This is a genomic window from Streptomyces sp. NPDC059909, assembly GCF_042730885.1.
Taxonomy (GTDB): domain Bacteria; phylum Actinomycetota; class Actinomycetes; order Streptomycetales; family Streptomycetaceae; genus Streptomyces.
In genome coordinates, this window is sequence record NZ_JBHWKX010000005.1 from 40,310 (window position 1) to 96,594 (window position 56,285).

Annotated in this window: 51 protein-coding genes, 1 tRNA gene and 3 pseudogenes (1 of these 55 cut by a window edge); 34 read left to right on the plus strand and 21 right to left on the minus strand. The window is 71.5% G+C overall.

Going from position 1 to position 56,285, the window contains the following annotated elements; translation table 11 throughout:
* Positions 1–102: 102 nt before the first annotated feature.
* A complete protein-coding gene (locus ACFV9O_RS06315) occupies positions 103–609 on the minus strand; it encodes a MarR family winged helix-turn-helix transcriptional regulator (protein WP_385413018.1) in 507 nt (168 codons plus the stop codon).
* 174 nt (positions 610–783) lie between these two features.
* On the opposite strand from ACFV9O_RS06315, the gene ACFV9O_RS06320 reads away from it, so the two are divergent.
* Positions 784–1,551: a dioxygenase gene (locus ACFV9O_RS06320; protein WP_385413276.1), complete on the plus strand. Its 768-nt coding sequence runs from the start codon at positions 784–786 to the stop codon at positions 1,549–1,551.
* Here ACFV9O_RS06320 and ACFV9O_RS06325 read toward each other — a convergent pair.
* Positions 1,548–2,108, minus strand: coding sequence for a GNAT family N-acetyltransferase (locus ACFV9O_RS06325; protein WP_385413021.1), 561 nt, complete (start codon positions 2,106–2,108; stop codon positions 1,548–1,550). The two genes, ACFV9O_RS06320 and ACFV9O_RS06325, sit on opposite strands and share 4 nt — an antisense overlap.
* 156 nt (positions 2,109–2,264) lie before the next feature.
* Here ACFV9O_RS06325 and ACFV9O_RS06330 point away from each other — a divergent pair, with 156 nt between their 5' ends.
* Positions 2,265–3,269: an RNA polymerase sigma factor RpoD/SigA gene (locus tag ACFV9O_RS06330; RefSeq protein WP_385413023.1), complete on the plus strand. Its 1,005-nt coding sequence runs from the start codon at positions 2,265–2,267 to the stop codon at positions 3,267–3,269.
* Between the two features lie 119 nt (positions 3,270–3,388).
* On the opposite strand, the gene ACFV9O_RS06335 is transcribed toward ACFV9O_RS06330, so the two are convergent.
* The gene (locus tag ACFV9O_RS06335; RefSeq protein WP_385413025.1) at positions 3,389–4,381 is read right to left on the minus strand and encodes a helix-turn-helix transcriptional regulator; all 993 of its coding nucleotides are present in this window, start codon (positions 4,379–4,381) and stop codon (positions 3,389–3,391) included.
* Positions 4,382–4,444: 63 nt separating this feature from the next.
* On the opposite strand from ACFV9O_RS06335, the gene ACFV9O_RS06340 reads away from it, so the two are divergent.
* The 4 genes from ACFV9O_RS06340 to ACFV9O_RS06355 all read left to right on the plus strand — a co-directional run bounded on the left by ACFV9O_RS06340 (position 4,445) and on the right by ACFV9O_RS06355 (position 10,021).
* Positions 4,445–6,013, plus strand: a complete 1,569-nt coding sequence (locus tag ACFV9O_RS06340) for an MFS transporter (RefSeq protein WP_385413028.1) — start codon at positions 4,445–4,447, stop codon at positions 6,011–6,013.
* Positions 6,014–6,270: 257 nt separating this feature from the next.
* Complete coding sequence (locus ACFV9O_RS06345; protein WP_385413031.1) at positions 6,271–7,032, plus strand: DeoR/GlpR family DNA-binding transcription regulator; 762 nt, start codon at positions 6,271–6,273, stop codon at positions 7,030–7,032.
* On the plus strand, positions 7,029–7,988 hold the full coding sequence (gene pfkB, locus ACFV9O_RS06350; RefSeq protein WP_385413034.1) for a 1-phosphofructokinase: 960 nt from the start codon (positions 7,029–7,031) through the stop codon (positions 7,986–7,988). The genes ACFV9O_RS06345 and pfkB overlap by 4 nt, the downstream gene beginning before the upstream one ends.
* Entirely contained in the window at positions 7,985–10,021 is a 2,037-nt protein-coding gene (locus tag ACFV9O_RS06355; RefSeq protein ID WP_385413036.1) for a fructose-specific PTS transporter subunit EIIC, read from the plus strand. The genes pfkB and ACFV9O_RS06355 overlap by 4 nt, the downstream gene beginning before the upstream one ends.
* A gap of 60 nt (positions 10,022–10,081) precedes the next feature.
* On the opposite strand, the gene ACFV9O_RS06360 is transcribed toward ACFV9O_RS06355, so the two are convergent.
* The 3 genes from ACFV9O_RS06360 to ACFV9O_RS06370 all read right to left on the minus strand — a co-directional run bounded on the left by ACFV9O_RS06360 (position 10,082) and on the right by ACFV9O_RS06370 (position 13,418).
* Positions 10,082–10,936, minus strand: a complete 855-nt coding sequence (locus tag ACFV9O_RS06360; protein ID WP_385413039.1) for a DUF6227 family protein — start codon at positions 10,934–10,936, stop codon at positions 10,082–10,084.
* Between the two features lie 190 nt (positions 10,937–11,126).
* Positions 11,127–12,197: a P1 family peptidase gene (locus ACFV9O_RS06365; protein ID WP_385413041.1), complete on the minus strand. Its 1,071-nt coding sequence runs from the start codon at positions 12,195–12,197 to the stop codon at positions 11,127–11,129.
* Between the two features lie 12 nt (positions 12,198–12,209).
* A complete protein-coding gene (locus ACFV9O_RS06370; protein WP_385413043.1) occupies positions 12,210–13,418 on the minus strand; it encodes a low temperature requirement protein A in 1,209 nt (402 codons plus the stop codon).
* Positions 13,419–13,691: 273 nt separating this feature from the next.
* Between ACFV9O_RS06370 and ACFV9O_RS06375 the strand changes: the two are divergent.
* The 6 genes and pseudogenes from ACFV9O_RS06375 to ACFV9O_RS06400 all read left to right on the plus strand — a co-directional run bounded on the left by ACFV9O_RS06375 (position 13,692) and on the right by ACFV9O_RS06400 (position 18,997).
* Positions 13,692–14,741 (plus strand): annotated as a pseudogene (locus ACFV9O_RS06375) (MFS transporter).
* Positions 14,738–17,038, plus strand: coding sequence for a molybdopterin oxidoreductase family protein (locus tag ACFV9O_RS06380; RefSeq protein WP_385413046.1), 2,301 nt, complete (start codon positions 14,738–14,740; stop codon positions 17,036–17,038). Before ACFV9O_RS06375 ends, ACFV9O_RS06380 begins: the two are co-directional and overlap by 4 nt.
* An 8-nt stretch (positions 17,039–17,046) precedes the next feature.
* Positions 17,047–17,646: a 4Fe-4S dicluster domain-containing protein gene (locus ACFV9O_RS06385; protein WP_385413049.1), complete on the plus strand. Its 600-nt coding sequence runs from the start codon at positions 17,047–17,049 to the stop codon at positions 17,644–17,646.
* Positions 17,643–18,296: a Rieske (2Fe-2S) protein gene (locus ACFV9O_RS06390; protein WP_385413052.1), complete on the plus strand. Its 654-nt coding sequence runs from the start codon at positions 17,643–17,645 to the stop codon at positions 18,294–18,296. The genes ACFV9O_RS06385 and ACFV9O_RS06390 overlap by 4 nt, the downstream gene beginning before the upstream one ends.
* A complete protein-coding gene (locus ACFV9O_RS06395; protein ID WP_385413055.1) occupies positions 18,293–18,736 on the plus strand; it encodes a hypothetical protein in 444 nt (147 codons plus the stop codon). Before ACFV9O_RS06390 ends, ACFV9O_RS06395 begins: the two co-directional genes overlap by 4 nt.
* 51 nt (positions 18,737–18,787) lie before the next feature.
* Positions 18,788–18,997: a hypothetical protein gene (locus ACFV9O_RS06400; RefSeq protein WP_385413057.1), complete on the plus strand. Its 210-nt coding sequence runs from the start codon at positions 18,788–18,790 to the stop codon at positions 18,995–18,997.
* Between the two features lie 19 nt (positions 18,998–19,016).
* Here ACFV9O_RS06400 and ACFV9O_RS06405 read toward each other — a convergent pair whose 3' ends face one another.
* From ACFV9O_RS06405 to ACFV9O_RS06425, 5 genes are all read right to left on the minus strand, one after another.
* Entirely contained in the window at positions 19,017–19,499 is a 483-nt protein-coding gene (locus ACFV9O_RS06405) for a hypothetical protein (RefSeq protein WP_385413059.1), read from the minus strand.
* A gap of 485 nt (positions 19,500–19,984) precedes the next feature.
* On the minus strand, positions 19,985–20,917 hold the full coding sequence (locus ACFV9O_RS06410; protein ID WP_385413062.1) for an S-methyl-5'-thioadenosine phosphorylase: 933 nt from the start codon (positions 20,915–20,917) through the stop codon (positions 19,985–19,987).
* Positions 20,918–21,026: 109 nt separating this feature from the next.
* A complete protein-coding gene (locus tag ACFV9O_RS06415; protein ID WP_385413065.1) occupies positions 21,027–21,350 on the minus strand; it encodes an FmdB family zinc ribbon protein in 324 nt (107 codons plus the stop codon).
* 67 nt (positions 21,351–21,417) lie between these two features.
* Positions 21,418–22,692: an MFS transporter gene (locus ACFV9O_RS06420; RefSeq protein ID WP_385413067.1), complete on the minus strand. Its 1,275-nt coding sequence runs from the start codon at positions 22,690–22,692 to the stop codon at positions 21,418–21,420.
* Positions 22,693–23,016: 324 nt separating this feature from the next.
* The gene (locus ACFV9O_RS06425; protein ID WP_385413279.1) at positions 23,017–24,513 is read right to left on the minus strand and encodes a potassium/proton antiporter; all 1,497 of its coding nucleotides are present in this window, start codon (positions 24,511–24,513) and stop codon (positions 23,017–23,019) included.
* A gap of 246 nt (positions 24,514–24,759) precedes the next feature.
* Here ACFV9O_RS06425 and ACFV9O_RS06430 point away from each other — a divergent pair, with 246 nt between their 5' ends.
* Positions 24,760–27,570, plus strand: coding sequence for a penicillin acylase family protein (locus ACFV9O_RS06430; RefSeq protein ID WP_385413069.1), 2,811 nt, complete (start codon positions 24,760–24,762; stop codon positions 27,568–27,570).
* A 57-nt stretch (positions 27,571–27,627) separates the two neighbouring features.
* Here ACFV9O_RS06430 and ACFV9O_RS06435 read toward each other — a convergent pair whose 3' ends face one another.
* Entirely contained in the window at positions 27,628–28,209 is a 582-nt protein-coding gene (locus tag ACFV9O_RS06435) for a 5-formyltetrahydrofolate cyclo-ligase (RefSeq protein WP_385413072.1), read from the minus strand.
* Between the two features lie 107 nt (positions 28,210–28,316).
* On the opposite strand from ACFV9O_RS06435, the gene galU reads away from it, so the two are divergent.
* From galU to ACFV9O_RS06470, 7 genes are all read left to right on the plus strand, one after another.
* Entirely contained in the window at positions 28,317–29,219 is a 903-nt protein-coding gene (galU, locus tag ACFV9O_RS06440; RefSeq protein WP_385413075.1) for a UTP--glucose-1-phosphate uridylyltransferase GalU, read from the plus strand.
* Positions 29,220–29,223: 4 nt separating this feature from the next.
* The gene (gene glp / locus ACFV9O_RS06445; protein WP_385413078.1) at positions 29,224–30,594 is read left to right on the plus strand and encodes a gephyrin-like molybdotransferase Glp; all 1,371 of its coding nucleotides are present in this window, start codon (positions 29,224–29,226) and stop codon (positions 30,592–30,594) included.
* An 80-nt stretch (positions 30,595–30,674) separates the two neighbouring features.
* Entirely contained in the window at positions 30,675–31,166 is a 492-nt protein-coding gene (gene moaC / locus ACFV9O_RS06450; RefSeq protein ID WP_385413081.1) for a cyclic pyranopterin monophosphate synthase MoaC, read from the plus strand.
* Positions 31,163–31,789, plus strand: a complete 627-nt coding sequence (locus ACFV9O_RS06455) for a molybdenum cofactor biosynthesis protein B (RefSeq protein ID WP_385413083.1) — start codon at positions 31,163–31,165, stop codon at positions 31,787–31,789. The genes moaC and ACFV9O_RS06455 overlap by 4 nt, the downstream gene beginning before the upstream one ends.
* A gap of 17 nt (positions 31,790–31,806) precedes the next feature.
* On the plus strand, positions 31,807–32,412 hold the full coding sequence (locus ACFV9O_RS06460) for a GNAT family N-acetyltransferase (RefSeq protein ID WP_385413086.1): 606 nt from the start codon (positions 31,807–31,809) through the stop codon (positions 32,410–32,412).
* A gap of 142 nt (positions 32,413–32,554) precedes the next feature.
* Positions 32,555–33,577, plus strand: coding sequence for a hypothetical protein (locus ACFV9O_RS06465; RefSeq protein WP_385413089.1), 1,023 nt, complete (start codon positions 32,555–32,557; stop codon positions 33,575–33,577).
* A 110-nt stretch (positions 33,578–33,687) separates the two neighbouring features.
* Positions 33,688–33,761 (plus strand) — tRNA-Ala (locus ACFV9O_RS06470).
* A 127-nt stretch (positions 33,762–33,888) separates the two neighbouring features.
* Here the strand turns inward: ACFV9O_RS06470 and ACFV9O_RS06475 are convergent.
* On the minus strand, positions 33,889–34,284 hold the full coding sequence (locus tag ACFV9O_RS06475) for a hypothetical protein (RefSeq protein ID WP_385413091.1): 396 nt from the start codon (positions 34,282–34,284) through the stop codon (positions 33,889–33,891).
* Positions 34,285–34,410: 126 nt separating this feature from the next.
* On the opposite strand from ACFV9O_RS06475, the gene ACFV9O_RS06480 reads away from it, so the two are divergent.
* Positions 34,411–35,130, plus strand: a complete 720-nt coding sequence (locus ACFV9O_RS06480; RefSeq protein ID WP_385413093.1) for a hypothetical protein — start codon at positions 34,411–34,413, stop codon at positions 35,128–35,130.
* Between the two features lie 3 nt (positions 35,131–35,133).
* On the opposite strand, the gene ACFV9O_RS06485 is transcribed toward ACFV9O_RS06480, so the two are convergent.
* The 5 genes from ACFV9O_RS06485 to ACFV9O_RS06505 all read right to left on the minus strand — a co-directional run bounded on the left by ACFV9O_RS06485 (position 35,134) and on the right by ACFV9O_RS06505 (position 41,328).
* A complete protein-coding gene (locus tag ACFV9O_RS06485) occupies positions 35,134–37,191 on the minus strand; it encodes a phosphocholine-specific phospholipase C (protein ID WP_385413096.1) in 2,058 nt (685 codons plus the stop codon).
* A gap of 187 nt (positions 37,192–37,378) precedes the next feature.
* Positions 37,379–38,359 carry a 2-hydroxyacid dehydrogenase gene (locus ACFV9O_RS06490; protein WP_385413100.1) on the minus strand — a complete coding sequence of 327 codons (981 nt, stop codon included), beginning with the start codon at positions 38,357–38,359 and terminating at the stop codon, positions 37,379–37,381.
* On the minus strand, positions 38,356–39,525 hold the full coding sequence (locus ACFV9O_RS06495) for a lactate 2-monooxygenase (protein WP_385413281.1): 1,170 nt from the start codon (positions 39,523–39,525) through the stop codon (positions 38,356–38,358). The genes ACFV9O_RS06490 and ACFV9O_RS06495 overlap by 4 nt, the downstream gene beginning before the upstream one ends.
* Positions 39,526–39,694: 169 nt before the next feature.
* The gene (locus ACFV9O_RS06500; RefSeq protein WP_385413102.1) at positions 39,695–40,675 is read right to left on the minus strand and encodes a trypsin-like serine peptidase; all 981 of its coding nucleotides are present in this window, start codon (positions 40,673–40,675) and stop codon (positions 39,695–39,697) included.
* 173 nt (positions 40,676–40,848) lie between these two features.
* Positions 40,849–41,328, minus strand: coding sequence for a GNAT family N-acetyltransferase (locus ACFV9O_RS06505; RefSeq protein WP_385413104.1), 480 nt, complete (start codon positions 41,326–41,328; stop codon positions 40,849–40,851).
* Between the two features lie 52 nt (positions 41,329–41,380).
* Between ACFV9O_RS06505 and ACFV9O_RS06510 the strand changes: the two genes are divergently transcribed.
* Positions 41,381–42,190 carry an exodeoxyribonuclease III gene (locus ACFV9O_RS06510; RefSeq protein WP_385413106.1) on the plus strand — a complete coding sequence of 270 codons (810 nt, stop codon included), beginning with the start codon at positions 41,381–41,383 and terminating at the stop codon, positions 42,188–42,190.
* An 89-nt stretch (positions 42,191–42,279) separates the two neighbouring features.
* Here ACFV9O_RS06510 and ACFV9O_RS06515 read toward each other — a convergent pair whose 3' ends face one another.
* Positions 42,280–42,915, minus strand: a complete 636-nt coding sequence (locus tag ACFV9O_RS06515; protein WP_385413283.1) for a MerR family transcriptional regulator — start codon at positions 42,913–42,915, stop codon at positions 42,280–42,282.
* Positions 42,916–43,071: 156 nt separating this feature from the next.
* On the opposite strand from ACFV9O_RS06515, the gene ACFV9O_RS06520 reads away from it, so the two are divergent.
* From ACFV9O_RS06520 to ACFV9O_RS06535, 4 genes are all read left to right on the plus strand, one after another.
* The gene (locus tag ACFV9O_RS06520) at positions 43,072–44,616 is read left to right on the plus strand and encodes a flavin-containing monooxygenase (protein WP_385413108.1); all 1,545 of its coding nucleotides are present in this window, start codon (positions 43,072–43,074) and stop codon (positions 44,614–44,616) included.
* An 8-nt stretch (positions 44,617–44,624) separates the two neighbouring features.
* Complete coding sequence (locus ACFV9O_RS06525; protein WP_385413286.1) at positions 44,625–45,662, plus strand: alpha/beta fold hydrolase; 1,038 nt, start codon at positions 44,625–44,627, stop codon at positions 45,660–45,662.
* Complete coding sequence (locus ACFV9O_RS06530) at positions 45,659–46,549, plus strand: SDR family oxidoreductase (protein WP_385413110.1); 891 nt, start codon at positions 45,659–45,661, stop codon at positions 46,547–46,549. Before ACFV9O_RS06525 ends, ACFV9O_RS06530 begins: the two co-directional genes overlap by 4 nt.
* Positions 46,550–46,646: 97 nt before the next feature.
* Positions 46,647–46,919 carry a hypothetical protein gene (locus ACFV9O_RS06535; RefSeq protein ID WP_385413288.1) on the plus strand — a complete coding sequence of 91 codons (273 nt, stop codon included), beginning with the start codon at positions 46,647–46,649 and terminating at the stop codon, positions 46,917–46,919.
* Between the two features lie 247 nt (positions 46,920–47,166).
* Here ACFV9O_RS06535 and ACFV9O_RS06540 read toward each other — a convergent pair whose 3' ends face one another.
* Positions 47,167–50,427, minus strand: coding sequence for a S41 family peptidase (locus tag ACFV9O_RS06540; protein WP_385413112.1), 3,261 nt, complete (start codon positions 50,425–50,427; stop codon positions 47,167–47,169).
* Positions 50,428–50,572: 145 nt separating this feature from the next.
* Between ACFV9O_RS06540 and ACFV9O_RS06545 the strand changes: the two are divergent.
* Together ACFV9O_RS06545 and ACFV9O_RS06550 are read left to right on the plus strand one after the other, a co-directional pair.
* A pseudogene (locus tag ACFV9O_RS06545) lies at positions 50,573–50,671 on the plus strand (TetR family transcriptional regulator); the annotation flags it as partial.
* A 17-nt stretch (positions 50,672–50,688) separates the two neighbouring features.
* A pseudogene (locus ACFV9O_RS06550) lies at positions 50,689–50,958 on the plus strand (MMPL family transporter); the annotation flags it as partial.
* 31 nt (positions 50,959–50,989) lie between these two features.
* On the opposite strand, the gene ACFV9O_RS06555 reads toward ACFV9O_RS06550, so the two are convergent.
* A complete protein-coding gene (locus ACFV9O_RS06555; protein WP_385413115.1) occupies positions 50,990–51,355 on the minus strand; it encodes an SsgA family sporulation/cell division regulator in 366 nt (121 codons plus the stop codon).
* Positions 51,356–51,524: 169 nt separating this feature from the next.
* Here ACFV9O_RS06555 and ACFV9O_RS06560 point away from each other — a divergent pair, with 169 nt between their 5' ends.
* The 6 genes from ACFV9O_RS06560 to ACFV9O_RS06585 form a co-directional block, all read left to right on the plus strand.
* Positions 51,525–52,580 (plus strand): energy-coupling factor ABC transporter permease, encoded by a 1,056-nt coding sequence (locus tag ACFV9O_RS06560; RefSeq protein ID WP_385413117.1) that lies wholly within the window; start codon positions 51,525–51,527, stop codon positions 52,578–52,580.
* A gap of 1 nt (position 52,581) precedes the next feature.
* Complete coding sequence (cbiQ, locus tag ACFV9O_RS06565; protein ID WP_385413120.1) at positions 52,582–53,343, plus strand: cobalt ECF transporter T component CbiQ; 762 nt, start codon at positions 52,582–52,584, stop codon at positions 53,341–53,343.
* Positions 53,340–54,089, plus strand: a complete 750-nt coding sequence (locus ACFV9O_RS06570; protein ID WP_385413122.1) for an energy-coupling factor ABC transporter ATP-binding protein — start codon at positions 53,340–53,342, stop codon at positions 54,087–54,089. Before cbiQ ends, ACFV9O_RS06570 begins: the two co-directional genes overlap by 4 nt.
* Positions 54,086–54,667, plus strand: coding sequence for a MarR family winged helix-turn-helix transcriptional regulator (locus ACFV9O_RS06575; protein WP_385413124.1), 582 nt, complete (start codon positions 54,086–54,088; stop codon positions 54,665–54,667). The genes ACFV9O_RS06570 and ACFV9O_RS06575 overlap by 4 nt, the downstream gene beginning before the upstream one ends.
* Positions 54,668–54,766: 99 nt before the next feature.
* Positions 54,767–55,204, plus strand: a complete 438-nt coding sequence (locus ACFV9O_RS06580) for an organic hydroperoxide resistance protein (RefSeq protein ID WP_385413127.1) — start codon at positions 54,767–54,769, stop codon at positions 55,202–55,204.
* Positions 55,205–55,285: 81 nt separating this feature from the next.
* On the plus strand, positions 55,286–56,285 hold the 5' portion of the coding sequence (locus ACFV9O_RS06585) for a serine hydrolase domain-containing protein (protein WP_385413130.1). Its footprint extends 161 nt past the window's final position; 1,000 of the gene's 1,161 nt are visible here — the first part of the coding sequence; its start codon is at positions 55,286–55,288; its stop codon lies beyond the right edge, outside the window.

Below are 56,285 nucleotides of genomic sequence, written 5' to 3' on the forward strand. Positions count from 1 at the left end.
GGGCTCGGGGTCAACGCGGGCGCGGGGGGGAACGTCGTGTTCTCCCCCCCCCCCCCCCCCCTCCGGGGCCCGTGCCTGTGCGGTGGGAAGGGCTGCTGCCGCTCAGCGCAGCCAGGGAAGGTCCGCGCCGGCGCAGTCCGGTTCCAGGCCCTCGGTCATGATGCGGGTGATCTCGCCGAGCTGGCGCACCTGTTCCGGGGTGAGCCGGTCGAAGATCGCCAGCCGTACGGCGGCGACATGGCCCGGTGCCGCCTTCTTCAGGACCTCGAAGCCCTCGTCCGTGAGATATGCGTTCTGGCCACGTTTGTCGGACGGACACTCTTCGCGGCGCACCCAGCCGTTCTTCTCCAGGCGCGCGATCGCGTGCGAGAGACGGGACCGGGTGATCTTGGCGTCCTTGGCCAGCTCGGTCATGCGCAGGCGGCGGCGCGGCGCCTCGGCGAGCTGGACGAGCAGACCGTAGTAGATGTGCGGCATGCCCGCGTCCCGCTGGAGCTGGCGGTCGAGACTGTCCTCGAGGAGGGTGGTCGCGTGGCGGTAGGAGCGCCACAAGCGCTGCTCCTCGTCACTGAGCCAGCGGGGGTCGCCCGCGTCGGGTGCCGTGGTCATGCGTCTACTGTACGAGCCTGTTCTTGAATGTTGAACAAGATGGGCCTAGTCTCTTTTCTGTCATGAGCTTGAATGTTCAAGCAGGTTCGGCTTGATGCTCGGGAGGCTCCTGTGAGCACGGACGTGAGCGCGGATGTGAAAACTGGCGTGAACGCGGGCGCGAACGCGGAGCGGATGCCCGCCCTCTATCTCTCGCACGGCGCCCCGCCGCTGGCGGACGACCCCGTCTGGCCCGGCCAGCTCGCCGCCTGGTCCGCGGGGCTGCCCAGGCCCCGCGCCATCCTGATGATCTCCGCCCACTGGGAGGAGGCCCCGCTCGCGGTCGGTGCGACCGGGACCGTGCCGCTCGTGTACGACTTCTGGGGCTTCCCCGAGCACTACTACCGGGTGCGTTACGAGGCCCCGGGCGCGCCGGCGCTCGCCGAGTCCGTACGCAAGCTTCTGCGCGGCGCCGGTACGCCCGTGCAGGACATCCCGGACCGCGGCCTCGACCACGGCGCGTACGTCCCGCTCGTCGAGATGTTCCCCGAGGCCGACATCCCCGTACTGCAGGTCTCCATGCCGACGCTCGATCCGCAGCGGCTGCTGGAGATCGGGCGGAGGCTCGCTCCGCTGCGCGACGAGGGCGTGCTGATCGTCGGCAGCGGCTTCTTCACGCACAACCTGGCGGCGCTGCGGCATGCGGGCGGCGGCGTACCCGGCTGGTCGGCCGAGTTCGACGACTGGGGGCGGCAGGCGCTGGCCGCGGCCGACGTGGACGCGCTGCTGGACTTCGAGCACAAGGCGCCTGCGGGCAGGCTGGCGCATCCGCGGACCGAGCACTTCGCCCCGCTGTTCGTGACGCTGGGCGCGGCGGACGCCGCCGGGGAGCTGGATCGGGGGCGCAGTGTCATCGACGGCTTCTGGATGGGGCTGGCGAAGCGGTCGGTCCAGTTCGGCTAGGACGTGCCGGCGGGGTGGCGCCCGGTCGGGCCCGTTCGGTCCAGCGGCTTCTCGTACCAGGCCACGTCCCAGTGCCGGCCGAACTTCCGGCCGACCTCCGCGTACGTACCGACGTGCCGGAAGCCGAAGCGCTCGTGCAGCCGGACCGAGGCCTCGTTCGGCAGGGCGATCCCGGCGTAGGCGCGGTGGAGGTCCTCGTCCGCGAGGGCGGCGAAGAGTGCGCCGTAGAGGAGCGTGCCGATGCCGCGGCCTGCGGCGTCGGGTGCGAGATAGACGCTGACCTCGACGGATGTGGCGTACGCGGGCTTCGGACGGAACGCGCTGCTGGTCGTGTAACCCAGAATTCGGTCAGAACGGACATCCCGAGCAACCAGCAGGCGGTGCGGGCCGTCTTCAGGGTGGGAGTGCAGCCACTGGCGGCGCTGCTCGGGCGTGAACACGGTGGTGTCGAAGGTGATGGCCGTGTCGCGCACGTAGTGGTTGTAGAGCTCGGTGAGGGCCGGGAGATCGGCCTCCGAGCCCGCTCTGACCTGCACCTCTGTGTGCTCTGGCAGCATCCGACCTCCCGTGGTGGCGGCACAGGGTACTGCAAGATCACAAAAAACCCTGCACCCGTGGGAATTCTGTCCGGATTCCAGTCGTTGTTTCCGTCGGATGCAGGGCACCTGGAAGACCCTGAAGGGTGTCGCGACCTACTCAGCAAGGGAGCACGCATGGCAACCCGTGCCGTCGCCCGTCGCCAGTCCACCTCCAAGGGGACCGGGACCGACGGGGCAAGCAGTGTTCGCGCCGCGAGCGGAGAGATCGCCGACCGCGACCTGGTCGGTATGTACCTCGACGAGATCGCGCGCACGCCGCTGCTCGACGCCGCCAAGGAGGTCGAGCTCTCCCAGACCATCGAGGCCGGGGTGTACGCCCGGCAGATCCTCGAGGGAGAGGTGGAGAGCGACGCGGGCGGTGCCACGCGCGAGGAGTTGGAGGCGCTGGTCCGCGAGGGCGAGCGCGCCAAGGACATCTTCATCAAGTCGAATCTCCGCCTGGTGGTGGCCGTCGCGCGCCGCTATCCGCGCAGTGGGCTGCCGCTGCTGGACCTGATCCAGGAGGGCAACGCCGGCCTGGTGCGTGCGGTGGAGAAGTTCGACTATGCGAAGGGCTTCAAGTTCTCGACGTACGCGACCTGGTGGATCCGTCAGGCCATCACGCGCTCCATAGCCGACCAGTCGCGCACGATCCGCCTGCCCGTCCACCTGGTGGAGGAGCTGGGCCGAATCCGCCGTGTCCAGCGCGAGTTCAACCGCGAGCACGGGCGCGAGCCCGAGCCCGCCGAGGTGGCGGCGGAGCTGGACTCGACACCGGAGCGGATCGTCGATGTGCTCGACTGGGCCCGTGACCCGGTCTCGTTGAACATGTCGGTGGACGACCAGGGCGAGACGCAGTTCGGCGATCTGCTGGAGGACACCTCCGCCGTCTCGCCCGAGCAGTCCGTGATGACGCTCCTGCGCAGCGAGGAGCTCGACGACCTGATCGACAAGCTCGACCACCGCACCGCGTCGATCATCCGAATGCGGTACGGCATCGAGGACGGCCGCGAGCGCACGCTGACCGAGGTCGGCAAGGAGCACGGGCTGACGCGCGAGCGCATTCGGCAGATCGAGAAGCACGCGCTGATGGAGCTGAAGCGGATGGCACGCGACACGGGCTTCGACGAGGCGGCGTAGAGCCGCGCGAGGCGTAGCGTTCTGAATGGTGGGGCCAAGCGCTCCGCCCCCTGAGCGGACCCCGGCACCCTCCCCCCCGGTGTCGGGGTCCTTCATGTGCCCCTGGGCGCAGGAGTGCTTCAGGTATTCCGCGTGCTCGACGTGCTCCGCGTGCTCGCCGCCCGGGTGAGGCGGGCGCCCAGGGCCGTGAGGTGCTCGGCGAGCGACGGCGGCCCGTGGACCGTGAACTCGCAGTCGACCAGGGCCAGTCGGAGTGCCAGCCACTCCAGGGAGTCCTGTGAGCGGGTCCGGAGACGGCAGCTGTCCGGTCCGGTCGGCTCGGGGGCGCCCAGGTACGCCGGGAGCCGGGCGGAGACGAATTCCGCCGGGGCGTCGAAGGTCACGTCCAGCGCCTGCTCCGGCTGGTTCCGGGACATGGAGTGGGAGAGCAGCTTCGAGGCGTCCCAGCCGGCCGGCACCTCGCGCGGCGTGAAGCGGGCCCCCGTCGCACAGGGATCGCTGACCCGGTCCATCCGGAACGTACGCCAGTCGTCCCGCCCGATGTCGTACGCCACCAGGTACCAGCGCCACCCCGTCGAGACCAGCCGGTACGGCTCGACCAGCCGCTTCGTCTCCGTACCGTCGCCCGAGCGGTAGCCGAAGCGCAGCCGCTCCCGGCCGGTGACCGCCGTCGCGATGGCGGTGAGCGTGTGCGGGTCGACGGTGGCTCCGTCGCCGCGGGTGAAGGGGATCATCGCGTTCTGGAGCGTCGAGACCCGGTGCCGCAGCCGGGACGGCAGCACCTGCTCCAGCTTCGCCAGGGCGCGTACGGATGCCTCGTCGACGCCCTCGATCACATGGCCTGCACCCGCCCGCAGCCCCACCGCGATCGCGACCGCCTCCTCGTCGTCGAGAAGCAGCGGTGGCATGGCAGCGCCCGCGACCAGCCGGTATCCGCCGACCGCGCCCCTCGTCGCCTCGACCGGGTAGCCGAGGTCGCGCAGCCGGTCGATGTCCCGGCGGATCGTGCGCGGGCTGACCTGGAGCCTTTCGGCGAGCTCGCTGCCCGGCCATTCGCGCGGCGTCTGGAGCAGGGACAGCAGATTCAGCAGTCGTGCCGGGGTGTCTGTCATACGTTCCATACTGGTCGCCTTCTAGGCCATGAGCTGACCTATATCCCGACTACTTTCCTCCTCATGAGCTCCCAAGCCGCCGTACTGGATACGGCTCCCCACTCTGCTGCCGCTGCCGACCGGCGTCGCTGGATAGCCCTGGCCATCGTCATGACGGCGGCCTTCATGGACCTGGTCGACGTCACCATCGTCAACATCGCGATCCCGTCGATCGAGCGCGATCTGGGCGCGTCGTTCGGCGCGATCCAGTGGATCACCGCCGGTTATGCGCTGGCCTTCGCCGCCGGGCTGATCACGGGCGGCCGGCTCGGTGACATCTACGGCCGCAAGCGGCTGTTCCTGGTCGGCATCACCGGCTTCACGCTCGCCTCCGCGCTGTGCGGCGTCGCGGCGGGCGCCGAGATGCTCGTCGCGGCGCGACTGCTGCAGGGTGCGATGGCCGCGATGATGGTGCCGCAGGTGCTCGCGATCATTCATGTGACCTTCCCCGCGCACGAACGCGGCAAGGTCTTCGGCATGTTCGGCGCGATCGTCGGGCTCGGGGCCGTGTCCGGACCGCTGCTCGGCGCGCTGCTGACCCAGTGGAACCTGTTCGGCCTCGAGTGGCGGCCGATCTTCCTGATCAACCTGCCGGTCGGCATCGCCGGCGTCCTCCTGGGCCGGAAGTTCATCACCGAGTCCCGCGCCGAGAAGGCGCTCCGTCTCGACCTGGTCGGCGTCGCCCTCGCCACGTTCGCGCTGCTGATGCTGATCTACCCGCTCACGCGCGGCCGTGAGCTGGACTGGCCGCTGTGGGGCCACCTGTGCATGGCGGGCAGCCCGTTCGTGTTCGCCGTGTTCGTGGCGTACGAGAAGTGGAAGACGCGCAAGGACTGCTCGCCGCTCGTCGAGCTGTCGCTGTTCAAAGTGAAGAGCTTCGCCGCGGGTATCGCGGTCCAGCTGACCTTCGGTGTGGTCATGGGCATCTTCTTCCTGGTCTGGACGCTGTACATGCAGATCGGCCTGGGCTGGAGCCCGCTCAGGGCGGGGCTGACCGGGGTGCCGTTCTCCATCGCCGTGTCGCTGGCGGCCGGGATGTCCGTGCAGAAGCTGGTGCCGCGCTTCGGGCGGAAGGTGCTGCAGGCGGGGGCGCTGACCATGGCGGCCGGGCTGCTCCTCTACATCTGGGAGGCCGGGCGGTACGGCACGGGGATCCACTCCTGGCAGATGATCGCCCCGCTTGTGATCATGGGTCTCGGCATGGGGCTGATCGTGGCGCCGCTGACGGACGCGGTGCTGTCCGACGTGCCGCGCGAGCACGCCGGTTCGGCGTCCGGGCTGATCAACACGACGGCGCAGATGGGCAACGCGCTCGGGCTCGGGCTGGTGTCGGTCGTCTTCTTCGGGGCGATCGACGACGCGGTCGACGAGGGGCGGCCGGCGTCGCCCGGAGCGGTCGGGGCGGCGTTCGCGGACGCCTTCCAGGGCTCGCTGTGGTGGGTCGTCGGGGTGCTCGCGGTGATTTTCATGGTGATGTTCGCGCTCCCTGCGCGGCCGAAGCAGCACCTGGAGGCGGCCGTGGAGCCTGCTCCGGCGGAGGCTTCGGCGGGGGCTCCGGTGGACGACGAGCGGGAGCCGGCGCTCACGCGCTGAGCGCGCGCCGCGCGCGGTCGGCGGCGGGCGTCGTGCGGGGGGCGGCGGGCGTCGCGCGGCGGTACGGGCGCGTTGGGCGCTCACGGCGCTGCGGGCGTGAGGGCCTGGGGCCAGGGGCTCGGCACGGGGAGGATTCCCGGTGCCGGGCCCTTGCCTGTTTGCGCCCGACCATGCCCGGATCTGTTTACTTTGTGGAAATCGAGGCGTAGCCTGGCGGGGAAACCACAGGTTCGGGCATGGAACGGACGTAAACCCACATGTACGCACCCGAGCGTCAGCAGCGGATCCTCCGCCTCGCCCGCGAAGGCGGACGCGTCGATGTGCTGTCTCTCGCCGACGAGTTCCAGGTCACCGCCGAGACCATCCGGCGCGATCTGAAGGCCCTGGACCGGGCCGGGCTCGTGCGCCGGGTGCACGGTGGCGCCATCCCGGCCGGGCGGCTCGACTTCGAACCGGACCTCGCCGAGCGGGAGTCCACCGCCGCCGACGAGAAGGACCGCATCGCGCGGGCCGCGCTCGCCGAGCTGCCCGAGGACGGCAGCGTCATCCTCGACGCGGGCTCCACGGTGGCGCGGCTGGCCGCGGCGTTCCCGCTGGAGTGCTCGCTGACGGTCGTCACGCACGCGCTCCCCGCCGCGGCGCGGCTCGCCGACCACCCCGGCATCGACCTGCATCTGGTCGGCGGCCGGGTCCGGCACCGTACGCGCGCCGCCGTCGACGCCTGGGCGCTGCGGGCGTACGGGGAGATCCGCGCCGACGTCGTCTTCCTCGGCACCAACGGCTTCTCGCCGGGTGCCGGTCTGACCACCCCCGATCTCGCCGAGGCCGCCGTCAAGCGCGCGCTCGTCGCCGCGGCGCGGCGGGTGGTGCTGCTGGCCGACTCGGCCAAGTGCGGCGAGGAGCACTTCGCGCGCTTTGCCGACCTCGCCGACGTCGATCTGCTCATCACGGACAGCGGGCTCAGCCCCGAGGACGCCGCGGCGATCGAGGCCGCGGGCACGGAAGTAGTACGGACATGATTCTCACCGTCACCCCGAACCCCTCGCTGGACCGGACGTACGAGATCCCGGACCTGGAGCGCGGCGAAGTGCTGCGCGCCACCGGCGAACGCATGGACCCCGGCGGCAAGGGCGTCAACGTCTCGCGGGCAGTCGCGGCGGCCGGGCACCGCACGGTCGCGGTGATGCCGCTCGGCGGCGCGCCCGGCGCGCTGGTCGCGGAGCTGCTGGCGAGCGAGGGGATCGAGGTGGCGCCGGTCCGGGTGGCGGGTGCCACGCGGTCGAACATCGCGCTCGCGGAGCCGGACGGCACGCTGACGAAGATCAACGCGCCGGGTCCGCTGCTGACGCCCCCGGAATCCCGGTCCCTGCTGGCGGCCGTTGCCGTCCACTCGCCGTCGGCGTCCTGGATCGCATGCTGCGGAAGCCTGCCGCGTGGCCTCGAGCCTTCCTGGTACGGGGAGTTGGTGACCCGGGCGCACGAGTCGGGTGCCCGGATCGCCCTGGACACCTCCGGGCCTTCCCTGCTGTCGGCCCTGTCCGGCCGCCCCGATGTGGTCAAGCCGAACACGGACGAACTCGCCGAGGCGGTCGGCCGGCCTCTGGCGACCGTGGGCGACGCGGTGAAGGCGGCGGAGGAGCTGCGCTCGCTCGGCGCCGGTGCGGTGCTGGCGAGCCTGGGGGCGGACGGGCAGCTGCTCGTCTCGTCCGCCGGGACGTGGTTCGGCTCCGCATCCGTCGACGTCGAGCGCATCCGCAGCAACGTCGGCGCCGGCGACGCGTCCCTGGCCGGCTTCCTGGCGGCGGGCGGCCACGGGCCGGACGCCCTGGTCTGCGCGGTGGCGCACGGCGCGGCCGCCGTCCAACTACCGGGCAGCGTGATGCCCACGCCGCTCGACCTCGATCTCGCCGCGGTCCTGGTGACCGCGGACGTCCCCCTGGACCGCGTACTCACGGAGCATGGGAGCCCGCGATGAGCGACATGATCACCGCGGACCTGGTCGACCTCGACCTGGCCGCCGCAACGAAGGAAGAGGCGGCCCGCTCGCTGGCCGAGCGCATGCGCGCACTCGGCCGCGTCACCGACCTCGACGGCTTCCTCGCCGACGTGGCCGCGCGCGAGGCCCAGATGCCGACGGGCCTCGACGGGGGCATCGGCATCCCCCACTGCCGCAGCGCCCACGTCACCGACCCCACCCTGGCCTTCGGCCGCGCCCCGTCCGGCATCGACTTCGGTGCCCCGGACGGCCCGGCCGACCTGATCTTCCTCATAGCCGCCCCCGCGGGTGCCGACGACGCCCACCTCACCATCCTCTCCTCCCTCGCCCGCCGCCTCATGAACGAGGACTTCACCTCCGCCCTCCGCGCCACCCCGTCGCAGGCCACGGCTGCGGCCCTGATCAGCGGCGACATCGAGCCCGCCGACGCGTCGACGGCCGCCGGCGCGGATGGTGCGGATGGCGCGGGTGCGGAGGCCAGTGCTGCCGAGGCCGCTGATGCGGCGGGCGTCGGCGACACCGTGAGGGACGACGCCTTCCGAATCGTCGTCGTCACCTCCTGCCCCACCGGCATCGCCCACACCTATATGGCCGCCGAGTCCCTCGAGAAGGCCGGCCACGCCGCAGGCGTGGAGGTCGCCGTCGAGACGCAGGGTTCCGCCGGGTTCACCCGGCTCGACCCGGCGGTCGTCGAGGCCGCGGACGGCGTGATCTTCGCGCACGACGTGCCCGTACGGGACAAGGAGCGGTTCGCCGGGAAGCCCACCGTCGACGTCGGCGTGAAGGCCGGCATCAACCGCCCCGGCCAACTCATCGCCGAGGTACGGGAGAAGGCCGCCCGCGGCGAGGTGACGGACGCGGCCGCCCGGCCCACGCCCGTCGAGCGCGGCGGCGAGGCCGACGAGGGGTACGGCACGAAGCTCCGCAAGTGGCTGATGTCCGGAGTCAGTTACATGATCCCGTTCGTCGCCGCGGGCGGCCTCCTCATCGCCCTCGGCTTCGCCATCGGCGGATACGAGATCGCCGGCGCCAAGTCCGTCGCCGAGGCCTTCGCCTGGGGCGACCAGTCCAGCTGGGCCGCGCTCCTCTTCCAGATCGGCGGGCTCGCGTTCAGCTTCCTCATCCCGGTGCTCGCCGGGTACATCGCCTACGGAATGGCGGACCGCCCCGGCCTCGTACCTGGCTTCGTCGGCGGGGCGATCGCGATCACGATCAAGGCGGGTTTCCTGGGCGGTCTGGTCGCCGGTCTGCTGGCCGGGGCCGTGGTCCTGGGCATCCAGAAGATCAGGGTGCCGGCCGTTCTGCGCGGCATCATGCCCGTCGTCGTGATCCCGCTGATCTCCTCACTCATCGTCGGGTTCCTGATGTTCCTGGTGATCGGCAAGCCGCTCGCCGGGCTCCAGCAGGGGCTCACCGACTGGCTGAACGGTCTCACCGGCGCCAACGCCGTCATCCTCGGCGTCATCCTGGGCCTGATGATGTGCTTCGACCTGGGCGGTCCGCTCAACAAGGTCGCGTACACCTTCGCCGTCGGCGGTCTCGCCAACGCCACCGACGGCTCCCTCAAGGTGATGGCGGCCGTGATGGCCGCGGGCATGGTGCCGCCGCTGGCGATGGCGCTGGCGACGACGGTGCGCGGGAAGCTGTTCACGAAGGCCGAGCGGGAGAACGGCAAGGCAGCCTGGGTGCTGGGCGCCTCCTTCATCACGGAGGGCGCGATTCCGTTCGCCGCTGCGGACCCGCTGCGGGTCATCCCGTCGGTCATGGTGGGCGGAGCGGTCACCGGCGCGCTGTCGATGGCCTTCGAGTGTACGCTGCGCGCACCGCACGGTGGCATCTTCGTGGTCCCGCTGATCGGCAACCCGCTCCTCTACCTGGTTGCCATCCTCGCGGGCACCGTCGTCAGCGCGGGTCTGGTCATCCTGCTGAAGGGCATGCGGAAGACGTCAGTGGTGACTCCGGCGGCCCCGGAAGCCGCGGCCGAGAAGCCCACGGTGGTCGCGGCCGTCTGAGTCCCCGGGCCCGCCCGCGGGCCCCTCGGCCGGTGCACCCTCGGTCGGCGCATCCCTCGGTCAGCGCACCCGCGCGCGGAGCTCCATCGCTCCGCGCGCGGTGCGTTCGTCGGTGTACACCTCGCACATGTGGCGACCGTCGGGCGTCGCCGTGTGCTCCACCTCCCACAGGCTCAGCTCCGTGCCGTCGAGCAGCAGGAACGCGTGCTCGTAGAGCGTGCAACCCGAGTCCCGGCCGCCGATCAGGCACGGGCGGCCGAACGCCTGGCTGATGTGGTGCGCGAACGCCGACCGCAGCAGCCGGGCCGTGTCCTCGCCCGGCCGGTCCGGGTTCTCGGCGCGGCGCAGCAGACGGCGGGCGTGGTCCGGGGAGTCGTCGGGGACGTACGTCCGCGACGGGGGGGCCGGGGGAGTGGCCAGCAGCCGGCCGACCAGCTCCAGGTCGGCTTCGAGATCGGCCTCGGGATCGAGACCGCAATCGAGAGCGCAATCCAGCCCGGGATCGAGGTCGGGACCGGAGTCCGGCTCGGCGCCGAATATCGCGGCGAGACCGTCCGCCTGCGCGCCGTCCTGCGTGCCGGCGCCCGGCCGCTCCGTGCGTCGTGACCGCAGCCGGGACGCGGCGAGCCGTGCCTCCGACTCCTGCGCGTACAGCTCGTGCTGCTCGGCGCCGTCCCGGCCGGAGTTGTGCACCAGCTCCCACAGGGTGACGGAGGAGCCGTCGGCCAGCAGATACGTGTGCCGGTACGTCGTGCGGTGCAGCGTCGCGCTGTGGTGCGAGGAGTGCAGCGAGCCGGCGTGCGCCAGCGCGGATTCGAGCCGCTCGACCGTGGTGTCGGGAAGGTCGAAGGAGTTGAGTGCCCGACCCAGGAGCCGCTCGAGGTGCGTCTCGGTTGTCTCGTACGGATCGTTCAAGGTGGATCTCCGGATCTCCAGGCCGTTGCCACACGTCACTTGATGACTGCTTAACGTAGCCCCTGGGTCTGACATCGCGTCCCGGGTTCGGGAAAACGAACGGGGGTGCACGAAGTTTCCGCGTGCCTTCGCGCACCCCCCTCAACTCCCTTGTGGGAGACGGCTGTCAGGACGCCGGGGGTGTCTCGTGTCAGTCGGCGAGGGTTCCGTACAGCTCCTGGTACGAGAGGAAATCGCCGCCCGGGCCGGTCACGGTGCGCGCCGCCAGCACGGCGCGCACGATCGCCCGGGTCACCACATCCGCGCCCGCCGCGAGCACGGCGTTGAGCGCGAGAGGGTGGGGGTCGAGCGGGCGTGCGCCGGTCGCGAGGGCGAAGACCGTGTCGCCGTCGTTGAGGAGATGGACGGGGCGCACGGCGCGCGCGATGCCGTCGTGGGCCGTCCCCGCGAGCTTCTGTGCCTGGGCGCGGGTCAGTTCGGCGTCGGTGGCGACGACGGCGAGCGTGGTGTTGAGCGGGGACGCGCCGTACTTGTCGTACGTCTCCGCGAGGCGGCGCAGGGCCGCCGTGTGCACCTCGGGGGAGGGGAGCGCGGGCCGCTCGCCGGTGAAGTACTGCCCGTACAGCGCACCGGTGTCCGGATCGACCGCCGAACCCACGGCGTTGGCCACGACCAGCGCGGCGACCGTGGCCCCGCCGGGCAGCACGGTGCTCGCCGTGCCGACGCCGCCCTTGAGGGGCCCCACCACCGCGCCCGTACCGGCGCCGACGTTTCCCTCCTCCACCGGCGCGCCCGGTTCCGTACGCGCCGCGGCCTCCACCGCCGCGCGCCCGGTCGACGCGTCCGGCCTGGCCCGCCAGTCGCCGCCGCGGCCCAGGTCGAAGACGCAGGCGGCCGGGACGACAGGTACGACCTGGCCGGGCTCGCGGCCGACCGGAACACCGCGCCCCTGCTCCTCCAGCCAGGCCATCACGCCGGACGCGGACTCCAGCCCGTACGCGCTGCCGCCGGTCAGGACGACGGCCTCGATGCGCTGCACCAGATTGCGTGGGTCGAGCGCGTCGGTCTCCCTGGTGCCGGGGCCGCCGCCGCGTACGTCGACGGCGGCGATCGCCCCGCCCTCGGGCGCGAGGACGACGGTGGTGCCGCTGAGAGCGCCGGGCCCGGAGAGCCGGGCGTGCCCGACCCGCAGGCCGGCCACATCGGTCAGTGCGTCGTTCGGCGCGTGGAGAGGCGCCTGCCGGGAGGCCGTGTCTGTCATGGACCTTACGTATCACGCGGGCCGACGCGACCGGCCGCGATGCGCCGACGTCTCGCCCATCGCAACGGTCGCCGTCGCCACCAGCCCCGCCGCGAGCACCGCCCACTTGCCCGCGAAGGTGCAGGCCAGGATCGCCAGCGCCGAGACGGGGAGCGTCAGCTGCTGCAGGATGCCGTGCTTGAAGTGGCGCGAATGCAGCAGCCATACGGTCAGGAAGAACGCCGCCGCGGGCACGGTGACCGCTGTCGCCGCGGCGGTCGTCGAGATATGCGACTTGTGGACGGCCGTCTCGACCGCCACCTCCAGGCCCGCCCCGATGGCCGCGGCGGACGCGAAGATCACATAGTGGCCGTAACCCCACAGGAACGCCTCCCTGTTGGAGGCCAGCCGGGTGTGGGCGGGAACCGCGAAGTAGATCCACCAGGCGGCGAACACGATCAGCAGCCCGCCGACGGCGATCGGCGCGAGGACACCCAGCGCGTCGCTCTCGTCCAGTGCCGAACGCACCGTCACCGTGGCGGCGAGGATCGTCTCGCCGAGCACGATGATGGTGAACAGGCCATAGCGCTCGGCGATGTGGTGGGCATGCCAGCTGGTGGCCATGGTGCGCTCGGCGATCGGCGGTACGGCCATCTCGGCGATCGCCATCAGGAGGAACACCCAGGGCCGCGTGCCCTGGGGCGCGATGAGCAGTGCTGCCCAGCCGATCTGACAGAGGATGATCCCGATCGCGTACCGCCGGGCCGTCGTCCGCTCCGCACCGCGTGTGGAGGCCGCGGCCCTCAGCCACTGGGTGACGAGTGCCAGCCGCATCACCAGATAGCCGAGAAAGACGACCACGAAGTCCTGGTCGAGAAAGGCGCGGGGCACCCCGGCGGCGAGGATCAGCACGCCCGCGATCTGGATGAGCGTCACGATCCGGTACGGGACGTCGTCGGTGTCGTACGCGGAGGCGAACCAGGTGAAGTTCATCCAGGCCCACCAGATCGCGAAGAACACCATCCCGTAGCTCCGCACACCGTCCGCGGCATGGCCCTCGGCCACGGCGTGGACCAGCTGCATCCCCGCCTGCGACACGGCGACGACGAAGCAGAGGTCGAAGAAGAGTTCCAGTGGGGTCGCCGCGCGGTGCTCCTCGTCGATGCTGCGGGCGCGCATCGGGCGTACCGGCCCCGAGCCGCCTCCTGCGGCTGATGCGGATGTGGCGGATGAGGACGTCATGCCCCCAGCACATCAGAGCGGACGCGCCCCCGGCAGCGAGACGCGCTATCCCGGCCACCTGCTGCTCCCCGCCGTGCCTAGCCCCGCGACACCGGTGCCAGCCGTCCGCTGAACGCCATCCGGGCTACCCCCTCACCCCCCTGATCCCCATAGTGGGCTCAAACCCCACAAACCACCTAGCGTGGCGGCGTGACCGAGCCACCCCGGAGTCCGGACGGACAGCCCTCCTCACCCACCGCCGCGCCCCCCGTCCCCGCGCCGGGAGCTCAGCCCGTGCCGCCCGGCCGGCAGGAGACCCCCGGCATCGTGCGCCGACGTGCGTCCCTTGCCGGGGCCGTCGTGTCCGGGCTGCTGATCGTGGCGATCGTCCTCGGCAGCCGGCTCCTGAGGGACTTCGACTCCGCCCTCCTCCCGTACGCCGTCGCGACCGTCTTCCTCGCCTTCGGCGTCACCTACCGCTACACGGTCTGGGTCTCCTCCCCCGGGGCCCGCCGGCTCCTCCGGCAGGGGTGGCGCAGCTTCTTCTCGGCCGCCAACTTCCGCAAGGCGCCCACCGCACTGCCGAGGATGATCGCCACCTACCTCGGCTTCCAGAAGTTCCTCGGGGCACGCTCCCAGGCCCGCTGGGCCGCCCACCAGCTGATCTTCTGGGGCTGTGTCCTCGCCGCGCTGATCACGTTCCCACTGACCTGGGGCTGGTTCACCTTCACCTCGTCCACCGGCTCGGGTCCCGGCTACGAGATGCGGATCTGAGGTCTGAAGGTCCTGGGGTTCAACTCGGAGAGCCTCTTCGGCTGGGCCATGTTCCACGGCCTCGGCCTCGCCGCCGTACTCGTCATCGCCGGGACCTCGTACTTCCTGTGGCGGCGGATGAAGGACCGTGGCGCGATCACCGGCCAGCGCTTCGCCTACGACCTGGTCCCGCTGATCGCCCTGATCGTCATCTCGGTGACCGGGCTCCTCCTCACCTTCTCGTCGATCTTCCTGCACGGCGGCGGCTACGAGTTCCTGGCGATCCTGCACATGGTGTCGGTGGTCTTCACCCTCATCTATCTGCCGTTCGGGAAGTTCTTCCACATCGTCCAGCGCCCGGCCGCCGTCGGTATGCAGCTGTTCAAGTACACGGCCCGGCAGGACGAACAGGTCTTCACCTGCCGCCGCTGCGGCGAGCCCGTCGACACCGCCCCCTACGTGGAGAACCTGCGGGGCACCATGCGCGATCTGGACCTCGGCTTCGACGAATGGGCCGAGTACTGCCCGCGCTGCAAGCGGGTGCTTCGCGGCAGCGCCTATCTCACCCACGTCAAGAGGGGCTTCAAGTGACGCAGCAGCCCGTCCCGCTGGACCCGAGCCTCGCCCCGCCCGGCACGCAACGCTTCCGGTACGCCGGCGGCATCCCCGCCGACCAGTGGCACGCCGACCAGGAGGGCGAGACTCTCGTTCCCACGCACTGCTGCTTCTGCGGTGTCCAGTGCGGCATGTATCTGCGCGTCGACAAGGGGGGCAAGGTCTTCGGGGTCGAACCCCGCAACCACGACATCAACCGGATGCGGCTGTGTCCCAAGGGGATCAACGCCTATCAGCAGGTCAACCACCCCGACCGGCTCACCGCTCCGCTGCTGCGCCGCTCCCGCGACGAACCCTTCAGGGAGGCCTCCTGGGAGGAGGCCCTCGACTTCACCGTGTCCGAGGTCAAGCGCATCCAGGACACCTACGGCAATGACGCCTTCGGGGTGCTGGGCGGTGCCAGCCTGTACTCCGAGAAGACGTATCTCGTCGGCAAGTTCGCCCGGGTCGCCCTCAAGACCCGGCACGTCGACTACAACGGCCGGCTGTGCATGGTCAGCGCCGCCGGAGCGAACAAGCTCGCCTTCGGGATCGACCGGGCCGGCAATCCCTTCGCCGACATGCTCCAGACCGCCTGCCTCCTCATCGCGGGCTCCAACGTCGGCGAGTGCTTCCCGGTGATGACCCAGTACGTGTGGGGAGCCCGGGACCGCGGCGCCGGTCTGATCGTCGTCGATCCGCGCGAGACCTCCATCGCCCGCACCGCCGACGTCCGTGTCGCCCTCAAGCCCGGCACCGACTCCGCGTTCTTCAACTCCGTCCTCCATGTCGTCATCCGTGAGGAACTCGACGACGAGAGCTTCATCACCGCCCATGCCACCGGCTGGGAGGAGGTCCGGGAGAAGGCCGCCGAGTATCCACCCGAGCGGGCCGCCGAGATCTGCGGCATCCCGGAGCGGCAGATCGTGCAGGTCGCCCGCATGTTCGCCGGCGCCCCCAGGGCCATGGCCTGGCACGCCCGCGGGATCGAGCACCACTCGCAGGGTGTCGAGAACTGCCTCTCCGTCATCAACCTCTGCGTCGCCACCGGAAACATCGGCAAACCCGGTGCCGGGTACGGCACCATCACCGGCCAGGGCAACGGCCAGGGAGGCCGCGAGCACGGCCAGAAGTCCGACCTCCTGCCCGGCGGCCGCTCGATCACGAACGACGAGCACCGGCGTCAGATCTGCGAGATCTGGGGCATCGAGGAGTCCGAACTCCCGCCCGCCGGCACCTCGATGATGGAAATGATCTGGCAGATGCAGCGCCGCGAGATTCGCGGACTGATCGGCATCTGCAACAACCCCTTCGTCTCCCTCCCCAACTACCGTGTGGTCAAGGAGGGGTACGACGCCACCGAATTCCACGCCCAATTCGACTTCTTCCTTTCCGAGACCGCGGTCAACGCACACGTCGTCTTCCCCGTCACCACCTGGGCCGAGGACGAAGGCGTCATGGCCAACGCCGAGGCCCGCGTCATCAAGCACAACAAGGCCCAGGACCCGCCCCCCGGCGTACGGACCGACACCTGGGTGATCTGCCAGCTCGCCCAGCGCCTCGGCGCCGGCGACAAATTCGCCTTCGCCGGATCACGCGAGGTCTTCGGGGAGCTGCGCATCGCCTCCGCCGGAACCGTCAACGACTACTACGGCATCACCTACGAACGGCTGGAGGAGACCGGCGGCATCGCCTGGCCGTGCCCCTCCACCGACCACCCCGGCACCCCCCGCCTCTGCGAGAACGGGAAGACCTACCACCCGGACGGCAAGATCCATATGCAGGTCGTCGAATGGCACCCGCCCATGGATCCGTACGACGACGAGCACCCCATGACGCTGACCACCGGACGGACCGTCGCCCACTTCCTCTCCGGCAACCAGACCCGCAGGCTCGGCGGCCTCGTCGAGCAGACCCCGCGGCCCTGGGTCGAGGTCCACCCCTCCCAAGGCTTCGGCAACGGCGACCCGGTCCGCGTCGTCACCCGCCGGGGCAGCGCGGTCTTCCCCGCCCTGGTCACCGAGGCCATCCGCCCGGACACCGTCTTCGTCCCGTACCCCTGGCCCGTCCCCACCGCGGCCAACGCGCTCACCATCGACGCCCTCGACCCCCGCTCCAAGATCCCCGAGTACAAGGTCTGCGCCTGCCGTATCGAGCGCGCCGAGCGGATCGACGAGGTCCCCGAACCCCCGACCGCCCCCGGCCACCGGGCGTACCCGGAGGCCCAGGTCTCCCGCACCGACCCCCTGCCGCCCACAGCCCCGCAGGGGCGTGGCACCTCGGAGAGGAGCTGACGAGAACCATGATGGGCAGAACGATCTTCATCGACCCGGGACGCTGCATCGGCTGCCAGGCCTGTGTGTCCGCCTGCCGCGAGTGCGACTCGCACCGCGGCAAATCCATGATTCATCTCGACTACCCCGACGAGGGGCACTCCGTCGCCTCCCTTCCCACGGTCTGTATGCACTGCGAGGACCCGGTCGCCCCCTGCGCCGAGGTCTGCCCGGCCGACGCGATCCTGGTCACCGCGGACGGAGTGGTGCAGCAGGCCGACACCACCCGCTGCATCGGCTGCGCCAACTGCGTCAACGCCTGCCCCTTCGGCGTCCCGAAGATCGACCTCAAGGCGAAGCTGCAGATGAAGTGCAACCTCTGCTACGACCGCACCGCCTACGGCCTCGCTCCCATGTGCGCCACGGTCTGCCCCACCGGCGCCCTCTTCTACGGGACCCTCGAGGAGCTCCGGGCCGAACGCCCCGGCGTTCGGGTCGCCGACTCCTTCACCTTCGGCGGTACGACCGTGACCACCGGGGTCGCCATGGTCGTCCCCGCCGACAAGGTCCAGTGGCCGGTACCCGGCGGACTGCCCGTCGTCGAGGTGAACGGCGTGGACGTGCGATGAGTGTCACCGAGCAGCCTCCCGCCCGGGACCCCGGCCACCCGGACGCCGCCCAGGAAGCGCTCCAGGACCGGATCGCCGCCGACTCGCTCACCACCCGCCGCGACTACCTCCGCATCGTCGCCACCGTCTCCGGCGGGCTCGCCGTCGGCGGAATCGGTGTCGCCGCCGGCGTACTGCACCGGCACGGCGACAGCGAGGGCACCCCCGAGCCGAAGAAGATCGCCGACGTGCTGCCGCCCGGTCAGTCGATCGCCTTCCGCTACCCGGGCGATGACGACCGCGCCGTCGCCGTGCGCCTCGCGGACGGCACCCTCGCCGGCTACTCCGCCGTCTGCACCCATCTCGCCTGCGCGGTCCTCTGGCGCGAGGACCGGGGCAGCGAGGGCGAGTTGTACTGCCCGTGCCACGAGGGGGTCTTCGACGCCCGCACCGGTGAGGTCACCGCGGGCCCGCCGCCCCGGCCGCTGCCCAAGGTGCTCCTCGTCGAGGAGATGGACGGCAGCGTCTGGGCCATCGGCACCACCCGTTCCGGCGAAGGCGCCAAAGAAGCCCTCTGCCGGCAGCTCGGCGAGGACCGCCCGGACGTGGCCGCCAGGCTCGGCTGTCCCGGAATCGGACCCGCCACCGGGGAGAGGGGCGAGCGCACATGACCACCCCCGAACCCCCGTCCGGCACGCCCGAACCCCCGCCCGGCACCCCCGAGCAGCCGGCTCCGCAGCCTCCCGACGCCGCCGGGATTCCGCCGCGTCCGACATTCCGCCCGGGCAGCGCCCAGCCACGGCTCAACCGGCCCGTCCACGAGCGCTATCCGCAGATCCGCGCCACCAGCGGCTACGGCGACCCCCGGATCCGGCACACGGGGCCGGGCCCGGGCGCCGGAAGCGAGCAGGAGCCGGAGCGCTCCTCCAAGCTCACGGCCCGCCTGGCCCTCGCACTCACCGTTGTCGTCGGCCAGCTCTGGGCCCTGACCGTCGTGGTCAACGAGTGGATGACAGGGGACACGGGCACCGCATGGTGGGGCGCCGGTTTCCTGGTGCTGTCATTCCTCGTCGTCCTCGGACTCTGGCTGGCCGACCCGACGGACCGGTGACAAGGCATCGGCGAGACCGGGGCCCTGCCGCCACCGGCGTACCCTTGACGTATGAGCACCGCCCCCGCCCCCGGACCGCGCGATGCGGAGGAAGCCCGGCCACAGCCCCTTCCCACGCCGGCGCTGATCTTCGAAGATCCGCTGGACCAGCAGTCCTCGGACGATACGGACCGCGGGTGGGGCGAGCGGCCTCCGACGGGCGGCGACAGCGCCGCGGACCTCGCCCGCTTCCTCGACGAGAAGCCCCCGCACCACATCTGACCCCGGCTCGGGGCGCGATTCAGCACAGCGTCACCGCCAGCCGGGCACTCGTGCCCGCGCCGGCAAGCGCCGCAGCCACGGGACGCGGGACGGACAGCACGATCAGCGCTCCCCCTTCCGGATAGGTCTCCCGCGCCCGCGGAACCTCGGTCACTCGCGCGCCGGTCGCGACGACGCGGGCCTCGGAGGCCCCGCCCGTCGGGGAGTCGGCAGCCGCGATGACGTCGACCCGGTCGCCCGGCTCCAGCAGCCGGACCGTCTCGCCGTCCGCGATACGCACCGGGGCGGAGACCAGGTCCGCCGGCGGTGGCCGGTGCTGCCGCAGCGCGACAGGATCGTCGTGCTGCTCAGCGCCGACCGGCGTGCGGGGACCCCACGCCGCCAGCGCGGCCGCCGTCACCGCAAGTCCCGCCGCCAGTGCACGCCGCCTCCGTCGCATGGCACGCCGCAGCCGCAGCCGCTGCCACCCGGACCGCACGCGCAGCGGCGCGAACGCCGGCACCCCGCACGGCTCCGGCGCGGGAACCGGCGGTAAGCCCACGGGTTGCCCGGGCGCCGCGGAGCGCCCCGGCACCGCGGGGTACCCGTGCGGCCTCGCCGCCCCGGACCGGTGCGGCCCGTGCAGCCCGTTTGGCCCGGAGCCTCCGCCCGGTCCGCCTCCGCCCAATAGGCCGTCTCCGTACGAAGAACCGTGCACGCACGAAGTCCTCGTGGTCCCCGTGGTCCCCGTGGTCCCCGTATACGCCGTGGTCCCTGTAGTCCCCGTGGCCCCCGTAGCTCCCTGCCCGTGCGGAGGACGCGAAGGGAGCACCGAATGCGTAGAAACCGTAGAAAGCGAAGAACGCAGCGACATCGCCATAACCGCCGTTCGTGAGAGTCGTGAGGTGCTGTGTCGAACGCACCTCACGATCCACGCTTTGCCGCCGCTCCGCCCGCGCCTGTGGATCAGGCCACGGATGTGGACAACTCGCTCACCCCACAGGGTGATTACGGCAGTTCTATCCCCGTCTCCAGCCCGTTCAGCGCCGTCGTGCACAGGCAGGTGCGGTCCTCCGTCGCCTGCAGCCCGGCCACCGCGTCGAAGAGAACCCCGCGCAGCCGGTCCACGTTCGCGGCGAAGACCTTCAGCACCTCCTCGTGGGAGACGCCTTCGCCCGCCTCGGCCCCCGCGTCGAGGTCCGTCACGAGCGCCATCGACGTGTAGCAGAGCTCCAGCTCGCGGGCGAGCACCGCCTCGGGGTGCCCGGTCATGCCGACGACGGACCAGCCCATCGCCGCGTGCCAGCGCGACTCGGCGCGCGTGCCGAAGCGCGGCCCCTCGACGACGACCAGCGTGCCGCCGTCGACCGGCTCCCAGTCCCGTCCGCGGGCGGCGGCCAGTGCGACGGAACGCCCCGACGGACAGTACGGGTCGGCCAGGGACACATGGACGACCTTCGGCACCGAGCCTTCCGGCAGCGGCTCACCGTCGTAGTAGGTGTCGGCGCGCGACTTCGTACGGTCCACCAGCTGGTCCACCACCAGCAGCGTCCCCGGCCCGTACTCGGGCCTCAGCCCGCCCACCGCGCACGGCGCCAGCACCTGGCGTACGCCGACGGACCGCAGGGCCCACAGATTGGCGCGGTAGTTGATGCGGTGCGGCGGAAGGTTGTGACCGCGACCGTGCCGGGGGAGGAACGCGACCCGGCGGCCGGCGATCTCGCCGAAGAAGAGGGAGTCGCTCGGGCTGCCGTAAGGGGTCGGCACCTCGACCTCGGTCACGTTCTCCAGGAACGAGTAGAAACCCGAGCCGCCGATCACGCCGATCTCGGCGCGCGGCCCGCCCTCTCGGGTCGTCTTGCCCTCCCCGCCCTGTGCACTCTCCGTGCCCTCTGTGCCCGCTGCGCTCTCCGCGCCCTCTGCACTCTCTGCGTTCGCCATGACGATCACAGTAGCCGCGCCCGAATACGCCAAGGGCCCCACCGTTCGAGAACATTCGATAACGGTGAGGCCCTACGAGGTATGAGGAGCTGTGCGCCCGCGCGAAGCCTCAGGCAGCCGTCGAACCGCTGCTGGAGGTGCCGGCCGAGGAGCTCGACGCCGCCGGCTTCGCGTCCGACGAGGACTTGGCGGACGTCGACGAGGTGGACGATGCCGACGAGGTGGACGACGACGCAGGCGAGCTGCTCGACGACGCACCGCGGCTGTCGTTCCGGTAGAAGCCGGAGCCCTTGAAGACAATGCCCACGGCAGAGAACACCTTCTTGAGGCGTCCCTGGCAGCTCGGGCACTCGGTCAGGGCGTCGTCGGTGAACTTCTGCACCGCCTCGAGGCCCTCGCCGCACTCGGTGCACTGGTACTGGTAGGTCGGCACTGTCTTCCTCCTGGCACTCACACTCTACGAGTGCTAACGACGGTCCATAGTGACGTATTCCGCGGGATCAGTCCACCGTCACCGGCACTCGGTGACCGACACCACGTGCGACCGTACGGCTGTGCGCCCTCGGTGCGAGCCGCGACCGCAGCGCCACCAGAGTGACCAGGGCGAGCGCGGTGCCCACCAACGGGACCACGAATCCGGCGCTCGCACCTTGGGCGTCCGCCAGCCGTCCGGCCACGGTCACCGCGGCCGCCTGGCCCAGCGCCACGGAGCCCGTCAGCCAGGTGAACGCCTCGGTGCGGGCCGACGCCGGCACCAGCGTCTCGACCAGCGTGAAGCCGCTGATCAGCGCGGGTGCGATGAACATGCCGACGACCAGGCCGAGCACCCCGAGCAGCACCACGGAGTGCGCCGCCCACAGCAGGGACGCGGCGGCCGTCAGGCCCGCGTAGCCGAGCAGCAGGCGGCGGCGCGGACCGGACTTCCAGGCGATGGCGCCGACGGCGATGCCCGCCAGCATGTTGCCGGCCGCGAAGAGCCCGTACAGCAGGCCCGTCATGCCGGGCTGCCCGATCTCCTCGGTGAACGCGGTCAGGGAGACCTGCATGCCGCCGAAGACCGAGCCGATGCCCAGGAAGGCCACGGCCAGGGCCCGTACGCCCGGCACGGACAGCGCCGACGTGTGCTGCGTACGCGCCTCCCCGGCGGCCGGGCGGCCGAAGGCGGGCTGCGTACGGCGCTGAGCGGCGAACAGCAGGCCGCCGGCCAGCGTGAGCGCGGCCTCGGCGACCAGACCGGCGGCCGGGTGGACGCCGGTGCACAGGGCCGTGGCCAGGACCGGCCCGACCACGAAGGTGAACTCGTCCGTCACGGACTCGAAGGCCGCGGCCGTCGGCATCAGCCGGGAGCCCCCGACCTTCGCCGCCCAGCGGGCCCGCACCATGGGGCCGACCTGCGGGACCGACGCACCGGTCGGCACGGCCGCCGCGAACAGCGCCCACAGGGGCGCGTCCGCGAGCGCCAGCGCGGTCAGGACGGCGACGGACGCGGTGTGGACGAGGACGCCGGGCACGAGCACGGCGCGCTGGCCGAAGCGGTCGGCGAGCTTGCCGCTCTGCGGCGCGAAGAGCGCCATGGAGACACCGGTGACGGCGGCGACGGCGCCGGCGCTGCCGTACGAGCCGGTGGTGTGCTGGACCAGCAGGACGATGCCGATGGTGAGCATCGCGAAGGGCTGCCGCGCCGCGAATCCGGGAAGCAGGAATGTCCAGGCCCCGGGGGTACGGAGCAGCTGCCCGTAGCCGGGACGCCTGCCAGAAGCGACCGTGGACGCCACGGTCCTTGCCTTTCTGCCGCCTGGTAGCGCTCCCCGGGGTGCCGGGAGCCGCCGAGAGCTGTCCTCTTGCGCGGAACTGCGGTAGATACCGATGCCCACTGCGGGGAGACTCGGCCGCCATACGGTCGCGCCAGCTCTGCTTCAGGCAGAGTTGGTCGATCAATGTGCCTTCATGCTACAGGGACAACAGCTGTCCGGCCTGTGAAATTGCCGACTCGGCCCGATCCACGCCTGCGATTAACCGACCGTTCAGGTGGAGGTTCGAATTCCACTTGAGCCGGCCGCCACCACCTCGGCCCCCCGCTGGTCCACGGGGCCGCCGCCTCAGCCCCCGCTGGTCCCCAGCCAGCCCGCCAGCTTTCCGCCCTGGCCGACCGCGCGCAGCCTTGCCTCCGCCGCGTCCCGCACCGGATCCGTCGCCACCACCAGCAGCTCGTCGCCGCGCCGCAGCACGGTCGACGGGAGCGGTACGAAGCTCTTGCCCTCCCGTACGACGAGGGTGACCGCGGCTCCCTGCGGCAGCCGCAGCTCCGAGACCTCGACGCCGTGCATCCGGGACCTCTCCGGGATCGCGACCGACAGCAGATGTCCGCGCAGCCGTTCGAGCGGCGCCGACTCGATGCCGAGGTCGGCGGCGGCCTCGGCCCCGTCGCCGAGCCGCAGCGCCCTCGCCAGCCAGGGCAGGGTCGGCCCCTGCACCAGCGTGTAGACGACCACCAGCACGAAGACGATGTTGAAGATCCGCTCGCTGCCCTCGATCTGGTACACCATCGGGATCGTCGCCAGGATGATGGGGACGGCGCCGCGGAGACCCGCCCAGGACATCAGCGCCTTCTCCTGCCAGGGCATCCCGAACGGCAGCAGGCTGAGGACGACCGACAGGGGCCGCGCCACCATCGTCAGCACGAGCCCGATGACGACGGCCTTCCAGAAGTCGTGCACCAGCTCGTGGGGGGTCACCAGCAGTCCGAGCAGGACGAACATGCCGATCTGGGCGATCCAGCCGAGTCCGTCCGCGAAGCCCCGGGTGGCGGGCCAGTGCGGCAGCCTGGAGTTTCCGAGCACCATGGCCGCGAGGTAGACGGCGAGGAAGCCGCTGCCGTGGGCGATGGCGCCGGCCGCGTACGCCGTCACGGCGATCGCCATGACGGCGATCGGGTACAGGCCCGACGCGGGCAGCGCCACATGGCGCAGGCCGAATGCGCCGAGGAAGCCCACCGCGAGACCGATGGCCGCGCCGATCGCCAGCTCCAGGACGATCTTCCCGATGAGGAGGTGCCACTGGTCCACGGGCCAGGCCGTCGAGAAGGCGACGACCAGGATGACCACAGGGGCGTCGTTGAAGCCCGACTCCGCTTCCAGCACGCCCGTGACGCGCGACGGCAGGGGCACCTTCCGCAGCACGGAGAAGACCGCGGCCGCGTCCGTCGAGGAGACGACCGCGCCGATGATCATCGCCTGGCGCCACTCCAGTCCGACCAGATAGTGCGCACCGGCCGCCGTGATGCCCACGCTCAGCGCGATGCCGGCCAGCGACAGCGACGCCGCCGCGGGCAGCGCCGGTTTGATCTCCTTCCACTTGGTGCCGAGGCCACCTTCGGCCAGGATCACCACCAGTGCGGCGTAGCCGATCACCTGCGTCAGTTCCGCGTTGTCGAACGCGACGTTGAAGATGCCGTCCTGCCCGATGGCGACCCCGATGCCCAGATAGAGCAGCAGGCTGGGGAGCCCGCTCCGGGACGAGACGCGCACCGCCGCGACGGCGATGAGCAGGACGAGCGAGCAGATGAGCAGGAGTTCATTGAGGTCGTGGACAGTCAGCGGCCGATCCTTCCCCTCGCGCCCGTGGTGCCGGACGGTTCCGCCGGCGGCGACACTTCGTTACCTTACCTAATCTTTAACGTTTTCTTGACGCCGTCCTGATCATCATTCGCTCGTCAGTTCGATGATTTTTGGCCAGCGGCGTTGTTCGTATGGCGTTACTGATACCGCGTCCGGGAGCGTTTCGCGCTGCGCCTATGGTTGCTCCAGCACTCCCTGGTCCACCCTGCCCCTCGAAGGACAGCGATGCCCGCCAACACATCCGCCTCTTCGGCTGACAAGCCCGGCAAGAAGAAGGGGCGACGCGCCCGTCTGATCGTCCTGGTCCTGGTGCTGGCGCTGGTCGGGGGCGTCGGCTACGGCTCGTACTGGAGCGTCAGCACCGTGCGCGCCTCCATCCCGCAGACCACCGGCACGATCAAGCTCAAGGGCCTGTCGAGCCCCGTCGACGTCAAGCGCGACGGGAACGGCATCCCGCAGATCTACGCGAGCAGCGACGAGGACCTCTTCAAGGCCCAGGGCTACGTCCACGCCCAGGACCGCTTCTGGGAGATGGACGTGCGGCGCCATGTGACCGCCGGCCGGCTCTCCGAGATGTTCGGCGCCGGGTCGGTCAAGACGGACGCCTTCCTGCGCACGCTCGGCTGGCGCAAGGTCGCCCAGCAGGAGTACGACAGCGTTCTGTCGGACGAGACGAAGAAGAACCTGCAGGCTTACGCGGACGGCGTCAACGCCTATCTGGCGGGGCGGGCCAACGAGGACATCTCCGTCGAGTACGCCGCCCTCGGCTTCACCAACGACTACAAGCCCGAGAAGTGGACGCCCGTCGACTCCGTGGCCTGGCTCAAGGCCATGGCCTGGGACCTGCGCGGCAACATGCAGGACGAGATCGACCGATCGCTGATGACCAGCAGGCTGAACACGCAGCAGATCAAGGAGCTGTACCCGGCCTATCCGTACGAGCTGCACCAGCCGGTCGTCAAGGACGGCGCCGTCGACCCCGCCTCCGAGAAGTGGGACCCGAAGGCCGAGCCGTCCTCGGAATCCGACTCCGACTCGTCGACGGGATCGGCGGGGTCGCCGGGCAGCGGTTCGAACGTGTCCCAGCAGGGCACGCAGGGCAGCCAGGATGGCCAGGGTCAGCAGGGCATGCAGTCCCAGCTCTCCGCGCTCTCCGATTCCCTCGACGACGTCCCGGCGCTCCTCGGCCCGAACGGCAACGGCATCGGCTCCAACTCCTGGGTCGTCTCCGGCGCGCTCACGACCACCGGTAAGCCGCTGCTGGCCAACGACCCGCACCTCGCGCCGCAGCTGCCCTCCCTCTGGTCCCAGATGGGCCTGCACTGCCGCACGGTCTCCGACAAGTGCCGGTACGACGTCGCGGGGTACACCTTCTCCGGAATGCCGGGCGTGATCATCGGTCACAACCAGGACATCGCCTGGGGCTTCACCAACCTCGGTGCCGACGTCACGGACCTCTACCTGGAGAAGATCTCCGCGACCGGCTACCTCTCCGGCAGCAGGACCAAGCCGTTCACGACCCGCGAGGAGATCATCAAGGTCGCGGGCGGCGAGAGCCACACCATCCTGGTCCGCGAGACCGAGCACGGCCCGCTGGTCTCCGACCGCAGCGAGGAGCTGGAGGGCGTCGGCAAGCGCGCCCCCGTCAAGACCTCCGCCCCGGACCGCCCCGAGGGCTACGGCGTCGCGCTGCGGTGGACCGCGCTGGACCCGGGCAAGTCCATGGACGCCGTCTTCAAGCTCAACCGGGCCAAGGACTGGACCGGCTTCCGGGCCGCCGCGAAGGACTTCGAGGTCCCGTCCCAGAACCTGATCTACGCCGACACCAAGGGGAACATCGGCTACCAGGCACCCGGCAGGATCCCGGTGCGCGCCAAGGGTTTCGACGGCTCGGTGCCGACCCCCGGCTGGGACCGGACGTCCGGCTGGAAGAAGGACTACATCCCCTTCGAGGAGCTGCCGTACGAGTACAACCCGAAGCGCGGCTACATCGTGACGGCCAACCAGGCCGTCGTGGACGCGAAGAAGTACCCGTACCTGATCACCACGGACTACGGCTACGGCTCCCGCAGCCAGCGGATCAACGACCTCATCGACTTGAAGACCAAGGACGGCGGGAAGATCTCCACGGACGACATGCGCACCATGCAGATGGACAACAGCAGCGAGATCGCCAAGGAGCTGACGCCGCATCTGCTGAAGATCGACATCTCCGACCCGTACGTGCGGGAGGCGCAGAAGCTGCTGGAGGGCTGGGACTACACCCAGGAGCCGGACTCCGGGGCCGCGGCCTACTTCAACGCCGTGTGGCGCAACGTCCTCAAGCTGGCCTTCGGCAACAAGCTGCCCAAGGAGCTGCGCGTCGAGGGCGAGTGCCTCAACGTGTCTCCCGTGGACAACACGGGACCGGTCGACGACCTGCACCGGCTCGTGCGCGAGTGCGGCCAGCGCGACGCCGAGTCGGCCCAGCCGGACGGCGGCGACCGCTGGTACGAGGTGGTGCGCGGGCTGCTGAAGCCGGAGAACGAGACCAGCGAGTGGTGGCAGACCCCGCCGAACCGCAACGAGATCGGCACCGCGACCCGTGACGACCTGCTCAAGCGGGCCATGGACGACGCCCGCTGGGAACTCACCGCCAAGCTCGGCAAGGACGTCTCCACCTGGAGCTGGGGCCGGCTGCACCAGCTGACGCTGAAGAACCAGACGCTCGGCACCGAGGGGCCCGGCGCCCTGCAGTGGATGCTCAACCGCGGCCCGTGGAACCTGGGCGGCGGCGAGGCCGCCGTGAACGCGACCGGCTGGAACGCGGCGGGCGGCTACGAAGTGATCTGGGTGCCGTCGATGCGGATGGTCGTCAACGTGGGGGACTGGGACAAGTCCCGCTGGATAAATCTGACCGGCGCCTCCGGGCACGCCTACAGCGCGCACTACACGGACCAGACCGACAAGTGGGCCAAGGGCGAGCTGCTGGACTGGGCCTACGGGGACAAGGCGGTCGAGGCGGCGACGCAGGACACGCTCGTGCTCAGGCCGTGAACGTGCTCGGGCCGTGAATGTGCTCGGGCCGTGAACGTGCCGAGGCCGTGAACGTGCTCAGGCCGTGAAACGGCGGACGCCCTCGGGCGTCACCACCGCGTGCACGGGGTGGTCGTGCGGTTCCTCCGGGACCCGGGCGACCACCTCGTTCGCGTACAGGAGCACCACGAGGGCCGGGTGGGCGGAGGCCGCTTCGAGGCGGGCGAGCACGCGGTCGTACGAGCCGCCGCCGCGGCCGAGCCGCATCCCGCGCTCGTCCACAGCGAGGCCGGGCAGCAGCACGGTGTCCGCATTCAGTACGGCCTTGTGGCCGAGCCGCGGTCCGTCCGGTTCCAGCAGACCCCTCCGCGCCGACACGAGATGCTCCGCGCCCTCGTACTCCGCCCAGTCGAGATCGTTGTCGTCCAGGAGCACCGGGAGGAGCACGCGCACGCCCCGCTCGCGCAGCGCGTCGAGCAGCGCGCGGGTGCCCGGCTCGCGCCCCACCGACACATAGGCGGCCACGGTGCGGACGGCGGCGAGTTCGGGGAGCTCGAGCGCGTGCCGCGCGAGAACCAGCGAGGCCTCACGGACGTCCTCAGGGGACAGCAGGCGTCGTGCGTCGAGGAGTTCACCCCGTACCGCGCTCTTTCCGGACATGTCCGCACCCACAGCAACCTCACAAACCGTAGTCAATATGCCTTTATGAGGAGAAAGTTAACCGGAGGCTAATCTTCCGCCCATACGCAGCGGATATGGTGCTCCGCATGACTCAGTCGCACCCCAGGATCAGCAAGGCTGTCATCCCTGCCGCAGGCCTCGGAACCCGGTTCCTGCCCGCAACGAAAGCCACTCCCAAAGAGATGCTGCCTGTCGTCGACAAGCCCGCCATCCAGTACGTCGTCGAAGAGGCGGTGGGCGCCGGTCTCACGGACGTCCTCATGGTCACCGGTCGCAACAAGCGTCCCCTCGAGGACCACTTCGACCGCAACTACGAGCTGGAGGAGGCGCTGAGGCGCAAGGGCGACGCCCAGCGTCTCGCCAAGGTCCAGGAGTCCAGCGACCTCGCCACTATGCACTACGTGCGCCAGGGCGACCCCAGGGGCCTCGGCCACGCCGTGCTGTGCGCCGCCCCGCACGTGGGCGACCAGCCCTTCGCGGTGCTCCTCGGCGACGACCTGATCGACCCGCGCGACCCGCTGCTGTCCCGGATGGTCGACATCCAGGAGCGCGAGGGCGGCAGCGTCATCGCCCTGATGGAGGTCGAGCCCGCCCAGATCCACCTCTACGGCTGCGCCGCCGTCGAGCCCACCGGCGACGACGACGTCGTCAAGGTGACCGACCTCGTCGAGAAGCCCGATCCCGCCGACGCGCCGAGCAACTACGCGATCATCGGCCGGTACGTGCTCGACCCCGCCGTCTTCGAGATACTCCGCAAGACCGAGCCGGGCCGCGGGGGCGAGATCCAGCTCACCGACGCCCTCCAGAAACTCTCCGCCGACGAGAAGATCGGGGGCCCGGTCCACGGCGTCGTCTTCAAGGGCCGCCGGTATGACACCGGCGACCGAGGCGACTACCTCCGTGCCATTGTCCGACTCGCGTGCGAACGTGAAGACCTGGGCCCGGACTTCCGGACCTGGCTTCGCCGTTACGTCACCGAGGAGATGTAGCACTGTGAGCAGCACGGCAACACCGTCCACCGGCCAGGGCCGCTCGGGCGGTCCGGACGCGGCCACCCCTGGGGGCACCGCGCCGCTGTGGTCCGTGGACGAGCATCTGGACGACATCCTCGGCGCGATCCGCCCGCTCGACCCCATCGAGCTGCAGCTGGCCGACGCCCAGGGCTGTGTCCTGGTCGAGGACGTGAGCGTCCCGGTCGCCCTGCCGCCCTTCGACAACAGCTCGATGGACGGGTACGCGGTCCGGGTCGCCGATGTCGCGGGCGCGAGCGAGGAGTTCCCGGCGGTCCTCACGGTCATCGGCGATGTGGCCGCGGGCAGCGGCGAGCCGCCCACCGTGGGCCCCGGACAGGCCGCCCGCATCATGACCGGCGCCCCGCTGCCGCCCGGCGCCGAGGCCGTCGTTCCCGTCGAGTGGACCGACGGCGGCGCGGGCTCCGGGGCGGCGGCGACCATGCGCCCCGCCGGTGCCGCGCCCGAGGGCGCGAGCGGAGAGGTCCGGGTCCACCGGCCCGCGCAGGCCCGCGCGCACGTCCGCGCGCGCGGCAGCGACGTCCAGGCCGGCGATCTCGCGCTCGCCGAGGGCACGGTCCTCGGCCCGCCGCAGATCGGCCTGCTCGCCGCCATCGGCCGCGGCACCGTGCGGGTGCGCCCCCGCCCGCGCGTCGTCGTGCTCTCCACCGGCAGCGAACTGGTCCAGCCCGGCGAGGAGCTGGGCGAAGGCAAGATCTACGACTCGAACAGCTACGCGCTCACCGCCGCCGCCCGTGACGCCGGAGCCATCGCCTACCGCGTCGGCGCGGTCACCGACGACGCCGACGAGCTGCGCGCCACGATCGAGGACCAGCTCATCCGTGCCGATCTGCTGGTCACCACGGGCGGCGTCAGCGTCGGCGCGTACGACGTCGTCAAGGAGGCGCTCTCCTCGGTCGGCGACGAGGACGAGCCGGGCAGCGGGATCGACTTCCGCAAGCTCGCCATGCAGCCGGGCAAGCCGCAGGGCTTCGGCTCGATCGGCCCCGAGCACACCCCGCTGCTCGCGCTCCCGGGCAACCCCGTCTCGTCGTACGTGTCCTTCGAGCTCTTCGTGCGCCCCGCCATCCGTGCGCTGATGGGCCTGAAGGACGTGCACCGCCCGCGCGTGCGCGCCGAGCTGCGCGCCGACAAGGCGCTGCTGTCGCCCGCCGGGAAGCGTCAGTTCCTGCGCGGTGCCTACGATGCGGAGAAGGGCACCGTCACCCCGGTCGGCGGCAGCGGGTCGCACCTGATCGCGGCCCTCGCCCGTGCCGACTCGCTCATCGTGGTCCCCGAGGACGTCACGTCCCTGGAGCCGGGCACCGAGACGGAGGTGGTCCTGCTCGGCTGACCGGGTGGTGGTCCTGCTCGGCTGGGCGCCGCGCCGTGGCGGTACGGTGTCTGACCACACAGTGACCGGGAGCCACAGCAATGAGCGCGCAGCAAGGACTCACACACATCGACGAGGCGGGCGCGGCCCGGATGGTCGACGTCTCCGAGAAGAGCGTCACCGCGCGCACCGCCCGCGCCAGCGGCCGGGTCCTCGTCTCGCCGCGCGTCGTCGAGCTCCTGCGGGGCGAGGGAGTCCCCAAGGGCGACGCCCTCGCCACCGCCCGTATCGCGGGGATCATGGGTGCCAAGCGCACCCCCGACCTGATCCCGCTCTGCCACCCGCTGGCCGTCTCGGGCGTGAAGCTGGACCTGACCGTGGCGGACGACGCCGTGGAGATCCTCGCGACGGTGCGGACGACGGACCGCACCGGCGTCGAGATGGAGGCCCTGACCGCGGTGTCCGTGGCCGCGCTGACCGTCGTCGACATGATCAAGGCGGTCGACAAGGCGGCCGTCATCTCCGACATCCGGGTGGAGGAGAAGACCGGCGGCAAGTCCGGCGACTGGTCGCGTACGGGGGCCGGACAGTGAGCCCCCGCGGCGGCGAGGTCCACAGCCATGCGCACGCGGCCACGTCCTCCCGGCCCGACGAGCCCGCGCGCCCGGCGCGGCGTGCCCTCGTCGTCACGGCCTCCAACCGCGCCTCCGCCGGTGTCTACGAGGACAAGGGCGGCCCGCTCCTCGCCGAGGGTCTGGCAGGCATGGGCTTCGAGGTCGACGGCCCGCGGGTCGTTCCCGACGGCGACCCGGTCGAGGCGGCCCTGCGCGAGGGTGTCGCCGCGGCGTACGACGTCATCCTCACCACCGGCGGCACCGGAGTCTCGCCCACCGACCGCACGCCCGACGCCACCCGCCGGGTTCTTGACTACGAGATCCCCGGCATCCCGGAGGCGATCCGGGCGTACGGCCTGGCCAAGGTCCCCACGGCGGCGCTCTCCCGGGGCCTGGCCGGTGTGGCGGGCGGTCGCACCCTGATCGTCAATCTGCCGGGTTCTACGGGTGGGGTACGGGACGGGCTCGCGGTGCTCGGCCGGATCCTGCCGCACGCCGTCGACCAGATCGCCGGCGGTGATCACCCCAGAGCCGCGGACGGCGACGCCGGTCACGCCGACGCCGCGTCCGGTCCTACCGGTCCCACCGGGAGTCCACGCTGAACGCCCCGTCCTGGCCCGTGGTCCTGACGGACGGTGATGTCACCCTCCGCCCGATAAAGCTGCGCGACCAGCGCGCCTGGCGCGAGGTGAACCGGCGCAACCGCGACTGGCTGCGCCCCTGGGAGGCGACCGTCCCCCCGCCCGCCCCCGGCGCCCCGTTCGCCCAGCGCCCCACGTACCGCCAGATGGTCCGCCATCTGCGCGCCGAGGCCAACGCCGGCCGGATGCTCCCGTTCGTGGTCGAGTACAAGGGTGAGCTCGTCGGCCAGCTCACCGTCGCGGGGATCACCTGGGGCTCGATGTGCTCGGGCCATGTCGGCTACTGGGTCGACCGCGAGGTCGCGGGCCGCGGGGTGATGCCGACGGCCGTCGCGCTCGCCGTCGACCACTGCTTCCGTACGGTCGGACTGCACCGCATCGAAGTGTGTATTCGCCCCGAGAACGGGCCGAGCCGCAGGGTCGTCGAGAAACTCGGTTTCCGCGAAGAGGGACTCCGCCCCCGCTATCTCCACATCGACGGTGCGTGGCGGGACCATCTGGTCTTCGCACTGACGGCCGAAGAGGTGCCGGAAGGGCTGCTGCGGCGCTGGCACCAGGCACGACCCGCGCGACACGAGAAATAAAATAACTGTTCGAATTCAATCGGCACTCGATCACCGAGCGATCTGAAGAATCACAAAAAAAGTCAGTGATATCAGCCAGATCGTGCGACACACCGGGCCAATTGGCCGATGCCCTCGTGCGAACCCCTCTACGGTGTGATGCGTGAGCAGCAGCGGCCTCATCTACGCAGTCATCGTCGGGGCCTGGGCCGCCTACTTGGTGCCGATGTGGCTCCGCAGGCAGGACGAGCTCAACGAAGCCCGTCCGACGGAACGCTTCAGCACCGCCATCCGGCTGCTGTCCGGACGGGCGGGAATGGAGCGCCGGTACGCCAAGGAGCTGCGCGAGCGCACCGCCGAGGAGGAGGCGCCCGCCGACGCCGACCCGGATGCCGAGACGGACCGATTGAGTTCCGTCGACGTCCGGGCCTTCGCCGCGCCTCCGGCCCATACGGAAGCCCGCATCCGGCCTCCGGCGCGCGCCCCCCGCCCGAGTGCTCCGGCCGCCGGTGCGGCCGCCGCGCGCGCCCGGCGCTCGAAGGTCCTCGCGCGCCGACGGCGCACCACGGTGATCCTCTTCCTCGCCTTCACGTTCGGCGCGATCGTCGCCGCGGTCGGCGGCATCCGCTTCCTCTGGGCGCCCGCGGCCCCGGCGGTCCTGCTGACCGCGTACATCGCGCATCTACGCGTGCAGGAGCGCCGCCGCTTCGTCTACGTCATGGACCGGCGCCGCGCCGAGGCGGCTGCCCAGCGCCTGCGCGAGCGCCGCCGGCCGGCCGCGGCCGCGGAGCCGGACGAGGAGCCCGAGGACCGCCCCGAGCCCGAACCCGCCCCCGCGGTCTCCCCGCAGGAGGCGGGCCGCCGTGCCCTGGTCGAGCAGACCGACCACGCCGAGTGGGTCGACCAGCAGCGCGACCCGGGCCCGGCCCGAGGCGACAGCTGGGACCCGGTCCCGGTCCCCCTCCCGACGTATGTCACGGCCCCGGTCGCCCCGCGCGCCACCAGCGGCATCGACATCACGGATCCGGAGACCTGGAGCTCGGCCCGCTCCTCCCCGGCCGAACCCTCCACCCCGGCCCCTCCGCGCCAGCGCACCGCCCCTCCGCGCCGCACCCGCGACCACGGCCGCACTCCGCTCTTCGACCAGTACGCGGACGACGACCGCCCCCGCGCGGCCAACGAGTGAGACCTGCGGCGCGCGCCGCGACATGACCTGCGGAACCGTGCCCCGGCTGACCAGCGAGGAACGGATTTCCAAGCACCCCGATCGGGATGCTAAGGTTTCACTCGTTGCAAGGGCCTGTGGCGCAGACTGGTAGCGCACCTCGTTCGCATCGAGGGGGTCAGGGGTTCAAATCCCCTCAGGTCCACAACAGGTCAGAGCCCCTGTCGGAGATGTCCGGCAGGGGCTCTGTCGTGCTGCTGGGAGGCGGCCAGGACGACCGCGACGCCGACGACATTCGGGGCGGTACCGCTCCGCGAGGTCGGCTGCTGAGGTCAGGCCAGGAGAGACACGAAGCCGCCGCGAGAGGTGCCCGAGCCCAGCAGATGGGCCCAATCGAGCACGTCGGGCAGCTGCTCGAGGGACAGGACGACCGCGCCACCGGCCTGTTCGGCGTCCGTGCACCAGTCGGCCATGTCACCCGGCTCGGTGCTCGCGCCGGTCCCGTCGAGCACGGGCGCGACGAGGGCGGGGACGACGAGTCCGTGCTCGCCCGGACCGTCCACGACACACAGGGTGAGCTGGGGGACGATGCTCCATCCCTCGCACCGGGGCACCGCCCCATCGGGTGCGGTCAGGACCGGCAGGGCGTCGTGGACGGGGGCGTCGGACAGCAGGAGCGCGGGAGTGGCACCCCGAACGAACAGGGTTTTCTCGGGGTTCAGAAGCACCGGACCACTCTTGCAGGTCGTGGTGGTCGTGCGGATCGGCGGGGCCGGACGCGGCCCGTCTGCGCGACGCCCCGGCCCTTGGCGGAGCGCCGGACCCGTCCGGGGACTCCCGCCTACGATCGCACCGTGAAGCCGATAACCAGGGCGGTGCGCGTCGTTGTGTCGGATCGGGCGCAGCTGTCCGCCTTTCCCGGGCATCCCTCGTCGTACGAGATCACCGACCCGGACGAGGTAGGGGAGTTGGTGGCCGTACTGGCGGACGCCCCGGACCAGCCCGCCGACTTCGAGTGCATGTGCCAGGAGGAGCGCGGGCTCAGGCCGTACGACGCGGCCGGTCAGCGCATCCGCAGCTTCGAGGGGCACTGGCCGGGGCTGCTGGATCCCGCGGACCCGGGGAGCGTTCCCGGTCGGCAGCGGGCCGCTTGGGCGGCGGCGGCACCGGAGGCGCTGTGGGTGTATGCCGAGGGGTGGGCGCGGGGCGAGGTTCCCGAGGCCGGTGGGGTGCGGGGTGTGCCGCTCGGGCTGGTGCTCAGGTGGCTGGCGGCGCCGGTGGGCGGTCGGGGCGCCGCGCGGATGGTGGCACGGCTCGCGCCTCTCGCCTTGCTGGAGGCGGCGACGACGGAGGAGCTGGCCTGGGCGGTGCGGGAGACCGACGCGACAGGGCTGGACGGGGCCGTGGAGTTCTTCGCGAGCGAGGGGTCCACGGCCAGGCACCCGAAGAAGCGCAGGGTCGGGGCCACGGCGCGGGATCTGCTGCTCAGGCATGCGCGCACGCGCCGCCCCGAGCACCTCGCGGTGCTGGAGCGGCGCGTGCTGCGCGCGGTCGGCGACCGGATCAGTCGCTGAGGGTCAGTCGGTGAGGATGCCCGGGTCGGACAGGCCCGGGGCACCCGTCTCGACGTGGCCCGCGAAGCGGCGCACGAAGTCGGCCGTGGTGGTGGAGGTGACCGTCACGTCGTACCAGTTGCGGCAGCCGCTCAGGTCGACCGAGTGCGTGACCGTCGCGCCCTTGCGGACCGTGACGGTCCGGGGGGTGCCGCCGTAGGCGTTGGCGACGGTGAGCTGGGCGTCGGCGGTGGCGGCGTTGGTGAAGGTCAGGTCGAGGTTGCCGGTGGCCGCGTTGTGGCGGGCGCTGACCTCCGGGCCCGCCGTCCTGCCGGGGTTGCGGAAGCGGCGCAGGAAGCCGTTCGGGCCGTGGACGGTAAGGTCCGTGACGCCCTTCGAGTACTTCGTGTTCCAGCTGTCCTCGATCGACTTGCCCGCCTCGGCCGTGTACGTCCAGGGGGCGTCCGTACGGTTCGCCGACGTGACGTAGAACTGCGCGCCCGCGGCCGCGCCGCCGCTGAAGGCGAGCCGGTACTTGCCGGTGCCGATGTCGGCGGAACCGTCCACGTACGGGGCGTACTTGAGCGGACGGGTGGGCTTGCTGCCCGGCTCCTGGCGGGGCATCGTGCCGACGGCCGGGGCGGGGGCCAGGAAGTCGGGGTGGCGGTCGCGGTCGGGCGGGTAGTAGCCGGCGGTCGGCGGCAGTTCGGCCGGCGCCGTCTCCGTACGCGCGAAGTCGAAGGCGGAGGTCAGGTCGCCGCAGACGGCGCGCCGCCAGGGCGAGATGTTCGGTTCCTGCACCCCGAAGCGGCGCTCGATGAAGCGGATGATCGAGGTGTGGTCGAAGGTCTCGGAGCAGCTGTAGCCGCCGGTGCTCCAGGGGGAGACGACGATCATGGGTACGCGGGGGCCGAGGCCGTACGGTCCGGCGACGTAGCCCGACGCGCCCGGGAACCAGTCAAGGGTGGTCGGGGTCGTGGACAGGCCCTGGGCGGCCCCGGCCGGCACGTACGGCGGCACGACGTGGTCGAAGAAGCCGTCGTTCTCGTCGTAGGTGATGAAGAGGGCGGTGCGGGCCCACACGTCGGGGTTCGACGTCAGGGCGTCCAGGACCTGCGCGACGTACCAGGCGCCGTAGTTGGACGGCCAGTTGGAGTGCTCGGAGAACGCCTCGGGGGCGGCGATCCAGGAGATCTTCGGGAGCCGGCCCGCCTGGACGTCGGCGCGGAGCACGTCGAAGAAGCCGTCGCCGTTCTTGGCGTCGGTGCCGGTGCGGGCCTTGTCGTACAGCGGGTTGCCGGGCTGGGCGGTGCGGTACTTGTTGAAGTACAGCAGGGAGTTGTCGCCGTAGTTGCCGCGGTAGGCATCGCTGATCCAGCCCCAGGAGCCGGCGGCGTCGAGTCCGTCGCCGGTGTCCTGGTAGATCTTCCAGGAGATCCCGGCGGCTTCGAGGCGCTCGGGGTAGGTGGTCCAGTCGTACCCGGCCTCGGCGTTGTTGAGGACAGGTCCGCCGCCCTTGCCGTCGTTGCCGGTGTGGCCCGTCCACATGTAGTAGCGGTTCGGGTCGGTGGAGCCGATGAAGGAGCAGTGGTACGCGTCGCAGATGGTGAAGGCGTCGGCGAGCGCGTAGTGGAACGGGATGTCCTCGCGCGTCAGGTACGCCATGGTGGTGGCCGTCTTCGCGGGCACCCACTGGTCGTACTTGCCCTGGTTGAAGGCCTTCTGGCCGCCCGCCCAGTCGTGGTTGAGGCCCTGGAGGAACTCCATGCCGAGGTCGTCACCCGGCGGCCGGAACGGCAGGGTCACCTTCTTGCCGTCCGCCTGGTTCCAGACGGACTTGCCGCTGGGCAGGGTGACGGGGCGGGGGTCGCCGAAGCCCCGTACGCCCTTCATCGTACCGAAGTAGTGGTCGAAGGAACGGTTCTCCTGCATCAGGACGACGACGTGCTCGACGTCCTGGAGCGTGCCGGTGCTGCCCTGGGCGGGGATGGCGGCCGCCCGGGCGATGCTGTCGGACAGCATGGTGAGCGCGGTGGCGCCACCTGCCAGCTGCAGGAAGCGACGACGGTTGAGTTCTGCCATGGGTGAGTTGACCTCTGCTAGTGGGAGACTGGCGAGGGGCGCCCCAAGGACAGCGCGCGCGGGGTACTTCCCGGAGGACGCCTCGTGACAGCCCGCGGTACGGCCGGCGAACGCCGTGGGCGCCGGATGCCTCCGCCCCCTTCGGTCCCCGGCCCGAGCCGGGTTCCGGCCGGACCCGGGCCGGCCGCTACGGCATCACGTCCCGCAGCGGTTTGCCGTCCAAGTGGTCGATCACGTTCTGGACGGCGGCCAGCGCGATGCGGACCAGGGTCTCGCGGGTGACGCCGGCGACGTGGGGGGAGAGAACGACGTTCGGGGACTTGAGCAGACGGAGGGCCGCGGTCGGGGGCTCGGGGTCGAAGACGTCGATGCCCGCGCCCGCCAGGGTGCCGGAGGACAGGGCGTCGGCGAGGGCGTCCTGGTCGACGAGCGCGCCGCGGGCGGTGTTGACGAGGAAGGCCGTGGGCTTGAGGAGGGCGAGGCGGGTCGCGTCGATGAGATGGCGGGTCCCGTCGGTCAGCGGGGCGTGGAGGGTGACGTAGTCGGAGGCGCGCAGCAGGTCGTCGAGGGGGACGTGGCGCGCCCCGCCGAGCCGGGCCTCGGTCTCCTGCGCGGCGCGCCTCGGACCGGCGTAGAGGATCCGCATGTCGAACGCGACCGCGCGGCGGGCCACTTCCTCGCCGATGTGGCCGAGGCCTACGATGCCGAGCGTCTTGCCCGAGAGTTCGGTGATCGACTGCTGGAGCCGCGGCAGGGCCCAGTCGGCGTCGACGAGGGCGGTGTGGGCGGGGATCAGCTGTTTGGCGAGGGCGAGCATGAGGGCGAAGGTCTGCTCGGCCACGTTCTGCTGCTCGGCGCCGCTGGAGCCGATGGTGCAGACGGGGACGGCACGGGCGCGCGCGGCGCCCGTGTCGACGTAGTCGTAGCCGTGGCTCGCGCACTGGACGAGTTCCAGGCCGGGGGCGGCGGCGATGTGCTCCGCGGTCACCGGGCCGAGCCCGGTGAGGATGACGTGCGCGTCGCGCAGGGCGGCCGGGTCCTCGTCCGTCGCCTCGACGACCGTCACCCGGGCGCCGGGCAGGAGGCCGGCGAGGGCGGCCCCGGCCGTACGGCCCCCGACGTGGGGGGAGATGACGGCGAGGACGTTCTTGGCGGCGGTCGTGGTCATGCGGATTCCTTCACGAGATCGTCGGCGGTCAGCGACCCCGGGCCCGCGTGGCCCGACAGCGCCAGCGTGAGGTCGAGTTCGGCGAGCAGACAGCGGATGACGTGGTCGACGCCCGCCTGTCCGTCGAGGCCGAGGCCGTACGCGTACGGTCGGCCGAGCAGCACCGCGCGGGCGCCCAGCGCGAGGGCCTTGGCGATGTCGTCGCCCGTGCGTATGCCGCTGTCGAAGAGCACGGTCAGCCGGTCGCCGGCCGCTTCGACGACGCGCGGCAGCGCGTCGGCCGCCGCGACGGAACCGGCCACCTGGCGGCCGCCGTGGTTCGAGACCACCACGCCGTCCATGCCCGCGTCGGCGGCGCGGCGGGCGTCGTCCGGGTGCAGGATGCCCTTGAGCACGATCGGGCCGTCCCAGTGCTCGCGCAGGAAGGCCAGGTCCGGCCAGGTCTTGGCGGGGTCGGCGAACATGCCGACGAAGTGCATCACGGCCGCGTTCGGATCCTCGTGCACCGGCTTGGCCAGGCCCGCATGGAAGGCGGGGTCGGAGAAGTAGTTCGCCGTGCCGACGCCGTGGAGGAAGGGGAGGTAGGCCTGGTCCAGATCGCGTGGACGCCAGGCCAGCAGCGGGGTGTCCAGGGTGACGAACAGCGCCGTGAACCCGGCCGCCTTCGCCCGCGCCAGGAAACTCGCCGTCACCTCGCGGTCCTTGGCCCAGTACAGCTGGAACCACCGCTCGCCGTCGCCCATCGCCTCGGCGACCTGCTCCATCGGCGTGCTCGACGCCGAGGACAGGATGTACGGCACGCCGCGCGCCGCGGCCGCACGCGCGGCGGCCGGCTCCGCGTCCGGGTGCATGATCGACAGTACGCCGACGGGGGCGAGGGCCAGCGGGGCCGGGATCGTCCGCCCCAGCACCTCCACCGTCAGGTCGCGTTCGTGCACGTCGCGCAGCATGCGCGGCACGATCCGCCAGCGGTCGAGGGCGTCGCGGTTGGCGCGCGCGGTGCTGCCGCTGCCGGCGCTGCCCGCGACATAACCGAACGGGCCGGGGCCGAGCCGGTGTTCGGCGAGCTCCTCCAGCCGGGTCAGATCGGTGGGCAGCCGCGGCACGGCCCCCGTCATACCGTTCAGATAGATCTCGTACTGGAAGTCCGCCCAGTGCGTCGCCATCCGTACGTCCGCCTCTCGTCCCTGGGGCTCCGCCGCGCGACCGCGCTGTGCGATCGCGCTGCTGTACGAGCCGATCATGGCGACGGCGGGCACGTCCGTCCATGGTCGTGCGGTGTCGTGCACTGTCGAGCGGAGTCGTGCGGTGTCCATGGACGGACGTGCCCAGGGCTCAGGACACCTGTGCCTTGTCGTACAGCGCCTTCGCGTCATTGCCGAAGTACGGTCCGAACATCCGGTTCGGCAGGAAGGTGTAGCCGAAGCTGTTCACCGAGACCTGGAGACCGGTGCCGGCCGTCTCGCTGAAGCCGGTGAACCAGGGGCCGCCGCTGGAGCCGCCCGTCATGTTGCAGCCCAGGCTGTGGTCCTGCGAGAACAGGAAGTCGCGCGAACTGTTCCCGCTGCAGTGGATCAGCTTCGTGCCGTCGTACGGGGACGCGGCCGGGAAGCCGAACGCGTACATCTGCTTGTTGTAGCCGCCGTTGAACTGGATGCCCTGCGCGCCGGTGACCGAGGTGAGCGTCTGGCCGTTCAGCGGGGCGACGACCGCGGCGCCGACGTCGTAGTTGATGTCCTCGCTTGCCTCCCACTGCGGGGTGGTGAGCGTCTTCGAGGCGGTCCACTGGCCGTACGGGGCCTGGCCGTTGTTGTACGCGGGCACGAAGACCCAGTTGGTGTGCCAGCTGCCCTGGTACTTGACGCAGTGCCCGGCCGTGATGACCGTGCTGGCGTTCTGGCTGGTCACGGCGTTGCCGGAGCAGGATGCCGTACGGCCCTGGAAGGTGAAGAACACCCGGCCGGAGGTTTTCACGACGGCGCCGCCGCCCGTCCAGGGGCCGCCCGCCTGCGGGAAGGCGGTGGGGCCGACGGCGGCGGATCCGGCGGCGGGAGTGGGCGCTACGGTCGTCGCCGCGCCGCCGGACTTCGGGGCCTTGAGGCTCTTCAGCGCGCTCGCGCCGAGGTGCAGATCGAGCGGGACGGCGCTCCGCATCCGGTCCGCGGTCCAGAAGGCGGCCGCCTGCTGCTGTACGGCGGCCGGGACTTCATGGGCGGGAAGCGGGGCGGGAGTGGCCGCGTTGGCGGTCGTCAGGCCGCCCGTGAGCAGGGCTCCGACGGCTAACAGAATGCCTGCGGCTGTGCGATGGCGTCTCACGCATGTCTCCTTCTGCCGTGGCAGGTGTGGGGATGAGAACGGTGCGGATCGGCGTGCGTGAGGCAGGGTGCCACGGAGCGGGGCGTTCTGTCAGGAGCGCGTCAGAGACTTCTGGGGCGCCAGTGGCTTCGGTCATGTCGGCGACTTCGGCACCTCGGAGGGGTTCGGAGTGTTCAGGTGAGCGGCTTCGCGAAGCAGCGGCTGTTCTCGTACTCCCGGTAGTGGCCGAACTTCGCGCACAGCTCGTAGCCGCTCGACGTGTACAGCCCGATCGCCTCCGGCTGGGCCGTGCCGGTCTCCAGCACCATCCGGGTCCGGCCCGCGGCGCGTGCGTCCTCCTCCAGCGCCGTCAGGATGCGGCGCGCCAGGCCGAGGCCGCGCGCCTCCGGGACGACGTACATCCGCTTCAGTTCGGCGTCGCCGTCCGCGTACCCCTCGTCGTTCCTGTCCTGGGTGCGCCAGCCGCCCGTGGCGACGGGGCGGCCCAGGTCGTCGTACGCGAGCAGATAGAGTCCGCGCGGCGGGCGGAACATCGACGCGTCGAGGGGTGTGGCGTCGCCCTCGTCGCCGTAGCGCGCCACGTATTCGAGCTGCACCTGGTCGTTGAGCTTGACGGCGTCGGGGTGGTCGAAAGCAGTCGGCCGGATAATCATGCGAAACATCGTACATGTATGCGCACCGGTCTCTCTCGGATATTGTGCCGGAATGCTCACTGTGACCACCGTGAATGTGAACGGACTGCGCGCCGCCGCGAAGAAGGGCTTCGTCGAGTGGCTGGCGCAGACCTCCGCCGATGTGGTGTGCCTGCAGGAGGTACGGGCGGAGGCGCACCAGCTCCCCGACGAGGTGCGCAGCCCCGAGGGCTGGCACGTGGTCCACGTCCCTGCCGCCGCCAAGGGCCGCGCGGGCGTCGCCGTCTACTCGCGGCGCGAGCCGGATGCCGTGCGGACGGGATTCGGCAGCGAGGAGTTCGACGGCACTGGGCGTTACGTCGAGGCCGACCTGCCCGGCGTCACGGTGGCCAGCCTCTATCTGCCCTCGGGCGAGGTGGGGACCGAGCGGCAGGACGAGAAGTTCCGCTTCATGGACGCCTTCCTGCCGTATCTCAGGGGCCTGAAGGATCGGGCGGCGGCCGAGGGGCGCGACGTGCTGGTGTGCGGCGACTGGAACATCGCGCACCGGGAGGCCGACCTAAGGAACTGGAAGGGCAACAGGAAGAACTCCGGCTTCCTGCCGGAGGAGCGGGAGTGGCTCGGCCGGGTGTACGCCGACGGCGAGGGCGGCGCGGGGTACGTGGACGTCGTGCGGTCCATGAATCCCGAGCAGGAGGGGCCGTACTCGTGGTGGTCGTACCGGGGGCGGGCCTTCGACAACGACACCGGGTGGCGTATCGACCTGCTGGTGGGGACGCCGCGGCTGGCCGGGAAGTGCGTGAAGGCGTATGTGGAGCGGGCGGCGAGTCACGGGGAGCGGTGGAGTGACCATGCGCCGGTGACGGCGGTCTTCGAGGTCTAGGTCCGGGCGTCCGGCCCGGGCTTCGCCCTGGCCCCGGTACCGCCCGGGTGTCCGTCATCAAGCGCCGGCGGGCTCAGTTGCGGCCGGCCTCAATCGCCGGACGGGCCCGGGTCGGGGCGGAGACGGCGGTCGAGGGCCATCGAGAGCTCCGCGTCCACCACGCTCTTCGCGAGGGGGCGGAGGCGTTCGATGTCCTTGTCGGTGGCGTGGGTGCGCAGGAGATCGGTGAAGAGGGAGGCCAGGGCGTCCGCATGGACGCGGACCTCACGGCCGGCGGCCAGGACCGCGGCGAGCGGGACGCCCTCCTTGACCAGAGCGGCGGAGACGTCGAGCAGACGGCGGCTGATGTGGACGATCTCGTCGCCGTCGGTGGCGAGATAGCCGAGGTCGAGCGCGGCGGCGAGGTTCTCGGGGGTGACCTCGCCCTCGAAGTAGTCGGCGAGTTCCTCGGGGGTGAGGCGGACCGGGGTCTCCTCGGTGGGCTCACCGAGGCCCAGGACCTCGCCGACGTCGCGGCCGCTCTCGAAGGCGGCGGCGAGGTCGGCGATACCGCTCAGGGTGTGGCCGCGCTCCAACAGGGCGGCGATGGTGCGCAGACGGGCCAGGTGGTGGTCGTCGTACCAGGCGATACGGCCCTCCCTGCGCGGTGGCGGGATCAGTCCGCGCTCGCGGTAGAAGCGCAGGGTGCGCACCGTGATGCCGGCCGCCTCGGCCAGCTCCTCCATGCGGTACTCGCGTCCTTCTGCCACAGCCGAAGCCTATGTTGTACCGCCGGTAACTTGTCGCGTCCGACCTCTACCGCGCACAAAGCCGAAGCCCTACCCTGCCAATCGTGCCAGTGAACGCTGGCACGGTTGGGTCGTTCAGCGGGAGGCGGCGGCATGGGCCAGCAGCACGAACACGTACGGGTGGCGGTGATCGGATCCGGATTCGGTGGCCTCGGCGCGGCCGTCCGGCTGCGCCGCGAGGGGATCACCGACTTCGTCGTCCTCGAGCGGGCGGACTCGGTCGGCGGCACCTGGCGGGACAACAGCTATCCCGGGTGCGCCTGCGACGTACCGTCCCACCTCTACTCGTTCTCGTTCGCGCCCAACCCCGACTGGCCCCGCACCTTCTCCGGACAGGAGCACATCCGGGCGTACCTGGAGCATGTCACCGACACCTTCCGGCTCCGCCCGCACATCCGCTTCGGCCACGAAGTGACGATGATGCGCTGGGACGGCGACGAGCTGCGCTGGGAGATCGAGACCTCGGCCGGGACCCTGACCGCGGACGTCGTGGTGTCGGCGACCGGGCCGCTCTCCGACCCGAGGATCCCCGAGATCCCGGGGCTGGCCGAATTCCCCGGGAAGGTCTTCCACTCGGCCCGCTGGGACCACGACTACGACCTGCGCGGCAAGCGCGTCGCGATGATCGGGACCGGCGCCTCCGCGATCCAGATCGTGCCGTCCATCCAGCCCGAGGTCGGGAAGCTGACCCTGTTCCAGCGCACCCCGCCGTGGGTGATGCCGCGCATGGACCGGCGGGTCAGCGGGGTCGAGCGCTGGCTGCACCGGCAGCTGCCGTTCACCGGGACCGCGCGCCGCGGACTGCTGTGGGGCATCAGGGAGTTGCAGGTCAGCGCGTTCACCAAGCGGCCGAACCAGCTCGGGCTGATCGAGTCCCTCGCCAAGGCCAACATGGCCAAGTCCATCAAGGACCCGGCGCTGCGGGCGAAGCTGACGCCCTCTTACCGCATCGGCTGCAAGCGGATCCTGCTGTCCAGCGACTACTACCCGGCGCTCGCCAGGCCCAACGTCGACGTCGTCGCGTCCGGGCTGACCGAGGTGCGCGGCTCCACGGTCGTCGCCGCCGACGGTACGGAGACCGAGGCCGACGCGATCATCTTCGGCACCGGCTTCCACGTCACCGACATGCCGATCGCCGAGCGGGTGGTGGGCGCCGACGGGATCACGCTCGCGGAGGCGTGGAAGGGCGGCATGGAGTCGCTGCGCGGCGCGACCGCCGCGGGGTTCCCCAACTGGATGACGATCATCGGGCCCAACACCGGGCTCGGGAACAGCTCGATGATCCTGATGATCGAGTCCCAGCTGAACTACATGGCCGACTACATGCGGCAGTTGGGGGTGCTCGGTGGCCGGGTCGCGCTCGGCGCTCGGCGCTCCGCCGTCGGCGCGTGGAACCGGCGAGTGCAGGAGCGGATGAAGCGCACCGTGTGGAACACGGGCGGCTGCACCAGCTGGTACCTGGACGTGAGCGGCCGCAACACCACCATCTGGCCGGGCACGACAGGGGAGTTCCGGCGCGAGACGCGCGAGGTGGACCTCGCCGAGTACGAGGTGATCCGCCCGCCGCGTCCCCGTAAAGCCGCCGAGGTCGCCGAGGCCACCGAGGCCACCGAGCTCGTCGCGGAGGAGGCCAAGTGAGCCGGCTCATGAAGCGGACCGCAGGGGCGGCCCCCGCCCCGCCCGTCGCCACCCGTGAACTGACCGCCGTCTCCGCCGACGGCTCCCGGATCCATGTGGAACTGCACGGCCCCGAGGACGCGCCCGCCGTCGTGCTCTCCCACGGCTGGACCTGCTCCACCCACTTCTGGTCGGCGCAGATACGGGACCTGGCCGCCGATCACCGCGTGATCGCCTACGACCAGCGGGGACACGGCCGTACGCCCGCCGTCGCGAAGGGCGCGCACAGCACCCGCGCCCTCGCCGACGATCTGGAGGCCGTGCTCGCCACCGCGCTCGAACCGGGCAGGAAGGCGGTGCTGGCCGGGCACTCCATGGGCGGGATGACGCTCATGGCGGCCGCAGGGCGGCCGAAGTTCGCCGAGCACGCCGCCGCCGTGCTGCTGTGCAGCACCGGCAGCTCCCAGCTGGTCGCCGAGTCGCTCGTGCTGCCGATGCGGCAGGGCCGGGCACGCACCCGGATGACCCGCGCGATCCTCGGCTCGCGCGCCCCGCTCGGCCCGGTCACTCCGCTCTCCAAGCGGATCCTGCGGTACGGGACGATGGGGCCCGGCGCGGCGCCGGAGAAGGTCGCCGAGTGCGCCCGGATCGTGCACGCCTGCCCGCGCTCGACCCGGGTCGCCTGGGCGCACGTACTCGCCGAGCTCGATCTCGATGCGGGCGTACGGGAGTTGTCCGTACCCACGGCCGTCGTCGCGGGCAGCGCCGACCGGCTCACCCCGATCGTGCACGCCCGTGCGCTGGTGGCCACGCTGCCCGAGTGCGTGGGCCTCGTCGAGCTCGCCGGGATGGGGCACATGACGCCGGTGGAGGCCCCGGAGGCGGTCACCGCCCAGATCCGCACGCTGGTGGACGCATACGTGAGGAAGGAAACCGTGAGCGACGCACGCGAGGCCGCCGGGCCGCGGACGTCGACGATGCCCGCACCTCTGCCCCGAGCGGACGGAGATGGGGGCACCCCCAGGCCGAAGGCTCTGGGGGAGAACAATATGGAGGAGGTCGTATGAGCAGGGTCGGTCTCGAGGGACAGGTCGCCGTCGTCACGGGTGCGGCGCGCGGAATCGGCGAGCTGCTGGCCCGCAAGCTGTCCGCGCGCGGGGCGAAGGTCGCGCTCGTGGGCCTGGAGCCGGACGAGCTGAAGGCGGTCGCCGCGCGGCTGCACACCGACTGCGACCACTGGCACGCCGATGTCACCGACCATGAGGCGATGGCCCGGGTCGCGCAGGAGGTCAAGGAGCGCTTCGGCAAGGTCGACATCGTCGTCGCCAACGCCGGGGTGGCGGCGGGCGGGCTCTTCGCGGACTCCGATCCGGAGGCGTGGCGGCGCGTCATCGAGGTCAATCTCGTCGGCGGCGCGGTCACCGCCCGCGCCTTCCTGCCCGTACTGATGGAGAGCCGGGGCTACTTCCTGCAGATCGCCTCGCTCGCCGCGATCACCCCCGCCCCGATGATGACGGCGTACTGCGCGTCCAAGTCGGGTGCCGAGGCCTTCGCGCACGCGCTGCGGGCCGAAGTCGCGTACAAGGGCGTCAAGGTGGGCGTCGGCTATCTGTCCTGGACCGACACGGACATGGTCCGCGGCGCCGACCAGGACGAGGTGATGCGGGAGTTGCGGCAGCGGCTGCCGTGGCCGGCGAACCGTACGTATCCGCTCGGGCCCGCCGTCGATCGGATCGTCGCCGGGATCGAGCGCCGCTCGGCGCATGTGTACGCGCAGTGGTGGCTGCGCGGGATGCAGTCGGTGCGCGGGTATTTGCCCGGGCTCGTAGCCACCGTCGGACAGCGCGAGATGCGGCGCTTCGAGCCGCGGCTGACCGGGGTGAGCAAGGGGCTCGTGGGCGCCGGCGGGGCGGCCGACGAGCTGGAACGGGGCGGGAATACGCAGCGTAATTGATCGAAATGCGCGCTATGTCCGTGCATGCCAGGCTGGTCGAGGCCCGGGGGGCCTGCACAGGCCCCCCACCGATCTCACCCTTCCAGGAGTGAACCAGATGGGTATCCAGGACCAGTTCAAGGACAAGGCTCAGCAGCTGGCGGAGCAGGGCAAGCAGCACATGGGCAACCCGAAGGAAGCCGGGTCCCCCCAGCGCTCCCCGCAGCAGCGCGCCCAGAAGCAGCACGCGCAGCCGGGGCGGACCCAGCAGCGCTCGCCGCAGCCGCAGCGCTCCCAGCAGCCGGGTTCGAAGCAGCGCGAGACGAACGACGAGTCGCGCCGGCTCCAGCAGGAGGCCGACGACCGCTTCGACCAGGACTACGACGCCTGACGTCCGAGGCTGAGTGAAGGGGCGCACCCTGTGCACGGGGTGCGCCCCTTTCGCGTGTCCGCGTGCCGCGTGTCCGCGTGCCGCGTGTCCGCGTGCCGTGCGGATGCGGCTGGGGACTCGGTCACCTGCGGCGGCCCCATGCGGCCACCCTGCCCCTTCCCGAACCGGGGCCGGCCCACGGACCCCCGACTCGTGACCGGCACCGGTCAGTTGTCAGGGGTCCGTCCTCAACCGCCGGGGCCGGCTGTCAGGTTCGGGGTGGGAGCTTCGGGCGGCGGCGGTCCGGGACCTTGTCGTAGCCGGGAGGGGTTGCCGCCGGATGCTGTTCGAGGCGGTCGAGGGCGACCTGGACCGCCGTCTCCAGGTCCGTGCGCTTGCCCTCGGCCCAGTGCAGCGGGGGGCGTTCGGCGAAGATGTCCGGGTCCACGCCGTGGTTCTCGACGGACCAGCCGTACGCGTCGAACCACGCCGCGTTCATGGGGACCGTGATGACCGTGCCGTCGCCGAGCCGGTGCCGTCCGGTCATGCCGACGACGCCGCCCCAGGTGCGCTGGCCGACCACGGGACCGAGTCCCAGCAGCCGGAACGCCGCCGTGATCATGTCGCCGTCGGACGAGGTCGCCTCGTCGGCGAGCGCGACGACCGGGCCGCGCGGTGCGTTCGAGGTGTACGAGACGGGCTGGGCGTTGCGCGTCAGGTCCCAGCCCAGGATCGGGCGGATCAGCTTCTCGATGACCAGCTCGCTGATGTGGCCGCCCGCGTTGCCGCGTACGTCGACGATCAGCGCCGGCCGGGACATTTCCTTCCGCAGATCACGGTTGAACTGCGCCCAGCCCGAGCCGCCCATGTCCGGGATGTGCAGATACCCGCACTTGCCGCCGCTGATCTCGCGTACGACATCACGGCGCTTCGCGACCCAGTCCTGGTAGCGCAGCGGACGCTCGTCCACCAGCGGCACGATCGCGACCCGGCGGGGCGGTCCCTCGCCCTCGGACGGCTGGAAGGTCAGTTCGACGGTCGTGCCGCCCGCCGCCGACAGCAGCGGATACGGCCCGGCGACCGGATCCACGGGCCGCCCGTCCACATGTGTCAGTACGGCACCGTCGCGGATGCCTGTACCGGCCAGTGGGGAACGGGCCTTGGAGTCGGACGAGTCACCGGGCAGGATCCGTCTGACGACCCACCCCTCGTCCCTGCGGACCAGGTTGGCGCCGAGGAGCCCCATCGCCCGCTGGTAGTGCGGCGGCCCCTCGTTGCGGCGCGCGGGGGTGACGTACGCGTGCGACGTGCCCAGCTCGCCCAGCACTTCGCGCAGCAGATCGGCGAACTCGTCGGGGGACGCGACCCGTTCGACCAGCGGGCGGTACTGCTCCAGCACCCCGTCCCAGTCGATGCCGCACATGTCCGGTTCCCAGAAGTACGCGCGGATGAGCCGCCCCGCCTCCTCGTACGCACCCCGCCACTCCGCGCACGGATCCACCTCGTGCAGGATCCGGCGCAGGTCGATGTAGACGGTGGAGTCGCTGTCGCCGGACTCGGTCGCGGGCACCGCCCGCAGCTCGCCGTCGTCGACGACCACCAGCCGCGTACCGTCGCCGCTCACCGCGAACCAGTCGAGATGCGGGACGAGTTCGGTCTTGCGGGCCTTGGTGATGTCGAAGTACTCGAGCGTCGGCCGGGGCGAGGGGTCGGCGGGGTTGGCGAACGTCTCGCCGAGCGCGCCCGAGATCGGCCAGCGCAGCCAGACCAGACCGCCGCCGTGGACCGGGTACAGCGCCGAGTACTTGGACGCGGACACCGGGAAGGGCGTGACGCGGTTCTCCAGGCCCTCCACCTCCACCGAGGCCGCGCCCTCGCCGGGCTCGGCCTCCACCGGGTCCAGGCCGCCGGCCGCGGGACGCCCGTCGGGCAGCAGCGCGAAGGGCGAGGGTGTCGCGGACGACAGCGGCACCAGATAGGGGCGGCAGCCCAGCGGGAACGACAGATCCCCGGTGTGCACGTCGTACACCGGGTCGAAGCCGCGCCATGAGAGGAAGGCCAGGTAGCGGCCGTCGCGGGTGAAGACGGGGTTCTCGTCCTCGAAGCGGCCGTTGGTGACGTCGACGATCGCGCGGGGACCCGGCCCGTCGAGCCGCGCCATCTTGATCTTCCGCAGGGAGCGTCCGATGCCCGGGTGCGACCAGGTCAGCCAGTTTCCCAGGGGGGAGAAGGCGAGGTCGCGCACCGGCCCGTTGTCGGACCGGATCAGCTCCGTCACCGCGCCGTCGGACTCCTCGGTCGCGTCGATGAGCAGCAGTCGCCCGTCGTGCGAGGCGATGGCGAGGCGCTCGCCCGCCGGGTCCGACTTCAGCTCCCGCACCCGGCCGAGCCGGCCGGAGGCCAGCCGCCGCGGCTCCCGGTCGCCGCTCGCCCGCGGGAGGTACCCGATCTCGATCGCGTCCTCGCCTTCGGCGTCGGTGACGTACGCGACCTGGCCGCCGTTGCCCAGCATCTCGGGGAGCCGCACCCGCACCCCGGGGGCGTCCGTCATCGTCCGGGCCGGGCCGTCGCGGTGGGTGAGCCAGTACAGGCTGCCGCGTACGGAAATGGCGCTGGCCCGGCCCGTCGTGTCGACCGACAGCCCGTCGACGTGGTTGGCGGCCGGGACCTGGTAGTGCCGACGCCCCGCGCGGGGACCCCCGAGCCGTACGTCCAGCTTCCGCGGCTCCGCGTCCGTCGCCCCCAGGTCCTCGACGATCCACAGGTCGCCCGCGCACTGGTAGACGACGCGGCGCCCGTCGCTCGACGCGTGCCGGGCGTAGAAGGCGTCGTGGTCGGTGTGGCGGCGCAGATCCGTGCCGTCGGGGAGGCAGGAGTAGAGGTTGCCGACGCCCTCGTGGTCGGAGAGGAAGGCGATGCGGCCGTCCACGAACATCGGGCTGTCCAGATGGCCGCCGAGGTCCGGCAGCAGCCGCTCCCCGTGCAGATACAGCCGCCCCGTCGCGCCGCCCCGGTAGCGCTTCCACGCGGCGGGCTCGTGCGGCGGCTTGCCGGTGAGCAGGAGCGTGCGGTGGCAGCCGTCGACATCGGTGACCGCGATGTCCGCGACCGGTCCCCAGGGGAGCCGTTTGCCGGGGTCGCCGTCCGTGGACACCTTGTAGGCCCAGGAGAAGTACGAGAACGGCTGGCCGTGCGAGGAGACGGCGAGGATGTTGCCGTCCGGGTCCCAGCCGCACACCCGGGTGTCGGTCGAGCCCCAGTAGCTGAGCCGCCGTGCCGGGCCGCCGTCGACCGGCGCCAGATGGATCTCGGGGTCGAGGCTGCGCCAAGTGGTGAAGGCGATGTGGCGGCCGTCCGGCGAGAAGCGGGGGTGGCCGACCCGGGTCCGGTCGACGGTGACCCGCCAGGCGCGGCCCGGGGTCCGGCCTTCGGGAACGAGGGGCGCGATCCAGAGATCGTCCTCTGCCGCGAAGCACAGCAAGTCGTCGTGCAGATGCGGGAAGCGGAGATACGCGACGTCTTCTCTCACCCCCCAATGCTTTCCGCGCATGCAGGGCGCGGCAACTTGTGGGGCGGGGGCTTTTGCGAGCCGAGACACGTACGAAACGGTTTCGTTTCGATGGGAAGGCGCCGTACAGTCGTACTGTACGAAACCGTTTCGTTCGGGGGTCGACATGGCGGCGGCACGCACCAGGCTCACGCCGGAGCGGGCGGCCGAGCTGTACGACGCCGTGCTCGAGCTGCTGCGCGAGGTCGGCTACGGCGCCCTCTCGACTTCTCGCAGAAGATGAACGACGCGCTGATCCCGTATCTGGCGCTCGTCGTCGGCCTCGCCTTCCTCTTCGACGCCTTCGTCGTCCGGATGGCGATCGTGCCTGCGGTGCTGGCCCTGCTGGGTCACACGGCCTGGTGGCTGCCGCGATGGCTGGACCGGGTGCTGCCCGGCGTGGACGTGGAGGGTGAGCAGCTGCGGAAGAAGGACGCCGCGGCCGCCGGCTCCGATGCCGATTCCGGCGCGGGCGCCGGCTCCGACGAGGACCGGGAGCTCGTCCGCGTCTGATCCCGAGGGTCTTACGGGGTGGCCGTGCCCGTCACGAACTGGTGGCGGTCGCGGCCACCTCTGCGTATGTCCGGCGCAGGAAGCGGATGAGGGGACGGGAGTCGAACTGGACCACCGCGACCCCCTCCGGCGAATGGAACTCGACGACCACCTGGGCGCGTCCGCACGGCCAGACGTTCACGTCCCCGCGCCGGGAGGGGGAGCGCAGACCGCTCTCCAGGAGTTCGCGCGGGAAGGTCCACTCGATGCCTCTGGGGAAGACGAAGCGGACGGCGGCGGGATCCTGATCGGGGTCGTAACGGAGGGCCACCGGAATCCGCCGGTAATGAGGGGCGTCGTTGACGATCCGGGCCTTGGCAAGCTCTTCGACAGAGGAGGGCTCGACTACGGGGGGCATCGGTCGGCTCCTCACCTTGGCGCTATTTGTCATCCAATGTCGCATATTTTCCGCTTGAAGTCCTGGGCGGGCCGTCAGCACTTGTCATTGAGGCGCTCTTGCAAGTTATTCGCAATAGGGCGCATGATCGGACGGTTGACCAGCCCTGCCCGAAAGCGGAGTCCCGCACATGCATGTCCCTGACGGATTCATCGATCTGCCCGTCTCCGCCGCAACCGGGGTCGCCGCCGCCGGTGCCGTCGCCGTCAGCCTGCGCGGCGCCCGCCGTGAACTCGACGAGCGCACGGCACCGTTGGCCGGTCTCGTCGCCGCCTTCATCTTCGCCGTCCAGATGCTCAACTTCCCGGTCGCGGCCGGCACGAGCGGACATCTGCTCGGCGGCGCGCTGGCGGCGATCCTCGTCGGACCCTTCACCGGCGTGTTGTGCATCGCCGTCGTCCTGCTGCTCCAGGGCGTCCTCTTCGCGGACGGCGGCCTCACGGCGCTCGGCGTGAACATCACCGTCATGGGCGTGGTCACGGTCGCCGTCGCGTACGGGCTCTTCCGCCTGCTGGTGAAGGCCCTGCCCCGCAGCCGGCGCTCGGTGGCCGTCGCGACCTTCGCCGCCGCGCTGGTCTCCGTACCGGCCGCGGCCGCAGCCTTCACGCTCCTCTACGCGATCGGCGGCACGACCGACGTCCCGATCGGCACGGTGCTGAGCGCGATGGCCGGCGTCCATGTCCTGATCGGCATCGGCGAGGCCGTGATCACGATGCTGACGGTCGGTGCCGTCATCGCCGTACGCCCGGATCTCGTGTACGGCGCGCGCGGGCTGTCCGCCCCGCTCAAGCTGCGCGTCGGCGGCGAGCTGGTCGACGCCGAGCCCACGTCGGCCGCCGCCCCCGTGGCCACGGGCTCCACGCGCCCCGTCTGGATCGCCGGCCTCGCCGCCTCCCTCGTCCTGGCCGGTGTCGTCTCCTTCTACGCCTCCGCGAGCCCCGACGGACTGGAGAAGGTCGCCGCCGACAAGGGCATCGACAGGAAGGTCGAGGACCACGCCGCCGCCGACTCGCCGCTGGCCGACTACGGCGTCGAGGACGTCGACAACGCCAGGCTCTCCGGCGGTCTCGCGGGCGTGATCGGCGTCGGCGCCACGGTCGCGGCCGGCACCGGTGTGTTCTGGGTGGTACGCCGTCGCCGCACCGCCGGGACCGGAGCCGCCGAGACCAGCACGGTGGCGTCCTGACATGGGAGCGGGCCACGCCCACAAGCTCTACCGGCACGGGCACTCGCCGGTCCATGAGCTGCCTCCGCACTGCAAGATCGCCGCGGCCCTGTGCTTCGTGATCGTCGTGGCCGCCACGCCGCGCGAGGCGGTCTGGGCCTTCGGCCTCTACGCGGTGCTGCTGGGCGTGGTCGCCGCCGCGGCACGCGTCCCGGCTGCCTTCCTGCTGAAGCGGCTGCTGATCGAGATCCCGTTCGTCGCCTTCGCGCTGCTCATGCCCTTCGTCGTGCCGGGCGAGCGGACCGAGCTGCTCGGGATCTCCCTCTCCGTCCCCGGACTGTGGGGCGCCTGGAACATCCTCGCCAAGGGGACGCTGGGCGTCGCCGCCTCCGTCCTGCTCGCGTCGACCACCGAGCTCCGCTCCCTGCTGCTCGGACTGCAGCGGCTCAAGCTGCCGCCGCTGATGGTGCAGATCGCCACGTTCATGATCCGCTACGGCGATGTGATCTCCGACGAGATGCGGCGCATGTCCATCGCCCGCCGCTCGCGCGGCTTCGAGGCGCGCGGCGTGCGCCACTGGGGCGTGCTCGCCAAGTCCGCGGGCGCGCTCTTCATCCGCTCGTACGAGCGCGGTGAGCGGGTGCACCTGGCCATGGTGAGCCGCGGGTACGCGGGCACGATGCCCATGATCGACGAAGTGACCGCGGACCGCGCCGACTGGACGCGGGCCGCCGCCCTCCCGCTCACCGCGCTCGCGGTCTGTCTGCTTGGCTGGACGCTATGACGACGTCGCTGGAGGTCAAGGGCCTCGCATACGCCTACCCCGACGGCCACCAGGCCCTCTTCGGTGTCGACCTGGGCATCGCGCGCGGCGAGCGGGTCGCGCTGCTCGGCCCGAACGGCGCCGGCAAGACGACCCTCGTGCTCCATCTGAACGGCATCCTCACCGGCGGTGCAGGCACCGTCACCGTCGCCGGACTGCCGGTCGGCAAGCAGCACATGGCCGAGATCCGCCGCAAGGTCGGCATCGTCTTCCAGGACCCCGACGACCAGCTCTTCATGCCGACGGTCCGGGAGGACGTCGCCTTCGGACCGGCGTCGGCCGGGCTGCGCGGCGCGGAGCTGGAGGAGCGGGTGACCACCGCGCTGCGGCGGGTCGGGATGGCGGAGTACGCGGAGCGCCCCCCGCACCACCTCTCCTTCGGCCAGCGCCGTCGGGTCGCCGTCGCGACGGTGCTCGCGATGGAGCCGGAGATCCTCGTCCTCGACGAGCCCTCGTCCAATCTCGACCCGGCATCGCGCCGTGAACTCGCCGACATCCTGCGGTCGTTGGACGTCACCGTGCTGATGGTCACGCACGATCTGCCGTACGCCCTGGAGCTGTGCCCGCGCTCGGTGATCCTCAGCGAGGGTGTGATCGCGGCCGACGGCCGGACGCAGGACCTGCTCGGCGACGCCGAACTGATGCGCGCGCACCGGCTGGAGCTGCCGTTCGGTTTCGACCCGCGGGCTGTGACAATGGGCGCGTGAACGAGGAACCGGTCGCAGCCCCAGGTCCCGCGGCGTCGCTGCTGCTGGACGACCAGTTGTGCTTCGCGCTGTACGCGGCCCAGCGCGCGGTGACGGCGGCGTACCGTCCGCTCCTCGACGAACTCGGCCTGACCTACCCGCAGTACCTGGCGCTGCTGGTGCTCTGGGAGCGGGGCGAGATCCCGGTGAAGGAACTCGGAACCGCCCTGCGCCTGGACTACGGGACGGTCTCGCCGCTGCTGAAGCGGCTGGAGTCGGCGGGTCTCGTGCGGCGGCAGCGGTCGGCCTCCGACGAGCGTTCGGTGCGGGTCGTGCTCACCGAGCACGGCGAGGGGCTGCGGGCGCGCGCGGCATGCGTGCCGGAGTCGCTGCTGGTGAGCACCGGCATGGGCGCGAAGGACATCGCGCGGCTGCGGGGCGAGCTGCACCGGCTGGCGGCGCGCGCGTCGGCGTCCGCCTCCGGCCCGGCGTCCGCCTCCGGCAAGGCTCCCGGCCCCGGCCCGGCGTCCGCCTCCGGCACTCCCGGCCCCGGCCCGGCGTCCGCCTCCGGATCGGCGTCCGCTCCGCAGCGAGGCTGACCGCCTGCCCGGCTACCCCTGGGTAGTACGGTCTCCGTCGACTCCGATACATTGCGCGCGATGTACTTGCGCACATCTCATCCATGAGGGCGGAGGACGATGACGGACCAGGACACCCGGCCGACGAAGATCATGTACGTGGCGGAGGCCACCGCACACGGCGGCCGCGAAGGCTACGTCACCAGCCACGACAGCCGGATCGACCTGCGCCTCGCGATGCCTCCCGCGCTCGGCGGCGACGGCGAGGGCACCAACCCGGAGCAGCTCTTCGCGGCCGGATACAGCTCCTGCTTCCACAACGCGCTGGTGCTCGTCGGCCGCAGGGCGGGCTACGACCTCAGCCGCTCCACGGTCGCCGCCAAGGTCGGCATCGGCCCCAACAAGTCCCGCGGCTACGGACTGGCGGTCTCGCTCGCCGTCTCGCTGCCGCTCGTCGACCAGGAGCTCGCGTCGAAACTCGTGGCCGCCGCCCACGAGGTCTGCCCGTACTCGAACGCCACACGCGGAAACATCGACGTCTCCATCGTCCTGAGCTGAGTCCGTGACCGACCCGGAATCCGGACCCGCGCGGTCACGTTGCACCATGGGGGCAACCGATCGGGACAGGGAGTGTGGGACGTGGACGTCCGGGGCACGGTGGCGGAAGGCTTCGAGCCGGTCCGGGACGCCTTCGTACGCAACTTCGAGCAGCGCGGGGAGCGCGGCGCGGCCGTCGCCGTCTACCGGGACGGCGTGAAGGTCGTCGACCTGTGGGCGGGGACGCGGGACGTCGACGGGACCGCTCCGTGGGCCGTGGACACCGCGCAGGTCGTCCGCTCGGCGACGAAGGGCGTCGCCGCCGCCGTACCGCTGCTGCTGCACCAGCGCGGGCAGCTGGACCTGGACGCGCCCGTGGGGACGTACTGGCCGGAATTCAAGGGGGCGGGCAAGGAGCGGGTGCTCGTACGGCATCTGCTGGCGCACCGGGCCGGCGTGCCCGCACTCGATCGCCCCCTGACCGTGGCGGAGGCCACCGACGGCACGTCCGGGGCGCGGGCCGTGGCCGCGCAGGCCCCGGCCTGGGAGCCCGGCACCGACCACGGGTACCACGCGCAGACGTACAGCTGGCTGCTGTCGGAGCTCGTCCGCCGGGTCACCGGCCGCACGCTCGGCCGCTGGACGGCCGAGGAGATAGCCCGCCCGCTCGGCCTGGACTTCTGGGTCGGGCTGCCCGCCGAGGAGGCGCACCGCGTCGGCCGGCTCGGCCCGGTCGAGGAGCCGCCCACCGCCGCGGGCGGCGGGCTGAAGCTGCGCCCCAAGCGGTCCGTCTCCGAGGCCTACCGCGACCCGGAGTCCCTCACCCGCCGCGCCTTCGGCGCGATCGACCCGCTGCCGGACGAGAACGACCCGCACTACCGCGCCGCCGAACTCCCCGCGTCCAACGGCATCTCCACGGCCCGCGCGCTGGCCCGCTTCTACGCGGCCACGATCGGCGACGTCGACGGCCACCGCCTGTTCGCCCCGGCCACCGTCACCCTCGCCCGCACCGAGGAGTCGGCCGGCCCGGACCGCGTCCTCGTCGTCGGCACCCGCTTCGGTCCCGGCTACATGCTCCACGGGCCCGCCTCCCCGCTGCTCG

Bases quoted from the DNA above. Each gene is read 5' to 3' on its own strand.
- ACFV9O_RS06435 (WP_385413072.1), bottom strand. From the start codon at position 28,209: ATGTCCGGAAAGAGCGCGGTACGGGGTGAACTCCTCGACGCACGACGC.
- ACFV9O_RS06555 (WP_385413115.1), bottom strand. From the start codon at position 51,355: ATGCCCCCCGTAGTCGAGCCCTCCTCTGTCGAAGAGCTTGCCAAGGCC.
- ACFV9O_RS06485 (WP_385413096.1), bottom strand. From the start codon at position 37,191: ATGGCAGAACTCAACCGTCGTCGCTTCCTGCAGCTGGCAGGTGGCGCC.
- ACFV9O_RS06390 (WP_385413052.1), top strand. From the start codon at position 17,643: ATGAGTGTCACCGAGCAGCCTCCCGCCCGGGACCCCGGCCACCCGGAC.
- ACFV9O_RS06410 (WP_385413062.1), bottom strand. From the start codon at position 20,917: ATGGCGAACGCAGAGAGTGCAGAGGGCGCGGAGAGCGCAGCGGGCACA.
- ACFV9O_RS06345 (WP_385413031.1), top strand. From the start codon at position 6,271: ATGTACGCACCCGAGCGTCAGCAGCGGATCCTCCGCCTCGCCCGCGAA.
- ACFV9O_RS06510 (WP_385413106.1), top strand. From the start codon at position 41,381: ATGCTCACTGTGACCACCGTGAATGTGAACGGACTGCGCGCCGCCGCG.
- ACFV9O_RS06505 (WP_385413104.1), bottom strand. From the start codon at position 41,328: ATGATTATCCGGCCGACTGCTTTCGACCACCCCGACGCCGTCAAGCTC.
- ACFV9O_RS06520 (WP_385413108.1), top strand. From the start codon at position 43,072: ATGGGCCAGCAGCACGAACACGTACGGGTGGCGGTGATCGGATCCGGA.
- ACFV9O_RS06535 (WP_385413288.1), top strand. From the start codon at position 46,647: ATGGGTATCCAGGACCAGTTCAAGGACAAGGCTCAGCAGCTGGCGGAG.
- ACFV9O_RS06395 (WP_385413055.1), top strand. From the start codon at position 18,293: ATGACCACCCCCGAACCCCCGTCCGGCACGCCCGAACCCCCGCCCGGC.
- moaC (WP_385413081.1), top strand. From the start codon at position 30,675: ATGAGCGCGCAGCAAGGACTCACACACATCGACGAGGCGGGCGCGGCC.
- ACFV9O_RS06320 (WP_385413276.1), top strand. From the start codon at position 784: ATGCCCGCCCTCTATCTCTCGCACGGCGCCCCGCCGCTGGCGGACGAC.
- ACFV9O_RS06430 (WP_385413069.1), top strand. From the start codon at position 24,760: ATGCCCGCCAACACATCCGCCTCTTCGGCTGACAAGCCCGGCAAGAAG.
- ACFV9O_RS06330 (WP_385413023.1), top strand. From the start codon at position 2,265: ATGGCAACCCGTGCCGTCGCCCGTCGCCAGTCCACCTCCAAGGGGACC.
- galU (WP_385413075.1), top strand. From the start codon at position 28,317: ATGACTCAGTCGCACCCCAGGATCAGCAAGGCTGTCATCCCTGCCGCA.
- ACFV9O_RS06315 (WP_385413018.1), bottom strand. From the start codon at position 609: ATGACCACGGCACCCGACGCGGGCGACCCCCGCTGGCTCAGTGACGAG.
- ACFV9O_RS06495 (WP_385413281.1), bottom strand. From the start codon at position 39,525: ATGGCGACGCACTGGGCGGACTTCCAGTACGAGATCTATCTGAACGGT.
- ACFV9O_RS06580 (WP_385413127.1), top strand. From the start codon at position 54,767: ATGACGGACCAGGACACCCGGCCGACGAAGATCATGTACGTGGCGGAG.
- ACFV9O_RS06400 (WP_385413057.1), top strand. From the start codon at position 18,788: ATGAGCACCGCCCCCGCCCCCGGACCGCGCGATGCGGAGGAAGCCCGG.
- cbiQ (WP_385413120.1), top strand. From the start codon at position 52,582: ATGGGAGCGGGCCACGCCCACAAGCTCTACCGGCACGGGCACTCGCCG.
- ACFV9O_RS06515 (WP_385413283.1), bottom strand. From the start codon at position 42,915: ATGGAGGAGCTGGCCGAGGCGGCCGGCATCACGGTGCGCACCCTGCGC.
- ACFV9O_RS06490 (WP_385413100.1), bottom strand. From the start codon at position 38,359: ATGACCACGACCGCCGCCAAGAACGTCCTCGCCGTCATCTCCCCCCAC.
- ACFV9O_RS06530 (WP_385413110.1), top strand. From the start codon at position 45,659: ATGAGCAGGGTCGGTCTCGAGGGACAGGTCGCCGTCGTCACGGGTGCG.
- ACFV9O_RS06325 (WP_385413021.1), bottom strand. From the start codon at position 2,108: ATGCTGCCAGAGCACACAGAGGTGCAGGTCAGAGCGGGCTCGGAGGCC.
- ACFV9O_RS06570 (WP_385413122.1), top strand. From the start codon at position 53,340: ATGACGACGTCGCTGGAGGTCAAGGGCCTCGCATACGCCTACCCCGAC.
- ACFV9O_RS06335 (WP_385413025.1), bottom strand. From the start codon at position 4,381: ATGACAGACACCCCGGCACGACTGCTGAATCTGCTGTCCCTGCTCCAG.
- ACFV9O_RS06560 (WP_385413117.1), top strand. From the start codon at position 51,525: ATGCATGTCCCTGACGGATTCATCGATCTGCCCGTCTCCGCCGCAACC.
- pfkB (WP_385413034.1), top strand. From the start codon at position 7,029: ATGATTCTCACCGTCACCCCGAACCCCTCGCTGGACCGGACGTACGAG.
- ACFV9O_RS06525 (WP_385413286.1), top strand. From the start codon at position 44,625: ATGAAGCGGACCGCAGGGGCGGCCCCCGCCCCGCCCGTCGCCACCCGT.
- ACFV9O_RS06355 (WP_385413036.1), top strand. From the start codon at position 7,985: ATGAGCGACATGATCACCGCGGACCTGGTCGACCTCGACCTGGCCGCC.
- ACFV9O_RS06370 (WP_385413043.1), bottom strand. From the start codon at position 13,418: ATGACGTCCTCATCCGCCACATCCGCATCAGCCGCAGGAGGCGGCTCG.
- ACFV9O_RS06365 (WP_385413041.1), bottom strand. From the start codon at position 12,197: ATGACAGACACGGCCTCCCGGCAGGCGCCTCTCCACGCGCCGAACGAC.
- ACFV9O_RS06385 (WP_385413049.1), top strand. From the start codon at position 17,047: ATGATGGGCAGAACGATCTTCATCGACCCGGGACGCTGCATCGGCTGC.
- ACFV9O_RS06340 (WP_385413028.1), top strand. From the start codon at position 4,445: ATGAGCTCCCAAGCCGCCGTACTGGATACGGCTCCCCACTCTGCTGCC.